The sequence below is a fragment of the Chryseobacterium oryzae genome (assembly GCF_022811665.1).
Lineage (GTDB): Bacteria > Bacteroidota > Bacteroidia > Flavobacteriales > Weeksellaceae > Chryseobacterium > Chryseobacterium oryzae.
The window spans coordinates 3,056,591-3,114,261 of sequence record NZ_CP094529.1; the positions used below are offsets into that span (position 1 = coordinate 3,056,591).

Below are 57,671 nucleotides of genomic sequence, written 5' to 3' on the forward strand. Positions count from 1 at the left end.
ATCTCTTAATTTAGCCGCTTTTATGAAGTCTAAATTTTTTGCAGCCGCTTCCATTTCTTTCTGTTTCTGCAGAATTATTTTCTCTACATCTTCAGAAGAGTAATTGGCTTTTGTTTCGGCAACTTTCTGTACAATTTCTTTTTGGGTATATTTTTCGTCCGGGAAATCTTTGCTTCTTCCGACAAGATTTTCGGAGATTTTTTTATTTAAAGCGGTAGGAACTTTACCATGCTCTTCATTGTAAGCCATTTGTTTTGCACGGCGATACTCGGTTTCATCCAAAGTATTCTGCATAGACTTAGTAATTTTGTCGGCATACATAATTGCTCTACCGTTTACATTTCTTGCGGCACGCCCCACTGTTTGGATCATAGATCTTCGGCTTCTAAGCATTCCTTCTTTATCGGCATCCAAAATAGCCACTAAAGAAACTTCGGGCAAATCTAAACCTTCTCTCAATAAATTTACACCAATTAAAACATCAAACAAACCTAATCGAAGATCCTGCATAATCTGAATACGCTCTAAAGTTTCCACATCAGAATGAATATATCTTGTTCGGATTCCGAATTTTGTGAAATACTTGGTAAGTTCTTCCGCCATTTTTTTCGTTAGGGTTGTTACCAAAACACGTTCGTCTATCTCGGCACGTTTTCGGATTTCCTCCATTAAATCATCAATCTGATTGATGGTTGGACGAATTTCTATAATCGGATCTAAAAGTCCGGTAGGGCGGATAATCTGCTCAATATATTCTCCGCCTGTTTTTTCTAATTCATAGTCTGCGGGAGTTGCAGAAACATAAATTACCTGATTCTGAATGGCTTCAAATTCTTCAAACTTCAATGGGCGGTTATCCATCGCAGCGGGAAGTCGGAAACCGTATTCCACCAACGCTTCTTTACGGCTTCTGTCGCCTCCGTACATGGCGTGAACCTGCGGAACGGTAACGTGGCTTTCATCAATCACCATCAGAAAATCTTTTGGGAAGTAATCTAAAAGGCAAAATGGTCGCGATCCGGGAAGTCTGCCATCCAGATAACGCGAATAATTTTCAATTCCGGAGCAGTAACCTAATTCTTTAATCATTTCAAGATCGAGTTCGGTACGCTCCTGAAGTCTTTTCGCTTCCAAAGGTTTTTCAATCTCAGAGAAAAAATCAACCTGTTTTACCAAATCATCCTGAATGCTTCTTATAGCACCATTCAAAGTATCTTTTGAGGTCACAAAGAGATTTGCCGGATATATCTGAATTTGCTCAAAGCTGGAAGTTACATTCCCGGAAACAGGGTCAAAGCTTTGAATTTTCTCTATTTCATCTCCAAAAAACTGAATTCTAACTCCATTATCTGCATACGCCGGAAAAACATCTACAACATCTCCCTTCACTCTGAAGGTTCCTCTCTGAAAATCGCCCAACGTTCGGGAATACAATGCATTCACCAACGAATGAAGCAACGAAGTTCTTGTTGTTTTCTCTCCTATTTCAAGCGAAATAAGAGACTTATGAAATTCTGTAGGATTCCCAATCCCGTAAATACATGAAACCGAAGCCACAATTAAAACATCTCTTCTCCCTGAAAGCAAACTGGCAGTTGCCGAAAGTCTTAGCTTTTCGACTTCTTCGTTGATGCTTAAATCTTTTTCTATATAAGTTCCAGAACTTGCAATGTAAGCTTCGGGCTGATAATAATCGTAGTAACTTACAAAATACTCCACAGCGTTCTCGGGAAAGAATTCTTTAAACTCCATAAATAGCTGAGCTGCCAAAGTTTTATTATGAGCGAGAACCAAAGTAGGTTTCTGTACATTATTCACCACATTGGCAACGGTAAAGGTTTTTCCCGATCCGGTAACTCCTAAAAGGGTTTGGTATTTCTCACCAATTTCTACCCCTTTTGTTAGCTTTTCGATAGCAGATGGCTGATCTCCGGTTGGTTTGTATTCAGATTGCAGATTAAATTTCATAATGTAAATTTATGAAATAAAAAAGAGTCCGAAATGGACTCTTTAGAGATTATTTTTGTTTCTTTTCTTCTGCAAAAGCTATAGTAATTGGCATTTTATATTGAAAGCCAACGGGTTTTCCGTTTAATAATGCTGGTTTCCATGTGACGTTTTCACAAGCCAGTTTCGCAACTCTTAAAGCTTCATTATTAAAAGAGGCATTTTCTCCTTTTACATTATAATTGTTTACTTTTCCCTGATCATCAACAGTAAAATAGATAACTGTTTTTAAAATTCCTACATCTTCTTTTATTTCCGAAATGTTAAAATAGCCACTAATAAGATTTCTCAATTTAGCGCTTCCTCCGGGATATTCTGCTGGTGTAAGATCAGCGGCTTCTCCATAGGCAACATCTTGTACATTCTTATTTTCAGAATTAGACAAATTGTTTTTGGCTTCAATATTTCTTTTTACAGGAATGGTATCTTGCTTAGCTGATTTTGGAAGTGCTTCAACATTGGTGGTTGCCTTCTCCTCAATATTGTTATTAACCGTTGCTTTTTTTGAAAATTTTATTTCTGAAGCCTTGTTGTCTATAGTCACATTATAAACTTTTTCAGAAAAAGCATATCCAGAAATTACGAAAAACGGTATCATCATCATTTTCTTAGCGTTGGAAAATTTAGAATTCTTTTTTGTCATCATAATAAATCTTTTTTTAGTGTTATTAAAATTGAATTGGTGTATTAATGATAGATTTTGTTGTTTTAAAATTTCACTGAGAATAAGTTCCTGATATTGCTTAACATTATTGTTCTTATGCAAAACTTCTTCATCTGCAATAAATTCATGGTTATTTACAATCGCTTTATGATACAGATAAACAAATGGATTGAACCATAGAATGGCTTTCACAAATTCAGAAACAATCACATCTAGAGAATGTTTTTGCTGGATATGAATTTCTTCATGAAGAAAAATATTGTTTTCGATCTCGTTGTTCCTGAAATACTTTTCGGACAGATAAATGGTGTTCCAAAAACTGAATGGTGCAAGATCTTGATAGAGAAGCACTGTTTCTCTGTTTTTATATATTATTTTCCTGCCTCTGAGTTTTTTTATTTTAATGATGGATAAAAATAATTTCAGCACTAAAACCAGCATAATAACAGAATAAACAGACCCAATTATATAAGAATAATTAAAACCACCCTGTTCCGCTGGAATTTTCGTTATATTGTGTTCAGGCATTTGCTGTTGAAATACCAAGACAGAATTGGGTACTTCTGTTGTTTCTTTTTTAATGCTTAAAAATGGTATCGCAACAGAAAACAAAAGAGAAAACAACAGATAAAAACGATTGAATACCAATGTCTTTTCTTTTGCCAGAAATAAATAATATAAACCTAAGAAAACTCCTGAACAAAGAATTATTTTTAATAGAATGGTTTCCATGATTACTATTTTATTTCCTTATCGATAATATCACGGAGTTCTTTCAGTTGTTTCTGCGTCAATTTAGAATTTGATGTAAAAAACGAAGCAAATTGTGTTACAGAACTGTTGAAAAAACGGTCAATCATAGAAGTCATTTCTTCTTTAAAGTATTCGGTTTTTGCTACTTTCGGGAAATATTCACGGGAATTCCCATAAACTTTAAATCCCACCAAATCCTTATTCTGCATTCTTTTAAGCAAGGTTGCTACTGTTGTAGTGGCCGGCTTTGGTTCATCATAAGCATCCAAAATATCCTTCATGAAAGCTTTTTCTTTTGCCCATAAAATTTCCATCAAAGTTTTTTCGGAATCGGTAAGTTTTATTTCTTTCATGTTCTACGGTTTTAAAATTTACTCTACAAATGTAGAGATAAAATTTTATTATGCAAATTTTATGGCATTATTTTTCCATTTTAAAACATAACAAAAATTGAAACTTACCTTATAATCAGCACAATACTCAGTCATAAAACATTTCACCCAAATAAAATTAATATATGAAAAAAGTATTCTTACCACTTATATTCGCTTCAGCAACCACTTTGGTTTCTTGTCAGGGAAAAGGAAAACCCAATGAACCTTCTTCAAGAGAAGAAAAACCCAATACCAATTACAAACCGGCTTTTGCAGGACAAACCCGAATTACACAAATAAAAACAACTACTCCGTATCAGGTTGAAATTATAAATCGTTCATTAGGAAGACCTTGGGGAATTATTAATCTTCCCGACGGGAGATTTTTAATTACAGAAAAAACAGGTTTTATGAATGTTATTTCAGCGGATGGCAAAAATATAACCAAAATTGAAGGTTTCCCGAAAGTAGATTCAAAAGGACAGGGAGGAATGCTGGATGTTGCTCTCGATCCTGATTTTAAAACCAATAACACTCTATTTTTCAGTTTTTCTGAGCCTTATGGTGATGGAAATTTAACTTCTGTTGCCAAAGGAAAACTGTCTGCGGATTTGAAAAATATTTCTGAGGTAAAAGTGATTTTCCGAGCAACTCCTTCTTATGATGGCGATAAACACTACGGAAGCCGTTTAGTTTTCGATAAAGATGGAAATCTTTTTGTAAGCACAGGCGAAAGATCTGATAAGCAAACCAGAGTTTATGCTCAGAAAACCGATAATTATTTAGGGAAAATTTTAAAAATCACCAAAGACGGAAAACCTGCTCCCGGAAATCCTTTTATTGGAAAATCTGCTTATAAACCTGAAATTTATGCTTTCGGAATCAGAAATCCGCAAGGTTTGGCACTTGATGAAAAAGGACAGCTCTGGGATATCGAAATGGGACCGAGAGGCGGCGATGAAATCAATCTCATTAAACCCGGAAAAAATTATGGCTGGGGCGATGTAACCTATGGAATTGAATATAACGGTGATAAAATCAATAACGGCACAACACAAAAAGCTGGAACTGAACAGCCCGTTTATTACTGGGATCCTGTAGTGTCACCAAGCGGAGTTGCGTTCTACACCGGAAATATTGCTGAGTGGAAAAACAATTTATTTATTGGCTGCCTTAGTGGAGAACATATCAACAGAATAGTGTTGAAAGATAATAAAGTAGTGGGTGAAGAACGTCTTCTTTTGGATCAAAAAGAAAGATTTCGTGATGTTTTGAATGGAAATGATGGAAATTTGTATGCAATAACAGATAGTGGAAAACTGTACAGGATTTCTAAGAAGTGATGATTTTATTACTAAATAAATTACTTATATAGTTATGGCGGCAAAATCTTCGATTTTGCCGCCATAACTAATTTTCAATTAAATAAGCTTATTATGCGTTGCGTAAGACAAAGCTTCAGTAATGTTGTCTACGCCCATTTTTTCAAACAATTTTCTTCTGTGGAACTTTACCGTATCTGAAGAGATAAATATTTTCTCCGCAATTTCATTAATCGTTAATCCTCCGGCATACAGACTTAAAATTTCGGTTTCTCTGTCGGATAATTTTACTTTTTGTTTACGCTCCCAAGAATCAGTTTCAAGATTAAATTCAAATATATTTTCCGAATGGGTATCCGAAATAATAATATTTCCGGATGAATGATTAGGACTGAGAGAAACAATACACATTGCCTTCCAAATTTTACCTTCTTCATTTAGAAAAAGAGGAGTAAGCTTATGATTGATGAGTATTGAGTTCTTTTTGTCGTTAATAATAGAGAAATCGTAAGAAATTGTATAATTCTTTCTTTGTTCAAGAGGAAGATTATCAAAAAAATCGAAGCCTATTTGGTTGATTTTCAAAAGTAAGTTTAAATCTTTTTCTCCGACATATTTAAAATAAAAATCATAACCCAGCAGTTCAACATCTTTAGGTGTTAATCCGCATAAAAACAAAGGGTTATCTGAAACATATTCGAAACCTCTTTTTTCATAATCAATGATGTATATACTTTGATAAGTAAGCTTAGCAAAGGCTTTTGCCACTTCAAGATAGTTTTCTGTTTGAGAAACATCTTGAGCAGAAATATCACTGATCGTATTTTTATTTGAAAAAAAGCTGTTGAACTTTTCCATTTTTTTTAAATGTAAACTACACTTTAGTTTAGTTTTTTTTAAATTTAAACAAATCTACACAAAAGTGTAGCTATTTATCAAACAAAAGAAGTATTTTTTAAACTTCCTTAATGAAATAGGTTTCTTTCATCAGTTTCAACTACTACAAAGTGTAGTTTTTGATTTCCTCCTTTTAATCTAAACTTTAGTGTAGCCGCTTTTTTTTTAGCTGCTTATATTTTTGTAAAAGAAAAAGAAAACAATTTAAAATAAAAACAATCATGAAAAAATTATTTAAACTATTTAGTGCAGGAATGGTATTAATTGGAAGCCTTGCATTTGGACAAACTAGAGAAATCGCTTTAGGAGATTTAGTATTTACTAATAAATATTAAAATTATGGAAATCTTTGCTTTAATGATTGTATTAGTCATTTTAATGGCTATCGTAATTGGAATAATTTCAATAAAAAACAATCCCAAGTTGACAAAAAGAGAAAGAGTTAACTACTCTATTCTAGTTATACTATTTCCTTTTTGGGGTACTATAATATATTATTTTTTAAATTTCAAAAAACAAAAATGAAAGTACTGATACCCATTTTCGTAACAGCAGTATGCTTAGTGCTTTTTCTTATTTCAAGATATTACTTTTTTAATAACGAAGAAGATTCCATGATCAAAATTCTTTTACAAGGCTTTTTAATTGGAGCTGTAATCTCTACGATTTTCGCCTTTTTTAATAAAAGAAATAAAAATAATCCGGAAAGCTAATTTTTAAACTTTTTACAATTTAAATAAAAAAAACAATGAAAACAACCAAACTATTTATCGGAACCTTAATCTTTGGAATTCTTATTTTTTGCTCCAATTATTTTTTGTTCAATGAAGAAAATGAAATTTCAGTGATGAGTGCAGCTTTGCAAAGTTTATTCTCCAGTGTGATATTCTTTGTGCTGATGTATTTTATTAATAAAAAGAACAACAATGAATCTACCAATTAAAAACAAACTAACCATCATAATTCCCATCATCATCATGCTTTGGGCATTAAATAGATTTTTAAATTCTTCAGTTTTTGATACAATGATTTCTGATGGAAATGAAGAGATAAAAGAGTTTGTAAAGAAATCTTTCAGTTGGGGGATTTTCTTCGGTGCGCTGATAGCAGTGTTGATAAAATATATTGCACAGCTTTTAAATAATAACAATCAATCAAAATAATTAAATCATGAAACCACTCGTAATTTTATTTGCCGTTCAGTCTTCAGCAGTATCTTTCGTAAAGTATTATCAGGATTTTTGGGATCTTCCCTCAATTCTGAGTTTTGGAAGCCTTTTGGCTTTCTCGGGATATTTAATTGTTCATTTTTTAAATTTCAAAAAATAAAAAAATGAAAATAACTAAACTACTCATCGGGACTGCAATATTTGGAGTACTTCTCTTTATTAGCAATTACTTTTTATTTAACAAAGAACATGAAATTTCCTTAATGAGCGCTCTATTAAAAAGCTTATTTTCTAGTGTAGTATTTTTTGTGCTAATGTATTTATTAAATAAAAAAAAATAATTTTATCCATTTAGAATATTTGATTGCTTATTTTCTGAAAGTTAAAATTTAAAACAATTCGGGCGGCAAAATCTTCGATTTTGCCGCCCGAAACTTATATTTCTTAAATAAAGATTAAGCCTCCTCCAAATGAACGGTAAAATGTCTTAAAATTTCAGGTTCCCAAGTAATGTTATAACCTTTAGAAATTTCATCTCTTCTTTCGTATACATTTTTTACTGCTGCAGCAATATAATCCATGTGGTTATTGGTGTATGTTCTTCTCGGAATTGCCAGACGAACCAATTCTAATTTTGGATAACGGTTTTCTCTGGTTTCAGGATCACGGTCTGCCAATAAAGTTCCTATTTCCACAGTTCTGATTCCTGCTTCTTTATAAATTTCAAGACCTAAAGTCTGTGCAGGATATTCTTCACGGGGAACATTCGGAAGAAAATTTAAAGAATCAACAAATACAGCATGACCGCCAATTGGTTTCTGAACAGGAATTCCGTATTCAATTAACTTATTCCCAAGATATTCCACCTGAGAAATTCTGCTTTCCAGATACGCAAATTCTGTGGCTTCATCCAGCCCAACTGCCAAAGCAGCCATATCTCTTCCTGCCATACCGCCATACGTGATGAATCCTTCATAAATAATCGTAAAGTTGGACGCTTTTCTGAAAACATCTTCGTTATTTAAAGCAATAAATCCTCCGATATTTACCAACCCGTCTTTCTTGGAACTCATCGTCATTCCCTCTCCGTAAGAAAACATTTCTTTGCAGATTTCTTTAATGCTTCTGTTTTCCTGGCCCATTTCTCTTTTCTTGATGAAATATGCATTTTCTGCAAATCTGGCAGAATCAAAAAACACGGGGATCCCATAACTGTCGGAAAGTTCTTTCACAGCTTTCATATTTTCAAGAGAAACAGGCTGTCCTCCTGAAGAATTGCAGGTAATAGTAATTAAGCAGAACGGAATTTGCTCTTTGGGATGAGATTTGTAAACTTCCTCCAGTTTTTCGAGGTTAATATTTCCTTTAAAAGGATGTAAATCATTAATGTCGAAAGCTTCATCAATCGTACAGTCGATTGCATGAGCTTTTCTGATTTCGATATGCCCTTTCGTAGTATCGAAATGAGAATTTCCCGGGATCACATCTCCATCTTTTACCAAAACCGAAAACAGAACATTTTCAGCGGCTCTTCCCTGGTGTGTTGGCAATAAATATTTAAAACCTGTAATATTTTGCACGGTATTGTGCAGCTGTTCGAATGAGCGCGAACCGGCATAGCTTTCGTCTCCTGTCATTAATGCTCCCCATTGTCTGTCAGACATTGCTCCTGTACCCGAATCGGTTAGAAGATCAATAAAAACCTGGGAAGATTTTAGATTAAATAAATTGAATTTGGCATCTTTCAGCCATTGTTCTCTTTCTTCTCTTGTAGACTGGCGGATTTCTTCCACCATTTTAATACGAAAAGGCTCTGCATATGGTAATTCCATTGTGATATTTATTTTAGTTTGTTAAAAAAAGAAAAATTGAATTGAAAAATGAATTTCAAATCATCAGATGTATTTAAAGGAGTAAAAGAACTTTACTCAGGAGCTTTAAATATATTTTCATCTGAATGAAAACCTGCAACACCGCCACTTACCGCAAATTTCATTGCAGAAGCCGCCGTCATCCCAACTACAGGTTTTATGTTTTTTTCTTCCGTTACAATTACCCATCCCGAAATTGCGTAAGAATGGGGCAAATAAACCGCAACATAATTATGTTTATCCACATCTGCCATTTCCTTCTGAGTAAGAAAACCAATTCTCCAGATTTCCGGATTTTCATTGGTTTTTACCCAAACAGGATCACTGAATTTCTTTTTATCTCCCACAAATGAAGACATTACATCTTTTGTTGGAGAATAAATATGTTTGATACCCGGAGTTTTCTCTAAAAGCCGGTCTACCGCATCTACAAAAAACCTTCCCACCACAAATTTGTTTCCCAGAAAACCCAGTAACGCCGTAACGAGTAGGGTGGATATAAAAACCAATCCGGGAATTACTTTGGCAACCGAAGGTATAATATTGTCTATCGAAGTAATTACAAAATAAATGACATAGATGGTAAGCCCGATGGGACCAATAATTAAAAGTCCCTGAAAAAAATTTTTCAGGAAAAGATTGGTCATGCTTTCAAACGTTGGTTTTTTCAACTGTTTATCCGTGTATGGTTTCTTTATTTCCGTAAGACTGAATGATTTTTGCTTCATATTCCAGCCATTCTTCCCATCTTTTATTCACCTGTTCAGGATCACCGAGCTGTCTCGCAAACCCTATAAATGTGGTATAATGATTGGCTTCAGAAATCATCAGCTCTTTATAAAATTCTCTAAGTTCGTCGTCTTTTATATTTTCGGTTAAAACTTTAAATCTCTCACAGCTTCTGGCTTCAATCATCGCAGCAAAAAGCATTTTATCAATAATTAAAGTATCTCTGTTTCCGCCTTTCTGAATAAAATTAACCAGTTCGTTTACATAATCGTCCTTTCTTGTGCGTCCGAAAGTGTAACCCCGTTTTTTTATAATCTCATGAACCTGATTAAAATGTTCTAATTCTTCCTGAGCAATTGCCAAAAGTTCGGTTACAATCTCTGGATATTCCGGAAGCATGGTAATAAGTCCGATAGCATTGGTAGCTGCTTTCTGCTCGCACCATGCGTGATCGGTTAAAATTTCCTGAAGATTTCCCTCTGCAATATTCGCCCACCTCGGATCGGTAGGAAGTTTTAGCTTAAACATGACTTTAAAAATTTCTGTAAATTTAAATAAAATAAATATTCTTTAGATAAGAATTTGCTTTTCGTTCCTATTTTATGAAGAATCATGGCATAATGTTAGATTATATTATACCAACACTAAAATCAAAAGAATGAACACATCATTATTCACAAAAAAATTGGAAAAATTTGCTTTTTTCATTTTTACACTTTTTTCAGGAGTTATTGCTTTCGCTCAGGAAACAGCTCCTAAAGTAGAAGTTACCACCACTACCACCAAAACCGAAGAATGGTACGCCAACCCAGTGTACATTATTATAGGAGCAATCCTCTTTATTATTTTGGTTGCCGTTCTTGTACGTGGCGGAAGATCGAGTAAAGATTAAAGATTTAGTCTAAAAAAAATTGATAACCGCCTCTTACTTTGTGGCGGTTTTTTTTCTTAAAAATTCCAAAACCTTCCAGCCAAAATCATCAAATTTCTTCAGACCAGCCGAAATGATAAACGCTAAAATGACATTCATTATATAAATAAGAATCATCAAAACCCACCAAGGCATCAATTCTTTCATGGGAACGACGAAGAAATAAACAAGCGAAGAGCTGATTCCCTGTCCGAAATAAAAGAAAATGGCATTTTTTCCAACGTAGGTTATAAAGTTTTCTTTGTTAATTTTAAGACGGTTATAAAACACAAAAAGTGTTGTAAGAGAAAATAAAGACCAAATGATATAAGGGATTTTTGGTGGAAATTTTTGCTTGTTGATTTTATAGAATATATCATTCCCAAAATACCAAAACATCCAAAGTAATGCTGCTGCAACCAAACCATAAAGTAGAGGAATCATTTTTGTAGGAATTGTTTTTCCTCTCATTTTATTGGCAACCAGAAAAACCGTCAGATAAAATGCAACGTAACCGACTTGTCCGTTCGGATAAATTTCAGGGGAAATATTGAAAAGCAATGTTAAACCGATACAAATTCCGATAAACCAATTAATATGTTTAGGGAAAAATCTTAGAATTAAAACTCCGAAAACAGTTAAAATATAATAGACTTTCAGATACCAGAAACTTCCCATTACTACGGGAAAAGTGTCTGCATTAGTGTATTCATGAAGATACCAGTTGCCTAAATTCTGCCATTGCGGAACAGTGGAAATGCTTGTTGCCGCATATTTTGATCCGAAAGTAGAATAAAACTTCTGAAGCCAATCTAGCGAGAAAAAAGTTAAACCGAAAATTTTAAAGAAATAATCTAAAAAGAAAAGTAGCGTTACAAAAAGCATGTAAGTGATCTGTAATTTCAGTAAACGGTAAAAGGTTTTTTCTATGTTTGAGCCAGAAGTAATTCCGCTTAGTGCATAGAAAAGTGCGACATCAAATACCAGTGAAAACACTCTGATTTCCGGAATAATATAAAACTGCCCAGACCAAAAAGCTGTATGGATAAAAATAATGGAAAGTGTGGCAAGTCCTTTGGCAAAATCGATGTAAAGATCTCTGTTCATCTAAATTTGGAATATTTCTCAAAAATACAAATAAAAGAGAATCGATTTAATTTCTATATTTGGAGAATTAATCAGGAACAATGAAATTTAATTTTTGCTCCCTTTTGGTGTTCTTCGCTTTTCTAAATCTTTCGGCGCAGGGAAACCGTTTTATTTACGAATATCAATTCAAAATAGATTCAACAAAAACAGACAGCCTCAAAAAAGAGTTTGTAAATCTGGATATTTTTCCTGAAAAATCTTATTTCTACGGTCAGGCAAAATTTGCAAGTGATTCTATTGCGAATAATTCTATTATTAAACAAAGAAAAATCAATCCAAACGAAATTAGTTATTCTACCAATATGGAAGATTGGAATGTCTCTTATTTAGTTGAAAAACCTTATCCTGTCACAAAAACGACTTGGTTTACTAAAATTGAGGAAACAAATCTTATTATCGAGGAAAATCCTATTTTGAAATGGAACATTCTCCCCGAAACACAAAAAATTGAAAATTATAATTGCCAGAAAGCAACTTTGAGTTTTGGAGGAAGAATTTGGGAAGCTTGGTTTTCTAAAGATTTACCTTTTCCAGATGGTCCTTACAAATTTCATGGTTTGCCGGGATTAATTGTAAAACTTCAGGACAAAACAAAATCTCATCAGTTTTTGCTGAAAGGAAATAGAAAGTTAACTGCAAACGACCATTCCTGGAACTATATTTGGGATTTGGAAAAAGAGGCAAAGCATGAGTTTAATGGCGTAAAAGTTACCCCAACTCAATATAAAAAATTGTATTTGTCCTATAAAAATGATCCTGCGAAAGATATTAAACTAGATCTTGCAGACCCTCATACAACAATGACCGTTACCACAGAAGGAGGGGCAAAACTTACAGATAAAGCAGAAATTATTAAGTATTTTGAGCAATCTATGGCAGAGAAATTCAAAACAAATAATAACCAGCTAGAATTAAACTTATACAAAAAATAGAAAAAATCTCAAAATCATATTGTTAGTGAATAAAAAATCCTTACATTTGCACCTCGAATTAACTAAAAATTTATAGACAATGTTTGCAATTGTAGAAATAGCAGGGCTTCAATACAAAGTTGAGCAAGACCAGAAGTTGTTTGTAAACCGTTTAAAAGGAGATAAAGGAGGAAAAGTATCTTTCGATAAAATTCTTCTTACTGTAAACGGAGCAATCACTGTAGGCGCCCCAGCTGTAAACGGAATCACTGTAGAGGCAGAGATCTTAGACCACGTAAAAGCTGATAAAGTAATCGTTTTCAAAAAGAAAAGAAGAAAAGGTTACGAAGTGAAAAACGGTCACAGACAATCTCTTACTCAGATCAAAATCACTGGTATTACAGGATTTGAAGGTAAGAAAGCTGAAAAACCAGCAAAGAAAACAACTAAAAAAGCTGACGCTGAAGCAACTGAAAGCGCAGAATAATTTAAACCAAAAAACCTTAAAATAAAATGGCACACAAGAAAGGAGTTGGTAGTTCCAAGAACGGTAGAGAATCTCACTCTAAAAGATTAGGTGTGAAGATTTTCGGAGGACAAGAAGCTATTGCCGGAAACATCATCATTAGACAAAGAGGTACACAACACCACCCAGGTGAAAACGTGGGTATAGGTAAAGACCACACTTTGTTTGCATTAGTAGACGGAAAAGTAGTTTTCAGAAAGAAAGCAAACAACAGATCTTTTGTATCTGTAGAACCGAACGCTTAATCCAGATCGGCGTTTTATACGAAAAAAACACTGAAAGCTTTGCTTTCAGTGTTTTTTTTATGGTAAAATAATCTATAAAGATTTTAATAAACATACATTCATAAAAAAGTCCAGAATTGCTTCCGGACTTTTTACTTTATGGCTGGTTGAAATTAGCCTCTTTTCTTTTCTTTCGATTTTACTTTCTTTACCTCATCTTTAATATAAGGATATTTTTTCTGCATATCAGAAACAAGTGTAGGATCTAAGTCTAGAGCTTTTTTAAGTGACTTCGTGCCTTTCTCCTTTTCATTTAAGTTGAAGAAGCAGTTGCTTAGCTGATAGAATAATTCTGCACGGTAATGGTATTTTATTGCGTTTTCTAAAATAGTTACCGCTTCTTCATATTCTCCTACCAACATCAAAACTTCAGAATAAGCATACCAATTGTAAAATCTGGACGGTTCTGCATCTACCAATTTTTTTAAACAGGTAAGACTTTCTTCAAACTTTCCGGCATCAATAAAGAGAAATGCAAGCCTTTTCTGATAATCGAGGTTATCGTCATTCAACAATGTAGCTTCTTTTGCAAAATGAAGAGCTTCCGGCATTCCACCCATTTCTTCATAAAGATAAGACTGCTCCATCATCGAAAGATAAAACTGCGGATCTTCTCTTAAAGATTTCTGAAAATAATTAAGTGCAATTATGGGCTGTTTTAAAGCTTTATAGCACAATCCTATTTTGTAATATGTAAATGCTTTGGTATATTCTAATTCCAGCATCTCTTCATACACAGAAATAGCTTTCTGATATTGGTTTAACGCTTCGTAACATGCTGCTTTACTGGCGTAAACTCCAACAGACCCGGAATTTATTGCCAACATATAATCGAAAGCTTTTATGGCTTCTTCGTAATTTTTACGGACAAAGTAATATTGCCCATATTCACTCCAAGCCATTTCAGAATAAGAGAACTCGTCTAAGTAATCATTCAGAAAAGCGATAGCTTCGTCACTCTTATTAAGATCATTAAAACAGATCATAATATTTTCTAAAGAGTAATCGTCCAAAGGATCTTCTTTAAGGGCTTGCTGATAGTATTTAAGTGCATTAAAAGGATCTCCAAGATTCACATACTCATCTGCAATAAAATTGTTGAGAAAGTTTTGCTCTTCCTCTAGTTCCAAAGCTTTTTTGCAGATTTCTATAGATTTTTTAGGATTTCCTAAATTTGAATAATACTTAGCATAACAAACCAGAAAATCTGTATTTTCCATAGATGAACCTTTAAGCTCATCTATCAGCTGTTTTGCTGTGTTAAAGTCTTCCCATTCCAAAAGTACTTCAAGTTTTTTAATCTTGATATCCAGAGAATTGGGATGAAGCTTAAGACCATAATTTACTGCCATATCGGCGTAATTGAAGTCTCCAAGCTCCAAATAATAAACAATAATGTCTTCTAGCTCTTCCGTATCAAAGTAGAATTCATCGTTGATTTCCATCATTTCTTCGAACTTTTTTACAAGTTCATTTCCAAAATATTCTTCCAATATAAATGAGTTTTAAGATTTAAGACCTGAGAGATGAGATATTCTAATCCCCGCTTCTGAAAATCTTAATGACTATAAATTTAATAATAATAATTTTTAAAATGATGAAATAGATTTTATTTTTTTTAAATCAAACTATTGATTTTGGCTATCATTTCATCACCTAACTGATCTGCTTCTTGCTGCGATTTAGCCTCCGTGTAGATTCTGATAATAGGTTCTGTATTCGATTTTCTCAAATGAACCCAATTGTTTTCGAAATCTATTTTTACACCATCAACAGTAGAAACCTCTTCATTTTGATATTCTTTTTCCACTTTAGTTAAAAGATCATCTACATTAATCTCGGGAGTAAGTTCAATTTTCTTTTTACCCATAAAATAGCTAGCGTATCCTGCTCTGAGCTCCGAAACAGTTTTATTTTCTTTTGCCAAATGTGTTAGAAATAATGCAACACCCACCAAAGAATCTCTTCCGTAATGAAGATCCGGATAAATAATTCCGCCATTTCCTTCGCCACCGATTACTGCATTCTTCTCTTTCATTAAGTTGACTACATTTACCTCTCCTACTGCACTGGCAAAATATTCTGAGTGATGCGCATGAGCCACATCTCTTAAAGCCCGGCTGGAAGAAAGGTTAGAAATTGCCACTCCTTTTTTGTTTTTCAGTAAATAATCTGCAACAGCAACCAAGGTGTATTCTTCCCCAAACATTTCTCCTTTTTCATCAATTAAAGCCAATCTGTCTACATCAGGATCTACCACAACTCCAAAATCTGCTTTTTCTTTTTTTACCAGTTCACAGATATCTCCCAAATGTTCTTTCAAAGGTTCCGGGTTGTGAGGAAACTGTCCGTTGGGTTCGCAATATAATTTTACAGTTTCGCATCCCAGTTTATCTAAAAGCATTGGTATCGCTATTCCTCCTGTAGAATTTACTGCATCCAGAACAATTTTATATTTTTTTGCTTTAATAGCTTCTACATCTACCATTGGCAAATCCAAAATCTTTTGAATATGAATATCAAAAGCATCTTCTCTTGTTTCGTATTTCCCTAAATCATCCACTTCAGCATAGTTGAAATCTTCACTTTCGGCTAAAGCTAAAACTTCTGCTCCATTTTCTCCACTAATAAATTCCCCTTTTTCGTTTAGAAGCTTCAAGGCGTTCCATTGTTTAGGATTGTGAGATGCGGTTAAAATAATTCCTCCATCTGCTTTCAGCTCGGGAACCATTACCTCAACAGTCGGTGTTGTAGATAATCCCAAATCTATCACATGAATTCCTAACCCTTGTAAGGTTGCGGTAACCAACGAATTAACCATAGAACCTGAAATTCTGGCATCTCGTCCGATAATAAGCGTTAAATCTTTTTTATTTTTATTATTCTGAAGCCATGTCCCAAAAGCGGAAGCAAATTTTACCACATCAAGCGGTGTTAAATTATCTCCTACTCTACCTCCAATTGTTCCGCGAATACCTGAAATACTTTTTATTAATGACATCGTAGTTTATTCTAATTTGATTGAATTAATTTTCTGCAAAGATACTCAAATACCCGCAATGTAAATGTTCACAAATCTTTTCTTTACATTTCCGTAATAATGATCTCATTTATACACATACAAGAAATATAACGCAATAAGAATGCATCCAATCTATACTTAGAAAAGGAATCGAATATAAAATTTAGAAAATCTCAGACAATAAAAATTATTTCAAGCTATTTTTTAAGCCGATTTTCATAACCTTTAGGTTAAGAACAACCACAATTCTTATTACAACTTGATCGTTTGGAAGTGAATTTTTTACTCGAAAAATTTTTACGGAGAATTCTGTAAAAAGAATAGCATGCGAAAATTACTATCAACGCAACTATTATATATTGAAAAACCATCGAATTATTCATTTTACTTTAACGTTTGATATACAATCATCGACACAAAATATGCCAAACCGGTCATCATAACCAACTGCAAAGCTGTCCATTTAAAACTTTTAGTTTCTTTGTACACTACAGCAATCGTAGATACGCACTGCATAGCAAATGCGTAAAATAAGAGAATAGAAATTCCTGTTGCAAAACTGAAAACTTTTTCTCCATTCGGTTTTACATCATGCCGCATTTTATCGATCACTTTTCCTTCAGGAACATCATCATCCAGACTGTATAAAGTAGACATAGTTCCTACAAAAACTTCCCGTGCTACAAAACTCGTAAGAATTCCTACTCCCATCTTCCAGTCGTATCCCAACGGTGCAATAGCGGGTTCTATAACCTTTCCCATTCTGGCAAGATAAGAATGATCTAATGAGACATCGGCTGAAACCCATTCTCCGGGTTTTTGTTTAGGTCCGAAATAGCTTAAAACCCAAACGATGATACTTACTACAAAAATAATCTTTCCTGCTCCGGTAATAAATTCCCAAACTTTCCCTAAAACCAATTTTAAATCGTTTCCGAACAAAGGTTTTTTATAAGTAGGAAGATCCATTACCAAATACGTTTTCTTTTCTTCTTTAATAAAATGCTTCAAAATAAACGCAGATAAAAGGGCAACAAAAAACCCTAACAAATACATTCCTAAAAGCACCAAAGCTTTATAATGAATCCCGAAAATCGTTTTATCTGAAATAATGAGTCCTATAATTATACTGTAAACAGGTAATCTTGCAGAACAAGTCATAAAAGGGGTTACCAAAATGGTAAGCAATCTTTCTTTAAGATTCTCTATATTTCTTGTCGAAATAACTGCAGGAATTGCACAAGCCGTTCCCGAAACGAGCGGAACAATACTTTTTCCGTTCAGACCGAAAGGGCGGAGAATTCTGTCCATTAAAAATATAACTCTCGACATATATCCGGAATCTTCCAGCAAATAAAGGAAGTACAATAAAATACCAATCTGCGGAGCAAAAACAATAATACCTCCTAATCCGGGAATAATCCCTTTGGAAACCAATGAATTGATTGGTCCTACCGGAAGATGTTCTGCCGATGTATCCGAAAGCCATCCAAAAAACTCATCAATTAAGTTCATAGGATATTCTGCGATAAAAAATACGCTCTGAAAAATAACCAAAAGCACCAGCAGAAAAAATAAATATCCAAAAACAGGATGTACAAGAAGTTTATCTAATTTATCTGTAAGAAGCTGCTTAAATTCAGGTTTTTTGGATATTACTTCATTCAAAACATCATCAATTTTCTGATATCTTCTTACCGTTTCCTGAACCTGTAATCTTTTAGGATTTAAACTTTTATCTTTTCTATTTTTGTTGAAAGTAACATCCAGCCAATCTTTATACTGATTTCCTGATAATTTTTCGTGATGTTCTGAAGGTATCTTGAACGATTGATTTTCTGCAGCGATAAAATCATCATTAAAAATAGCTTCTTTAATAATATCTATGCCTAAATGTTCTTTAGCATTGGTTTTAATAACCTTTACATTCAGTTTAGAAGAAAGTTGGTCTACATCGATATGAATTCCTCTTCTTTCTGCCTGATCAATCTGATTGAGAATTAAAATTGTGGGAACTCCCAAATCCTGAATCTGCTGAAAAAGGAGCAGTCCTCTTTTTACACTCAACGCCTCTAGAATATAGATGATCCCAGAATAATCCTGCTTATTTTCCAGCAAGAATTTAGATAAAATTGCTTCATCTTCTGAAGTGGGATAAATACTGTAAGATCCCGGTAGATCTATAATCTCTACTTCTTCGTTATTGAATGTGTATTTTCCGGAATGGCTCGAAACGGTGACTCCGGTATAGTTTCCGGTTTTTTGCTTTTTATTGGACAGAGCGTTGAAAAGTGTAGATTTCCCAACATTCGGGTTTCCAACTAAAAGTATTTTTTTGTGGCTATTTTCCTGCATCTATCAATTCTTCTACAATAATAAAATCTGCCTCTTCGGGGCGGAGTGCTATTCTGCTTTTTTCTTCACCAAATTCAACATACAAAGGTCCGTTGAAAGGAGCCTGATAAAGGATTTTGAAAACTGTATGAGGTAGAATTCCCATTTCTATAATTTTCACAGGCATATCCATTCCGTCATTATCATAACCGATAATTTCACCTAATGTATTTTTAGGAAAACTACTGAGGCTAAGTAAAGTGATGTCTTGCAAAATAAAAATTTTTGTAACTGCAAATATACGTTATTTAAATTTAATCTAAATAGCGAAACGACAAATAAATAAACCCAAATACTGTAATAGTATCTGGGTTTAATTAAAATATAATTTAGTTGAATAAGAATGTAGTATCTAAAGAGATTTATTTCTCTATTACTGCCGCAGAAGTTTTGTTGTAAGTTGCTTCTATAGGATTATCATTCGCATTATAGAAATCTTTATACATTTTCTCCTGTTTTTTTATAAGATCTCCTACTGTTCCATCTGTTCCTGGTACTGGTTGAGAAAGCATTGCCTGATTCATCATTGGTCTTACAGATGCAAAAGGATCTTTTTTAAAATCGCTGAACGTTTTTTCGAATTTTTCTCTTGTTAAATCTTTTGGTTTTCCTCCAGTAGCTTGTGCAAGCGTTTCCATGTAAGAAAATTCTTTATAATCATCTACTTTTTTATTACCCTGCAAGATCCAAGAGTAATTTTTTGCATCGTCTTCTATTTTCACAATTAACCCAGGAAGCCCCCAGAATTTATAAGGACCATCTGGAAAAGGCAAATCTGTAGAGAACCAAGCTGTCCATTTTCTGCCTCCAAAATCTGTAGTAGCTTTTTGGGTGTTATACTCTCCTATTTTTTGCTTTTCATTAGAAATTTTCCATTTGAATTTTAAATCTTCTGTATAAGCAATATTCACTGGTGTCATTCCGTTGGCAACTTTGTCGATATACTCTATTTTCATCCCCGGATAATATTTGTGAATTCTTGCAGAAAATTTCGGCGTTTTCAGGGACTTAGAAAGATCTTTATAAACACCAGCTTTCTGCATGGCTTCTATTTCTACTTTAGTAATAGAATCCTGAGAAATTACTGTATAATCCTGATAAACAGATCTGTCTTTATTTGTAATATCCAAAACGGTAATCACTTTATCCAGCTTAGTTGAGTCTTTTTTAGGCTTAAAAGTTAATTCATAAAAAAAACGGTTAGAACTTTCCTTTTCCTGGGCATTAGAGAAGGCAAATACAGCAACCATTAATAATGATAATATATTTTTCATAGGTCTGTTTTTAATTACGTTGTATTAATATCTTTTGAAGATTAGTATTGGTTTTTTAGAAATTGTTACAGTTTTTAAGTTTTTATTTTAAGAAAAAAACCAACCCTTTTCAGAGTTGGCTATAATATTTTATTTAAAGTTGAATTTTACAGAAAACATCACCTGACTTGGGCGAAGCTGCATGGTAGTTTGCGACACCGTTGCCAAATTCAGATCTATTCTTTCAAAAACTTTTCTGTTGGCAATATTCATCCATTTCAATTCAAAATCAATTTTTTTACTTGCCCAGCTAAACTGGTAAGACAAATCGTAGAAAGCATTCTTGTATTTTGTATCTCCGAAATTAGAATTGATCTGATCCCAGTAAAATCCTAACGTATGATTTTCCATTGGATAAAAGAATACACTCAAATTATGGTTGTAACTTTCTGTTTTATTGTTCTGAATTCCGTTTTCTTGCTTAGTCCAGCCTTTAGAAGCATTAAAATCTACACTCATCCAAGAAAAATAGGTGTTGTTGAATTTAAAACCTAAAGTATTTCCTACATTTTTGTTATCGATAAAATCATTATTTCTAAGTTGTTGCGATGTTGTGTTAGACTGGTTAAAAGTAACAGATGCATTTGTTTTGAATTTAGGGAAATATTTGCCAATCTCACCATACAAAGTATTGGTTTCACGGCTGTTTTCACTTTCAATATATTCGATAACACTGAAACCAGATGAATTAACTCTGCTAGACGCCAATAAGTTATTCTTAGAATTGCTCACTCTATACCCCGCATTAAAGAATAAATTATTCAATGGGTTTCTATACTCTAATCTACCTCCTGCACTTTTTGAAGTTGTCTGCGGAATAGGATTATTGGCATTCATCACATTAAAGCCTCCCGGACTTGTAAGAATATATCCCGCATAAGCCGTTTGAATATCTCCAAAATTATTACTGATATTTCCGCTTGCACTTGCTTTAAAGAACGATGCGAAACTGTACTGTACAAAAATATTAGGTGTAAAAGTAGTTTTGTTTAAAGATTTGTTTACGTTTCTAGTTGGATCTTCTGCTTTAATGCTGTTAAAATTTACAGGAATGTTCGAAAACAAGCTCCAAGCATCATTTTTATAATTAATTCCTACGGAAGCAGATGGAGTAATTTCTGTAAACTTCAGAGCGTTGTCATAGAGAGGACTGTTAAAATCCGGAGCTCCATTTACCCCTGTAGTTGTGCCATCAAAGTTTGTAGTGAGTTTGTCTGTTGAAAAATCTACACCCACTTGCGGAGTAAACGTCCATCCTTTTGTAGTAAAACTAATGTTGGCAGAATGAGATGTTTCTAAAGTTTTCATTCTGTAATTTTGAAGAGCTATACTTCCCGGAGCAAACGGAATTGTCGTTAATGACGAATTCTGAATAAAAGGAATTTTCAAGTATTCTGCAGGTGTAATCTGTAATGTTTGGTTATCATCCTGATAGTTAATATACGATTTTAAATTAACCATTTTTTCTTTCCAAGGAATGATGGTACTTAGCGAGTTTTGGAAAGAAGAAGTTGGAGACTGTACTGCCTGGTTTCCGTATCTGTTACCCGAAACATCCCATCTGTTGGCATCTGCTCTATCGGCATTCCAAAATTGAGAGAATGTTGTAACATTTTTAAAAAATCCTTTTTTAGCATTCTTTGTGAAAATTAATTCTCCCTTAAGCTTGTCTGTATAGAAATTATTTAAAAACTTATAACCATACTCTGTTTTTTGCTGAAAATCGGTTACGTAAGTCGTAGATTCTCTTTCAACAGCATTATTGGTATAATTGGCGTTGGTTTTTAGCTCCCACTCTTGTTTTTTATCGATATTGGTAAGGTAATTTGCAGACAAATAATGAACGTTATTAAATAAATATCTTCTTACCGGAAGATTAGGAACGCTTGCATTTTCTACACCCAACCAACTGTTCTGAGAGGCATTTCCTCTACGACCTTCCCAAGAACTTCCAAATCCTATAATATTTCCTTCATTTTCTACCTGTTCTCCCATGTTGTTGGTTTTGTAATTGAGCACCCATTGTTGTTTTTTGCTGAAAAACATAGGCGTGAGCTTTACATTCCATAGCCAAGGATCTCCAAAACCACTTCCAACTTCACCTCTACCGGTCATGGTAACCGATTTTTTAAGTTTAATATTAATAGCAGCTGCATCTGACGGTATTTTACCCTGAAGCATTTTTACAGGTTGGTGATTTTCCATTACTTCCACTTTAGCAACAGCATCTTTAGGAAGCGAGTTGCTAATGGTTCCATAACCACCTTCCATAAGATCTTTTCCTTCAACATAGAATTTATTAATGGCATTACCCTGATACATAATTGTACCATCTGCTTTTACTTCTATCCCCGGAATTTTCTTCATTACATCTGCTAAAGTACGGTCACTTTTGCTGTCGAATGCCTTAAGATCGTAGGCGATGGTATCCCCACGGGAAGTAATTATTTTGGTTTTCAGCTTTACTTCTTTAATTTCTGTAGCTTCCGGCTGTAATTTGAAACTGATATTCTGATTGCTGTTAGTGATCTGTTTAGTCTGCGGTCTTTGATTAAATGCCTTAACTTTTAAATCTACATTAGATTCAGATGAACTGAAAGTTACTTTATATTCACCTTTAGAATTGGTGATTCCATAAGCCAGAATAGCATCTTTTCCCGGCTCTTCTACCGTAACACTTGCACTTGGAATTGCTACTCCGTCTTCATCTGTAACTACACCGCTTACCGTTTTCTGTGCAAAGGTAATGATGGAGAAAAAAAACATCAGAAAAAGAGAAATTTTTATTTTCATATGTCGAGTTTTATTTATCTAAATTTTCTTGGTAAAAGAAGAATATATTTTACATTCTCTGGTAAAACAATTTTCTTCATATTGTAACTGGATGATTAGTTAATACAAAATCTGTTTTGTTACACAATACCGAGATTTATATTTTGAAGCAAAGCTAAGACAATATTTTATCACTACAAAAATAGTTATAATGAGATTTGATTTTTATAGCCCATTCGAACTCAACTTGAATTCGTTTCATAAAAATACAATCAACAAAAAACCACTACAAAATGCAGTGGCTTCACAATATTTAAAATTAAATTTTAATCTTTCTGCTGATTTCCTAAAAAAGCATCCCAACCCTGTGCCGTTAAAGCAACTAACTGGTTAGAGCCTCTTGCAATCATAAAGTTCCCGTCTTCTTTTTCAACGGCGTGACCGATAATTGTGAAATCCGGATGGTTTTTAATCTTATCAAAATCATTGGGCGAAATTGTGAACAGCAATTCATAATCTTCTCCGCCACTTAATGCCGCCATTACTGGGTTTAAATTAAATTCATCTGCTGTGGAAATCGTAAGATTATCCATCGGAATTTTTTCTTCATACAATCTGAAACCAACATTTGACTGATCCGAAAGGTGAAGGATTTCTGAAGCCAGGCCATCGGAAATATCAATCATAGACGTTGGTTTGATATCCAGCTGTTCCAAAATTCCTTTTACGTCTGTTCTTGCTTCCGGTTTCAATTGTCTTTCTAAAATATAATCATAACCTTCCATTTCAGGCTGCATATTGGGGTCAGCCAAAAAAACGGCGTGCTCTCTTTCCAGAATCTGAAGACCCATATAAGCTCCGCCTAAATCTCCTGTTACCACCAAAAGATCGTTGGGTTTTGCACCATTTCTTTTGACAATATTTTCATCGTTTTCTATTCCGATTGCCGTGATGCTCATTACCAAACCAGCGTTGGAACTCGTTGTATCTCCGCCAATTAAATCAACTTTATATCTAGCACATGCAGTCTGGATTCCGGCATAAATTTCTTCCAGAGCTTCTACCGGGAAACGGTTAGAAACGGCTAAAGAAACCAAAATCTGTGTGGGTGTGGCATTCATCGCGGCAATATCGCTGAGGTTCACCACAACGGCTTTATATCCCAAATGTTTTAAAGGAACATATCCTAAGTTGAAATGGACCCCTTCTGCCAAAACATCAGTAGTTAAGATAACTTTTTTATTTCCGGGATTTATAACCGCTGCATCATCTCCCACTCCAAGCTCCGAAGATTCATTGGATAATGGAAAAAATTCGGTTAAATGCTTAATTAAACCAAATTCTCCTAATTTTGAGATGGGCGTTAATTCTTGCTCTTTATCTTCAAACATACGTTAAATTATAAATGATGTTGGATAATTGATAAATGCTGAAAAAATCAATCATTATTTATCAATTATCATTTATTTATTAAAAATTGCCGGATCTATATTTTCCGGGCGGAAAGGGAGTTTTTTAAAATCTTCTCTTGTCATTAGGATGGTTTCGGCGGTTTTGTATTTGTTCATCGCTTCCACTACATCATCCGGCGGAGAAGTCATTTTTCTGAGCATCGTATCAATCCAAACCCCGGTTGCTTCAGATGTGGCACAGTGAGAACCATCGGGGAGATAAAATTTATGTACAAAACGGTAAATGGATGCGTCTTCTGCACAACCATCAATTTCAAGACTTACTATTACCTTTTGATCGGCAAAAATTTCTTTAAAGAAAGAAAATCTTTCGTGCATAATTACAGGACCAATGCCCCAACGGCTCATTTGGGTAACGCCCATTTTTTCTTTTTTCATAAACGCCATTCTGGTCTGTGCACAGTATTGCACGTAAGAAGAATTGGCAAGATGCTTATTGGCATCCAGATCGCTCCAGCGAACTTCGAATGTATGGTAAAAAGTCATTTTAAAAAAAATAGTTTAGTTTGAATTAAAAGAAAAGATCACAAATTCTTTATTAGAAAATCAACGTTATGTTTGTCATTCCGCAGGAATCTAAAAACAATAGCCTTTCTTCAACTGAGATTCCTACGGAATGACAAATTGAATGAATATGAAAGCTCTTGTGATTATTAATTTACTTTTAAAATTCAAAAATTATAATTCCCAAAATTACTCAAATAAGATGGTTTATAAAAATTGTAGTTTTGTAAAAATAATCTTCAGCATAAGATTAAATCATTATGAAACAAATTATCATTATCGGAGGAGGTGCTGCAGGATTTTTCTGTGCTGCCAATCTTGACGAAAAAAAATATAAAATCACCATTTTGGAGCAGAATTCTGACGTTCTTCAGAAAGTGAAAATTTCCGGAGGTGGTCGCTGCAATGTAACTCATGCCTGTTTTGATCCAAAAGAGCTGGTTCAGTTTTATCCTCGCGGAAACAAAGAACTGCTGAGTGTTTTCACCAAATTCCAGCCGGGAGATACGATGGATTGGTTCGAAAAACGAAAAGTATCGTTGAAAATAGAAAATGATAACAGAGTTTTCCCGGAAAGCAATTCTTCGCAAACCATTATCAATACTTTTCTGAATGAAATTCAGCAGAAAAAGGTTGAAGTGAAAACGAAATGTTCGGTTAAAGAGATTGAAAAAACGGATGAAAAATATTCGGTTAAAACCAGTTTAGGAGATTTTGAAGCAGATTTTGTGATTTATACCACAGGAAGTTCGCCAAAATCTTTAAAAATGATAGAGAATTTAGGTCATAAAATCGTTGATCTGGTTCCTTCTCTTTTTACTTTTAATATTAAAGATGATTTGCTGAAAGATTTGGCAGGAACAAGTTTCGAAATGGCAGAAACCTCCATTCCCAAACTGAAAACCGAAGAGAGCGGGCCGCTTTTGATTACGCATTGGGGACTTTCGGGACCTGCAATTTTAAAAATTTCTGCCTGGGAAGCCATTAATCTGGCAAAAGTAAAATACAACTTTGAAATTGAAGTTAATTTTATTTCCAAAGATTTTGATGATGCCGAAGAACTATTTCAGAATTTTAAACAATCGAATCCAAAGAAATCTATCGGACAGTCTAAAATATTTGAAGTAACCAATCGTTTTTGGCAGAGAATACTGGAAGTTTCAAAAGTCGATTTGAATAAACAAATTGCAAATATTTCAGGCAAAGAAATGCAAACGATTCTTGAAAATTTATGCAAAAAGAAATTTCAGGTTACCGGAAAATCTACTTTTAAGGATGAATTTGTAACCGCTGGAGGTGTTGATTTAAAGGAGATTAACTTTAAAAATATGTCTTCAAAATTGTTGCCTAATTTGTATATTGCCGGAGAAGTTTTAAATATTGATGCGGTAACCGGCGGATTTAATTTTCAGGCATGTTGGAGTGAAGCCTGGCTGATTGCACAGGATTTGAACCAATTATAAAAAGTTTATTTTCCGTAAGAATTTTAATAAAATATGCTTTCAGCTAAAAAAAATATTTCGAGTTTATTCAAAATCCTTTTAATTATCGGGTTCGGATATTTCTTTTGGCTGATGTTGAAAATTACCTTCGAATATATTCCTTTGAAAAGTGATGTAAGTTTTTTAATGATTAAACAAACTGAAGTTACAGACAGACCAGAATATCTTTATTTTTTTTACACTCACGTTTACACAAGTATTTTTGTTCTACTAACCGGTTTTTTAGCCATTCTCAGAAAAGATTTTGGTGTGAAAAATTTCCATAAAAGCACAGGGAAAATATATGTTTTTCTAATTCTTTTATTTGCAGCACCATCAGGAATTTATATGGGAGTTTTTGCCAATGGAGGATTTCTTTCTAAAATTTCATTTGTGATTTTGGGGAGTTTATGGTGGTTCTCAACGTTTAAAGCTTATCAATTAGCCCGACAGAAAAAATTTACAGAACATAAAAAATGGATGTGGCGAAGTTTTGCATTGACAATTTCTGCCATTACCTTGAGAATGTGGAAAGTAATTATTGTATATTTATTCCACCCGAATCCGATGGATGTCTATCAAATCATAGCGTGGTTGGGTTGGGTTCCAAACATTATTTTAATAGAATATTTAATTTTAAAAAAACACATTTAATTGTATGAAAATTTTAAAAATTTCTTTAATTGCCCTTTTTGTCATCAGTTTATCTTCCTGTAAAAAAGAGACGGAAACCCATGCGAAGTCTAAAGACAGCTTAGCTGTAAAGAAAGATTCTGTAATCGTTCCCGAAGTACATAAAGAGTATTACGGTATTTACATGGGCGATTTTGAGGGGAGAGGTCAAGTCTATGACAGCGAGACGAAGGAGTATTATGATGGAATTGATTTCAAAAAAATCTCATTAAAAATCAACAGGATTACCAAAGACAGCGTTTACGGACAAAGCATTGTAGATGGAGCTCAAAGACCTTTCAGAGGGGTTTTTAAAGAAGGTTCCCAAACTTTTGTTTTGGATGAACCCGGAAATGATAAAACCGACGGAAGGTTTGAAGTGAAACTCAAAAACGACAGTATCACCGGGAAATGGACAGCCTTCAACAAGTCTGCAGTAAAAGCACCTTTGAAAAATCTGAAGCTGATTAAAAAGGAGTTTGTTTATAATCCCAATTTTATGCTGGATGAAAATTCTGATGTGGTAGACTGGGAAAATACCAAATATTCTAAAGAAAAATATACGGATGAAGAAACTGGGAAAACCGAAACTTTTACCGCCTCAAAAAATAGATATGCTTCTAAAGCCATATTTAAGATCAATGCTTCCAGGCAAAAGCTTACCGAAAAAGACTTAAAAAACCTCAGAAAACTCGATATGGAAATTATTAAAAATGCAGTTTTTGCAAGACACGGCTATGCATTTAAAAAACCTACGTACCGATATTTTTTTGAGCAGACAGACTGGTATATTCCGGTTTCTAACAATGTTGATGGCGAGCTTACTCCCTTGGAAAAAGACAATGTTGCTTTACTGAACCGTTTTATTCAATACGCAGAAGATAAGTATGACCAGTTTGGGAGATAATCTTAACCCTTTTTCCTGAATTGGAAGGAGGTATAAACGATCAGACATCCAACTGCATAACACAAAATATCTATCCACGAGAAAGAATTTCCAATAACAATATACATTAGGCTTCCTGGTTGGAAGCCTAATTTTTCGGCAATATTTAAATACTGTGCAAACTCTACGAGGCACGAGAAAATAAAAATTCCGATGATCAGTTTTTCTCTGTCTATTTGTAAAAAAGTCCTAACAAAAGTATAAAGTAATATTACAGCAATTACATCCCCTAAATAGGCACGCACAAAAAAAACATCTCTAAGCTTTGTCGCGATTAAAACCTCTACTAAAAAAAGCAAAATTGTAAGAACAAAAAAAGGGATGCTGAATTTTAGCTTGAAATCGAAATCTTTGTTTTCCACCATTTTAAAATGTTACTGTAATGTAAATATAAAACAAATTACAAATAATTCTAAATATCTTAACTTTGCAATCATTAACTGGAATCAAATCCTGATTTAAAAATTCCACAATTAAAAACAAAATGATTAAAACCATCCTAATTTCTATTGCAGTAATTAGCAGTGTTTTCTTATCTGCACAAGATTCTGCTTCGGTTGCCTCAAAAAATCCTGAAATAAATACAATTCCGGTTTCAGATTCAATATCTGCTACAGATTTAGATTTTTTAAAGAAAAAATTCGACTTGAAAGATGTTGCATTAAGTGCAGATACAACACCTGAATTTGTGGGTGGAATGAAACAATTCAGAAAAAGATTTTTTGAGTTTTACAAAGTTTCTCATTCTAAAAAAGATAATGTACGTCTTTATTTTGTTGTAGAAAAAACCGGATACGTAAGAAATTACATCGCAATTTCTCCAAATAAAAAACTGAATAAAGATGCAGAAACAGCCATGCAGAAAGTTTTTGAACGCTGGAAACCTGCTACCATTAAAAATCAAGCGGTAAGGTATCTTATGGTTTTTCCTGTTTCCACAGAAACTTTTATTGAGGACAACAAAGAAGACGAAAATAGTAAGCTTCAGAATATTAACGCAGCCGAAATTCCGGATCTGAATTATCTAAAAACTGTTTTTGATCTAAAAGGGGTTGTTTCTAAAGCAGATACAGCACCCGAATTCCCTAACGGAATGAAAGCTTTTAAAAGAAAATATTTTGAAGCTATTGAAACTCTGAATCTTAAAAACAATGAAAAATTAGATGTACATCTTTATTTTATTGTTGAAGAAAACGGTTATGTAAGAAATGTTACCGCAGTAGGAAAAAACAAAAAACACGTTAAAGAAGCAGAATTAGGAATCAGTAGATTAACTGAACGTTGGAAACCAGCCACAATAAACGGGAAACCTGTACGGTATCTTTTTTACTTCCCTTTGGTTAGCAAAAAGTATGATTAAATTGCATTGGTTTCTGGACAACATCCAATAAGTTAAATAATTACCTGGGAAAACTTATGAAATATATTATTACCGCAATAGCTTTAATTTTTAGCATTACCGCTTTTGGGCAAGTTGCTAGCTCCACTGAAGTGCCTCTTCCGGTTTCTCAAGAGGACAAGAATAAGCCCATAGATTTCCTGATAGTTTATAAAAATCCAGATGTAATGCCCGATTTTCCTGAAGGAATTTCAGCTTTTAGAACTCAATTCCAGAATGCTGTCGACACCAATGCTTTTCACCCTGAAAATGGAGAAAACGATCTCAAAGCTTTAATAAGTTTCATCATAGAAAGAGACGGCAGTATGACCGATGTAAAAGTAAGCGGCTCCAACGAAAAATTCAATGCCGAAGTTAAAAAAGCGGTACGAAGCATTAAAGACAAATGGAAACCGGGTAAAATTAAAGGACAAGCTGTAAGAAGCCGATATAAAATACCTTTAACAATAAAAATCAGTTAAAATTTTTACCCTCCGATCATTTTTTTAATTGAATTCAATTTCATCAAAGCCTCAATCGGCGTCAATGTATTGATGTCGATTTTTGTAAGTTCTTCCCGAATATTTTCCAAAACAGGATCGTCCAGCTGAAAAAATGATAACTGCATGTTTTCTTCCGTCACTCTTTTAATGCTTTCTGAAGATCCTCCACTTTGAGAACGGCTTGCTTCAAGGGTTTTCAAAATTTCATTGGCTCTGTTCACAACTTTTGATGGCATTCCTGCCAATTTTGCTACGTGAATACCAAAACTGTGTTCACTTCCACCCGGAACAAGTTTTCTGAGGAAAATTATATTTCCTTTATTTTCCTGAATAGAAACATGAAAATTTTTAATTCTTTCAAAATTCACGGTCATCTCATTCAGTTCATGATAATGAGTGGCAAACAAAGTTTTAGCCTGTGTAGGATGTTGGTGAAGGTATTCTGCAATTGCCCATGCAATAGAAACACCATCGTAGGTAGACGTTCCGCGTCCGATTTCATCCAAAAGAATCAGGCTTCTTTCCGAAATATTATTAAGAATATTCGCCGCTTCGTTCATTTCAACCATAAAAGTCGATTCGCCCGCAGAAATATTATCACTTGCTCCTACTCTGGTAAATATTTTATCTAAAACTCCTATTTCTGCATGTTTTGCAGGTACAAAGCTGCCTATCTGAGCCAAAAGACACACAATTGCAGTCTGACGCAAAATGGCAGATTTCCCCGCCATGTTGGGTCCTGTAACCATGATAATCTGCTGAGAATATTTATCTAAAAAAATATCATTCGGAATGTACTTTTCACCTAACGGAAGTGCATTTTCTATAATCGGGTGTCTTGCTTCTTTCAGATCGATAGAAAAATTTTCATTCAGTACCGGTTTGGTATAGCTTTCAGATACAGCCAGTTCAGATAATCCGACAGCTACATCCAACTGTGCAATGATAGTAGAGTTTTCCTGAATTTTATCAATATATATCATAGTATCAGAACAAACTTTACGGTAAAGTTCATTTTCCAAAACACTAATTTTTTCTTCTGCACCTAGAATCTGATTTTCGTATTCTTTCAGCTCTTCTGTGATGTACCGCTCTGCATTCACCAACGTTTGCTTTCTCAGCCATTCGGCAGGTACTTTGTCTTTGTGGGTATTTCGGACCTCAATAAAATATCCGAACACGTTATTAAAATCTATTTTCAGACTAGAAATACCTGTTCTTTCTATTTCTCTTTGGCACATTTCATCCAAAAATCCTCTTCCTTTACTTTGAAGCCCACGAAGATGATCTAACTCAACCGAAATATTTTCTTTAATTACATTTCCTTTGGCAAGACTTACGGGAAGTTCGTCATTCAAATGATTTTCCAGTAAAACAATGAGTTCATCCAAATTATTTATGGGTTCCAACCACGCCAAAACATCTGCATGAGGATGCAGTAAGTATTTAATTTTCTGAATATTGATAAGACTTTGTCGAAGATATCCCAATTCTTTAGGAGAAATTTTTTCGGCAGCCAGCTTTCCCATTAATCGGTCTAAATCTGAAATTGAACGGAGCAAAACAGAGATTTCATACTTTAGATGATCGTTTTCGTTGAGAAAATCTATTAAAGAAAGCCTTCTGTTAATCTCATGAACCGATTTTAAAGGAAGTATAATTCTTCTTCTTAAAAGCCTTCCACCCATTGGTGTAGACGTTTTATCTACAATATCCAAAAGTGATTTCCCTTTGGCATTGCTCGGATAAACGATTTCTAAATTTCTGAGCGTAAAATGATCCATCATCAGATAATCTTCCTGCGGAATTACCTGAATTTTGGTAATATGTGCCAATAAGTTGTGATGAGTATCCTCCACAAGATAAGCGAAAATAGCTCCTGCTGCTGTAATCGCCAATTGAGAATTTTCTACCCCAAAACCTTTTAAAGAATTGGTTTTAAAATGATTGGTAAGTTTCTCGTATGCAAAATTATATTGATAAGCCCAATCTTCAAGCTTAAAAACATTTTTATTCTTAAGTTGCTCCGGAATCTGAACACTGCGTTGGTAAATAATCTCACTAGGATCGAACGTGCTTACGATATGCAGGAGTTTTTCCAAATTACCTTCACTTACCAGAAATTCTCCCGTAGAAATATCTACCAAAGCAATTCCGTATTTTTCTTTTTCTTTGTGAAGCGATAGAAGAAAATTATTTTTCTTCGATGTTAAAACCTGATCGTTGAACGTTACTCCCGGAGTTACCAGTTCCGTAACGCCACGCTTTACGATTCCTTTTACCGATTTAGGATCTTCCAACTGGTCACAAATGGCAACTCTAATCCCTGCTCTCACAAGCTTCGGCAAATAAGAATCTACAGAATGATGCGGAAATCCAGCAAGCTCTATATGCCCTTCTCCATTGGCTCTTTTCGTTAAAACAATTCCTAAAATCTGTGATGTTTTTACAGCATCCTGCCCAAAAGTTTCGTAAAAATCACCTACTCTGAACAGCAAAAGCGCATCCGGATATTTCGCCTTGATGGTGTTATACTGAGTCATTAAAGGGGTTTCTTTTTTCGCTGCTTTTGCCATTACAATCTGTCTTACAATTGGGACGGTAAAAGTAAGAAATAAAACAAAAGTATTCAAGGAGATAACCGAGACAACAAAAATCTAAAAACAGTATCTTTGCCAAAAGAAAAGTACCAATATGACCATCAAAGAAAAACAGCAGGATATCATTAACGAATTTGCCTTTTTGGATGACTGGGAACAGAAATACGAATATATTATTGATCTTGGAAAAGAGCTGAAGGGGCTGTCGGAAGATAAAAAAACAGACGAAAACCTCATCAAAGGCTGCCAAAGTAAAGTGTGGATTGATGCTGAATTTAAGGATGGAAAATTATTTTTCGATGCCGATTCGGACGGTATTTTGCCTAAAGGGATTGTTTCTCTTCTTATCAGCATTTACAGCGGGCATTCTACACAGGAAATTCTCGACTCTGATTTCGATTTTATTTCCGAAATCGGGTTGCAGGAATTTTTGTCTCCATCCAGAGCCAACGGATTAATGGCAATGACCAAACAGATTAAATTTTACGCTGTTGCTTATCAATTGAAATCTTAAGAAGTGACCCGAATTTTAGCATACCGTTTCTCTGCTTTTGGTGATGTTGCCATGACAGCACCTGTGTTCAGGGAGTTTTTGGAGCAGAATCCTAATGTGGAAATCATTATGGTTTCCAGAAAAAATTTTGAAAGCTTATTCTCTGATATTCCGAATGTTATCTTCCACGGAATTGATGTAGACGATTATAAAGGTTTTTTGGGAGTACGCCGTTTGGCAAAAGAACTCCTCAATCTTTACAAACCTAATTATATTGCTGATTTGCACGATGTTATACGTTCTAAAATACTGGATAAAATTTACATCAGAAAAGGGCTAAAAGTTTTTAAAATAAATAAAGGAAAAGAAGAAAAAGAAAATCTTACCAATGTTTGGAATTTAGATAAATTTCAGCTTAAAAAAACTACAGAACGTTATGCAGATGTATTTCGTGAAATGGGTTTTACGGTAAACCTTTCGCACCAGCTTCGTCCGAAAACTACACAAAAAAAAGGAATTGGTTTTGCTCCTTTTGCACAGCATAAAGGAAAAATGCTGCCTTTAGAAAAGTCTTTCGAACTGGCAAAAATTCTGGCAGAGAAAAACACAGTTTACTTTTTTGGTGGCGGAAAAAAAGAAATGGAAACCCTAGAAAAATGGGAACAGCAAATTCCTAACACCCAAAGTTTGGCAGGAAAACTTAGCCTTTCGGAAGAACTGAATAAAATATCTGAGTTGGAAGTAATGATTTCTATGGATTCTGCCAATATGCATTTGGCAAGTATTGTGGGAACAAGGTGTATTTCTGTGTGGGGTTCTACCCATCCTTTTGCGGGGTTTTTAGGGTTCGGACAAAGTGAAAATGACGTGGTCCAGATTAAAGATTTAAGCTGCAGACCGTGTTCAGTTTTTGGAGACAAAGAATGCTTCAGAGGAGATTGGGCTTGTCTTGAGGAAATAAGAATTCAGCAAATTATCGAAAAAGTTTAGCACAATGAAAATTTCTGTGTGCATTCCGGTCTTTAATTTCGATGTAAGAGAATTGATTACAGAATTAAAACATCAAATTCAAAAAGATTCTTTAAACGCAGAAATTATTGTTATTGACGATGCTTCAGACTCCAAATTCATCCAATACAACCAGGAAATTCTAAATTTGTGTGACGGTTTTGTCGGTCTTGAAAAAAATATAGGCAGATCAAAAATCAGAAATCTTTTTCTTAAATATTCGCATACCGATTACCTACTTTTTCTGGATTGCGACGGTCAAATTATTTCTGATGATTTTTTAAAAAAATATTTCGATTTTATAGAACTAAACCTCTCATCACAAGTCGTTTATGGAGGAAGAATTGCCCCTAAAAAACCTTTGACACCCAATAATATTTTAAGATGGAGGTTTGCTGTTGAAAGAGAAAATTTACCTTTAAAAAAAAGAATTGAGAAACCTTATTTAAGTTTTCAGACCAATAATTTTCTGATTTCTAAGAATGTTTTTGAGGAAGTGCCTTTTAATACTTCTGTCAAAAAATACGGATATGAAGATTTAATTTTCGCGATGGATTTAAAAGCCAAAAATATCCCGATTCATCATATTGAAAATTATATTTTAAATAACGATGTGGAATCTAATGTGGTTTATCTTAATAAAGTAGCCGAATCTATCGATAACCTTGCCTTATTATTGAAGGATAAAACGTTACATTCAAAATTATCCGAAATAAAAATAGTAAAAGCTTACCTGTTTATTTCTAAAGTGCCTGCATTAAAGTTTGCTGTAGCAAAAATCTTAAACAGTTTTGAAGGTTATTTTATCAAAAATTTACGTTCTCAGAATCCGAATCTTACGTTTTTGGATCTTTATAAGCTTCTCCTCCTTATAAAAAGATTATCATAACTATTTTTGGAGAAATTCAAAGAAAGTTCTTTCCTATAAATTTTACTGTTGATATTGCATTTTAAAACTGAGAATATCAATCCTTCCACTCAGTAACCATATTGTACCATTCGGTCATATAAAATTGATTCGAGATTGCATTCTGTACTACATTTGTTTCAACAAAAACAAACAGTTACACTTTAAATCTGAAAATATGGAAACTTACATCAACAAAGAAGAATTAGCTTACCAAAAAGCAGCCACAAGAGTTAAAGAATTAAAAGGGTTTTATGGCAACCTTACTTCATATTGCCTAGTAATTTCTTTTTTAGCGGTTCTAAATCTTTTAACTTCACCAGAATATCTTTGGTTTTTATGGCCAATGTTAGGATGGGGAATTGGCATTGTTGCACATGCCGCCACCACTTTCGGAATCGGAAAAGAATGGGAAGAAAAGAAAATAAACCAGCTTATACAGGAAGAAAAAAATAATTCGAAATCACTTTAATTAAATATCACTAAATAACTATCATCATGAACTATAACATCGCACAACAAAGAGTAAAAAATTTAAAATCATTCTATAAAAACTGTATGTGGTTTGCAATTGTAGCAATCATAATTTCGGGTAGAGGTTTTGTAAAATGTATGACCACAGATTACACTTTTCATGGCTCATTAATTCTTACAATTTGGGCAATAATTCTTGTAGTAAAAGCAGTAAAACTATTTATATTGAATTCTTCTTGGGAACAAAAAATTATTGAGCAGGAAATGAATACTGAAAAGAAATATTAGGATATAAAGATCAAAATATTTCTTTATTTTTAACATTAGATAAAATCTTGAAATTTAAATGGGAATGATTAAAACAGTTATTATTGAAGACGAGAAACCTGCCGCAAGAAAACTGGAAAGAATGTTGGGTTTATTTCCTGATTTACAAATTGTTGCCAATCTGGAATCAGTAGAAGAAGCAGTAGAATGGTTTTCGGGGAATGAGCATCCTCAGCTTATTTTTTCTGATATTGTTTTGGGCGATGGGCTTTCGTTTGATATTTTCGATAAAATTTTCACCAAGGCATTTATCATTTATACCACCGCCTTCGATCAGTATACTTTAAAAGCTTTCAAACTCAACAGTATCGACTATCTTTTAAAACCGATAATGGAAGAAGATCTTCAAGGTGCTATTGAAAAGTTTAAATCTTTTATCCCATCAGATCAAGCTATCAAATCGTCCGACATTAAGCAACTCATTAAGAAAGAAAAAACAGTTTTATCCAGAATTCTTGTGAAGATAGGATATAATCTTAAGATTGTTCAGACCCAAGAAGTAAGCTGTTTTTTCAGCGAAAATAAAATTGTTTATCTGCAAACTCAGGAAAGAATATATCCTTCAGATTTCACGTTGGATGAGTTGGAAGATGCTTTAGACGAAAAGAAATTTTTCCGGGTTAATCGCCAGTATATCATCAATTCAGATTATATTAAAAATATACATACTTCTCCCAATTATAAAGTGGAACTGGAGTTTCAGCCACAAGAAGAAATTACCGTTAGCCGCGACAGAGTGAAAGATTTTAAAGATTGGCTGGTAGGAAATTAAAAAAAACCTTAAACAGAATGATTGTTTAAGGTTTGTCTTTTATTAAAAAATATTTTAGGAAATTACACCACTTCCGATAAGTTCGTCATCCAAATACCATGACGCAAACTGACCTTCTGCTATTGCAGACTGCAATTCTTCGAATTCTATATAGAAAGCGTCTTCAAACTGATACAAAACAGCTTTCTGCAAAGGCTGTCTGTATCTGAATCTTGCTAAAACTTCCATAGATTCTCCATTTTTTAGTTTTAAATCTTCACGAACCCAATGGAGTTCAGAATTATCAATTTTTAAAGCTTTTTTCAAAAGTCCCGGAAACTGATGCCCTTCTCCTACAAAAAGAATATTGTTTTCCATATCCCTGGAGATGATAAAGCAACTTTCCTTATGGCCTCCTATTCCTAAACCTTTACTTTGACCAATGGTAAAAAACTGTGCTCCTTGATGTTTTCCAATAACTTTACCGTCCGTTTTTTGATAATGAATTTTTCGGCTTAAAAATTCTAATTCTTCCTGTTTTGAAGAAAATTCGGGTTTTTTTTGAGCAAAAATTGGTGAATCTTTAAAAATTTCTACAATTTCTCCTTCTTTTGGAACCAACTGCTGTTGCAAAAACTGTGGTAAACTTACTTTCCCGATAAAACATAAACCCTGCGAATCTTTTTTATCGGCGGTTACCAAACCTATTTCTTTAGCAATTTCTCTTACTTGAGGCTTTGTAAGCTCTCCGATAGGAAATAAAGCTTTAGAAAGCTGATCCTGACTTAACTGGCAAAGGAAGTAAGACTGGTCTTTATTATTATCTTTACCTGCCAAAAGATGAAAAATTTCTTTTCCGTCTTCATCAATGGTAGAATTTACTCTTGCATAATGCCCCGTTGCCACTTTATCTGCACCTAAAGACATTGCCGTTTTCATAAAAACATCAAATTTTACTTCTCTGTTGCACAAAACATCTGGATTGGGAGTTCTTCCTCGCTGATATTCATCGAACATGTAATCTACAATTCTTTCTTTGTAAAGATCGCTCATATCGATTACCTGAAAAGGAATTCCAAGCTTTTGAGCCACCATAAGCGCATCATTGCTGTCTTCTATCCACGGACACTCATCTTCCAATGTAGCCGAAGCATCATTCCAATTTCTCATAAAAAGAGCTACGACTTCGTGCCCTTGCTGTTGCAGCAAATAAGCTGTAACACTAGAATCTACGCCTCCGGAAAGGCCTACAACTACTTTCATTTTTTCAATTTTACGAAACTCTTAACGGGAGTTCTTAGTTTGACGGTGCAAAAATACGATTTTATTAAGCAGTATTTTGATTATTAAATAAATGCTTTAAATTTGAATGATTGATAACCATTAACAATGATGAAAAAAATTATACTCTCGGCTTTTATTTTTTCTGCTTTGGTTTTAAATGCTCAAACAGAAAACAGTTCTCAGGACACAATGCACTCCAACTGGACTTTCGGAGGGGGAATTGGAGCAAGTTTCGGAAGCAACAATTACTTTAATCTTTCCGCAGCACCACGAGTGGGATATCGGTTTACAGACAATCTGGAAGGCGGAGCTTTGGGAAGTATTTCTTGGCAGAAATCTAATTATTATCGTTCGACCATGTTCGGGTTGGGACCATTTCTGAACTATTATTTTGCAAGATCTTTTTTTGTAAGTGCCAATTATCAGCATTATTTTATCAACTATAAAGATACTTTTTACGATTTTAAAGCAACCAAAAATGAAGATGCTCTATATCTTGGCGGTGGTTATATGCAGAGTATCGGTAATAATTCTTATCTGCAATTAGGATTGATGTACAATGTATTGTGGAAAGAAAATTCGAGTATTTTCTCTAGCGGATTAGTGCCCAATATTGGATTTGTGGTAGGATTGTAAATTATTGATTTTGGAAAATGTAAGAAAAAATAAAAAGCATCGGAAATATCCCGATGCTTTCTTTTTATAGTTTAGTTATTCAATCTAAGACTGAGATTTTTCAGCAGATTTTTTTGGTTTTGATGTTTTACCTTCTAATCCGTCTTTCGCTTCATTAAGATCAAGAACTACCGTTTCTCCTTCAGTTAATTGTTTATTTACCAGCATTTCTGCCAATAAATCTTCAATATACTTCTGAATAGCTCTTTTTAGAGGTCTTGCTCCGAAATCTTTATCCCAACCTTTTTCAGAAATAAAATCTTTAGCATTATCTGTTAACTCAACTTTATAGTTCAGTTTTTCTAGTCTGCTGTAAAGTTTATTCAATTCGATATCAATAATTTTCTTGATATCTTCTTTCTCAAGAGAGTTGAAGATAATAATATCATCAATTCTGTTTAAGAATTCCGGTGCAAATGCTTTTTTAAGTGCATTTTCTATAGTACCTCTGGCTCTGGAATCAGAATTGGTTTTCTTCGCATTTGTTCCGAATCCTACTCCATCCCCAAAATCTTTAATATCTCTTGTACCGATATTCGACGTAAGGATGATAATTGTATTTCTAAAATCAATTTTTCTACCTAAACTATCTGTAACGTGACCTTCATCTAAAATTTGAAGCAGGATATTGAATACATCCGGGTGAGCTTTTTCAATTTCATCCAAAAGAACAACTGCATAAGGTTTTCTTCGTACAGCTTCGGTTAATTGTCCGCCTTCTTCATACCCAACATATCCCGGAGGCGCACCAACCAATCTTGAAACCGCAAATTTCTCCATATATTCGCTCATATCGATTCTTATTAAAGCTTCATCAGAATCGAAAAGCTCTCTTGCCATTACTTTACCAAGCTCTGTTTTACCGACACCCGTTGTTCCGAGGAAAATGAAAGTTCCGATGGGTCTGTTTGGATCTTTTAACCCGGCTCTGTTTCTCTGAATGGCTTTAACTACTTTTTTCACAGCATCTTCCTGACCGATTACTTTACCGTTCAGCTTTTCATCCATCTGAGCCAATTTGTCGAGTTCATTTTTGCCAACTTTGGTTACAGGAACGCCACTCATCATAGAAACAACTTCTGCTACATTTTCTTCAGACACCGTTTCTTTCTTCTCTTTTACATCTTTATCCCACTGGTCCTGAGCAGAATTAAGCTCCATCTGCAAACGTTCTTCTTCGTCTTTCAGTTTTCTGGCTTCAAGATAATCCTGAGCTTTTACTGCTTTCTGTTTTAGCTCATTTATTTCCTCAATTTTCTTTTCGAAATCGATAATTGCAGTAGGAACTTTCATGTTTTTGATGTAAACACGAGAACCTGCCTCATCCATCGCATCAATAGCTTTGTCTGGTAAAAAACGGTCTGTTATATATCGAGATGTAAGATTTACACACGCCGCAATAGCTTCAGGAGTGTAAATTACATTATGATGTTCTTCATATTTATCTTTAATCTGATTCAAAATCTGGATGGTTTCTTCAATAGAAGTTGGCTCCACCATTACTTTTTGAAATCTTCTTTCTAAAGCTCCATCTTTCTCGATGTACTGACGGTACTCATCCAAAGTAGTCGCACCAATGCATTGAATTTCCCCTCTTGCTAAAGCTGGCTTGAACATATTGGAAGCATCTAAACTTCCTGTAGAACTTCCGGCTCCAACAATAGTATGCAACTCATCTATGAATAAAATTACGTCACGGTTTTTCTCGAGTTCCGTCATAATGGCTTTCATTCTTTCTTCGAACTGACCTCGGTATTTGGTTCCCGCAACCAGACTTGCAAGATCCAGGGTAATAACTCTTTTTCCGAAAAGAACTCTGGAAACTTTTTTCTGTTGAATTCTCAATGCCAAACCTTCAGCAATCGCAGATTTCCCAACACCCGGCTCACCAATTAAAAGAGGATTGTTCTTTTTTCTTCTCGATAAAATCTGAGAAACTCTCTCTATTTCTTTCTCGCGACCGATAACCGGATCTAATTTTCCGTCTCTTGCCAAGGCGGTTAAATCTCTACCAAAATTATCTAACGTTGGAGTTTTACTTTTTGCAGAACCTAGATTTCCGGTAGGTTTTCTCATTTGCTCAAATTCTTCTTTATCGTCATCGTCATCATAAGCAGAATTCCGCGGAGTTTGTCCAGAATTTTTCAGCATTTTTTGATATTCTCTAGACACACCTTCATAATCTACATCATAAGCGCCCAAAATAGTGGAAGTAGGATCTTCATATTTATAAAGAATACCCAAAAGCAAATGAACAGTATTAATTTCGTTTGTTTTGTATTGTCTGCATTCGAGCTCTGCACGTTTAACGGCATGATCTGCCATTTTCGTGAAAGAAATATTGGTAACCTCCTCAGAAATAGGATTTAGACTTGCTGTATTTAAAGTTTCAATTTTTCTTCTGATCTGTGTTAAATCGGCATTAAGGTTTTGAAGGATTTCTTTTGCAGAGTTTTCTGTTTTTATAATACCTAAAAGTAGATGTTCTGTATTAAGAAATTCACTTTTCAGCCTTCGGGCTTCATTTTTGCTTTGCTTGAACACTTGGCTCAAACCTTGTGAAAACTTATAATCCATAATTTATCTCATTAGAATAAAAGCAACGTTGCCTTATATTCGATATCTAAATTACAAATATTTTACCAAATAACAATTAATGACTTTATGGCAGAAAAATGTTTTTTATCTTTCTGAAAATGATTAAGTTTGTGATTCTCAAATTCTGTTCATGAATCCTGATACCGCAACTTACATCGGTTATGCCGCTTCTCTTTTTATTGTTTTAAGTTTTATCCTGAAAGATTTAACAAAAATCAGGATTGTTAATTTAATTGGCTGTATCTGTTTTGTAATCTACGGTATTTTCAGCGGTATGCTTTGGCCGGTTATTATCCCCAATGGAATTATCTGTCTGGTGCAGATTTATCATTTAATTGCGGCAAAAAATAAACATGAGCAGTAAAAAAATTTTAGTCTCCGCGTTCAGCAATTTGTATACGGATCAAAGAATAGAAAAAGTCTGCCGAACTTTATACGAAAACGGATACCAAATTGAGCTAATTGGAAATGATTGGGGCGGTAAAACAGAAATGCACCGACCTTATCCTTTTTCCCGAATTTCTTTATCTTCCAAAAGCTTAAAAACCGCTTATTTTGAATTCAACTGGAAGCTGTATCATGAATTAAAATCTAAATTTGATAAAAACACAATTCTTTTAGCAAATGATTTGGATGCACTGTTACCGAATTATTTAATTTCAAAAAAATACAATATTCCTTTGGTTTTCGACAGCCATGAGATTTTTTCTGAAATGCCTGCTATACAGGGTAAACTGTCACAAAAACTGTGGAGATATCTCGAAAAAAGTCTTGTTCCGAAAATAAAATTCATGATGACTGCAAGTTCGGGGTATGCAGACTGGTTTCATAGAAAATATGGCGTGGATGCAGTGGTTGTAAGAAATGCACCTAGAAAGTTTGATTTTTCACAAAATATTCCCGAGAATAATCCTAAAATCATTTTATATCAAGGCGTTATCAATCCTTTCCGCGGAATTGACAAAGCGATATTGGCAATGCATCATCTTGAAAATGTAGTTTTTAAAATTGCAGGTGATGGTCCTATGAGAAAAGAATATGAAGATTTGGTTACAAAGGAAAATCTTCAGGAAAAAGTACAGTTTATAGGGAAATTGCTGCCACAGGATTTACGTAAAATTACGATTTTGGCAGATTGCGGAATGAGTATTGAAGAAAACGGCGGAGAAAGTTACTTTTATTCTTTGCCCAACAAAGTTTTAGACTGTATTCAGGGCAGAGTTCCTTTAATTATGTCTCCATTTCCTGAAATGGAAAGCATTAAAAACAGGTTTAATGTGGGTGAGATTATCGAAAATCATAATCCTCAGTCTATTGCCAAAGCCATAAAAAAAGTGTTAGAAAAAGGCAGAAAAAATTATTTCCCTGAACTCGAAAAAGCTGCCGAAGCCTTATGTTGGGAAAATGAAGAGCACAAAATTCTGAATCTTTTTGAAAAAATTACACTCTCTTAGTTTCAGAAATACACTATAAATGTCTGCTGCGTTATTCTAATCTTTTATCTTTGCAATATACAGTGTATTTATGAGAGTTTACGACACCAAACATTTCCTTAAAATTCTTTTTAGCCTTCATAAAAGCGATACGTTGAAGATTCTTTTTCCTTCGATGCTTCTTATGGCTGTATATTCTTACGGTGTTCAGTATCTTGAGATAGAATATCTTCATTTAACTTCAAACTCGAAGGTGAGTAATGTAGGGATGATTCATTCTTTACTCGGATTTGTACTTTCTTTGCTTTTGGTTTTCAGAACAAATACAGCGTACGACAGATGGTGGGAAGGCAGAAAACTGTGGGGAAAACTGGTAAATGATTCCAGAAACTTTGCCATAAAAATTAATTCTATTCTTGCAGAAGACAGGCAATCTGCATATCAAATTGCAAGATATATTAAATATTTTCCGCATTTTTTAGCAAAACACCTTTCTAAAGAATCTACGAGACTCGCATTGGATGAAGATTATTCTGAGATCGAAAACTCATTGAAAAATCATGGTCCTTCAGATTTAATAGCACTTCTTAGCCATAAATTATATCAGCTTAAAAGAGAAGGTAAGATTACCGATACAGAAATGCTTTTTTTAGACACACAATTATCTGGTTTTCTGGAAGTTTGCGGCGGATGCGAGAGAATTAAAAACACTCCTATTCCTTATTCTTATTCATCTTTTATAAAAAAGTTTATCATTCTGTATGTTTTGGCACTTCCCATTGCGTATGTCATTAATCTCGGATATTTTATGATTCCGCTAACGGTTTTTGTCTTTTATGTATTAATGAGTTTAGAATTAATCGCTGAAGAAATAGAAGATCCTTTTAATAATGATGAAAACGATATTCCTATGGAAACTATTGCTCAGAACATCGAACGAAACGTTCATCAAATCATCGTTGGAAAAAAATAAACAGCTGAATTCGCTCTGCAATTGAATTCATAAATTTTAAATAGAAATAATATTTTGGTACACAAATTAAAGCTTGAGGAGCTCAACAGAATAGATGTAGAAACATTCAAGAAAACAGATAAAATCTCTTTGGTCGTCGTGTTGGATAATGTTAGAAGTATGCATAATGTAGGAGCCACTTTCAGAACTGCGGATGCATTTTTGGTGGAAAAGATTGTTCTTTGCGGAATTACACCTCAACCTCCACACCGCGAAATCCATAAGGCGGCTCTGGGTGCTACAGAAAGTGTAGACTGGAGCTATGAAAAAGACATCAATACCGCTATTGAAAATTTGAAATTAAATGGCTTTGAAATTTTGGGAATCGAGCAAACTTCAAACAGCATTATGATTTCTGATTTTAAAATTGATCATTCTAAAAAATATACCATTATTCTGGGCAATGAAGTAGACGGAATTAGCGATGAAGCTTTACCAAACATCGAAACTTTTCTTGAAATTCCTCAATTGGGAACCAAGCATTCTTTAAATGTAAGTGTTTGCGGAGGAATCGTAATGTGGGAGTTTGCAAAAGCCTTAAAATAAAAAACTGCTTCTGTCTGAAAGACAGTGCAGTTTGAAATAAATCTAATAAAAAGTAAAAATGAAAGGCGACAAAGGTACATTTTTTTTGGACGCCGACAAATTTTTAAGAACGAAATTTTCAACTTTTCAAAAAAAACAGGTTGATAAGGAAATTGTTTAGTTGAATTTTTTATAAATTAGCACAATGTTTATTAAGGACTATATCTCAAAAGATTTTCCGTGTTTTCATCTTTCTGATTCTATAGAGTCGGCAAGAGAAACAATAGAAGCTTTTGGATATACACATATTTTCATTAAGAAATCTCATCACTTCCACGGTGCAATAGCCAAAGACTTCCTCTATGAAGAAGAAGGCAGCCTTAAAAATCTGGAACATCAGATTGAAAGATTTGCTATTTTGGAAGACAATAATATTTTAGACAGCATTCGTCTTTTTTATACTTTCGATGCGAATGTAATTCCCGTCATCAATAAATCCGAAAAATATTTGGGATATATTACCTGTGATGATGTTTTCCGTACGCTATCAAAATATCCGCTTTTTTCAGAAACCGGTGCAATAATTACGGTAGAAGTACCTTCCAGAAAATATTCTATGACGGAAATTGCCAATATTGTAGAAAGCAACAATTCTAAATTTTACGGAGGTTTTATCAGCATGATGTCGGATGAAGTCATCCAAGTAACATTGAAGATGAGCAATGAGAATCTAGCGTCTATTGATGCAACATTCGACAGATACGATTACAGAATTGTAGAAAAATATTATTCTGACGAGAAAACAGATATGTTGAAAGACCGGTTTGGTTTTTTACAGAAATTTATAGAAATCTAATATGAAGGCAGCCATTTATTCGCAGAAAAAAGACTTAGATACTTTTTTATATTTAAGTAAATTTATCTCCGAGCTGGAAAGCAGAGGTGTAGAATCTGTTCTGTATAACGAAATGGCAGAAGCACTTCAGTTTTCTAAAATTTTCGAAACTTTTTCTCATAAGCAAGATCTTATTGAAAAAAAAGTAGATCTTTTTTTTACTTTTGGAGGAGACGGAACCATTGTAAACGCTCTTACTTTTATAGAAGATTTAGAAATTCCTATTGTAGGAGTAAACACAGGAAGATTAGGTTTTCTCGCAAGTTTTACCAAAGAGGAAGCCTTTAAAGCACTGGATTCTATCCTTAAAGGAGATGTAAAAACCAGCCGCCGTTCTGTAATTGAAGTTGTTTCTCCAAAATCTGAAGATTTTTTTCCTTTTGCCTTGAATGATGTGACAATTTCCAGAAAAGAAACCACATCTATGATAACCGTAGATTCTTACATTAATAACGAATTTCTGAATGTTTTTTGGGGAGACGGCGTTATTGTTTCTACTCCAACAGGTTCTACTGCCTATTCTCTAAGTTGTGGAGGTCCTATTATTTCTCCCAACAACGAAAATTTTGTTATCACCCCAATCGCCCCTCATAATCTTAATGTAAGACCTTTGGTTGTGAATGATAAGGTCGAAATAAAATTCAGAGTGGAGAGCAGAGTTCCGCAATATTCTCTTTCATTAGACTCCAGACTTATTCATATCGAAACAGATCAGGAAATCGTGATCAAGAAAGCGAATTTTCAAATTTTGCTTGTGCAGCCAAACAATCTCAGTTTCTACGAAACTATACGCCAGAAGCTTCTTTGGGGAAGAGACAAAAGAAATTAATTATTGATTAAAAAAATGTTATCTTTACAAGAATTTTCAAACTAAATTTAATCTTACTAAAAGCTAAAATATGAGCAGAATTTTTCCGGCAGGAGTTGCCACAGGTCAGTTAGTTACAGATATTTTTCAGCATGCGAAAGAAAATAAATTTGCATTGCCTGCAGTAAACGTAATCGGTTCGAGCACCGTAAACGCTGTAATGGAAACTGCTGCAAAACTAAATTCTCCAGTTATTATTCAGTTTTCCAACGGAGGTGCTGCTTTTAATGCAGGAAAAGGATTGAGCAATGACGGACAAAAAGCTGCCATTCTTGGTGCAATTGCAGGAGCTAAGCATATTCACACTTTAGCAGAGGCTTACGGAGCTACCGTAATTCTTCATACCGATCATGCTGCAAAAAAATTATTACCTTGGATTGACGGTTTACTAGATGCAAGCGAAGAATTTTACAAACAAACCGGTAAATCGCTTTACTCATCTCACATGTTGGATCTTTCTGAAGAGCCTTTAGAAGAAAATCTTGAGATTTCTGCTCAATATTTCGAAAGAATGGCAAAAATGCAGATGACTTTAGAAGTTGAAATCGGTGTAACAGGTGGCGAAGAAGATGGTGTAGACAACTCTGGTGTTGATAACTCCTTATTGTACACTCAACCTGAGGATGTAGCTTATACCTATGAAAAATTAAAAGCTGTTTCTGATAACTTTACCATTGCTGCTGCTTTCGGAAATGTTCACGGTGTTTACAAGCCAGGTAATGTAGTTTTAACTCCAAAAATCTTAGAAAACTCTCAAAAATTTGTTCAGGAAAAATTCGGAACTGCAGCTAAACCGGTAAATTTTGTATTCCACGGTGGTTCTGGTTCTACTTTAGAAGAAATAAGAGAAGCAATTGATTATGGAGTAATTAAAATGAATATTGATACCGATCTTCAGTTTGCTTATACAGAAGGAATCAGAGATTATATGGTAAACAATGTAGAATATTTGAAAACTCAAATCGGAAATCCTGAAGGCGAAGAAAAACCAAACAAAAAATTCTATGATCCGAGAGTTTGGGTAAGAAAAGGTGAAGAAACGTTCTCTAAGAGATTGGTACAGGCATTTGAAGATTTAAATAACGTAAATACGCTTAAATAAAATTTGTATAAAGTAAAATGTATAAAGTACAAAGTATTTTAATGCTCTGTTTTTATACATTTTACACTATACATTGTACATTAATACTTATTAAAAATGGCATTCGACTGGTTTAAAAGAAAAGCACAAAATATTACAACCTCTACAGATGAGAAGAAAGATGTTCCGAAAGGACTTTGGCATCAGACTCCGTCTGGAAAAGTAGTGGAACATGATGAACTTAAAAGAAACAATTATGTTTCTCCGGAAGATGGCTTCCACGTAAGAATAGGAAGTGCTGAGTTTTTTGATATCCTTTTTGACGAAGGCAAGTTTACCGAATTGGATGCTAATGTTGAAAGTATTGATATGCTCAACTTTAAAGACACAAAGTCGTATACTGACCGTCTGAAGGAAGTTAAAGCAAAAACAAAACTCACAGATTCTATTAGAAATGCTGTGGGAACCGTAAACGGAACCGAAATGGTGGTTTCTTGTATGGATTTCGCTTTCATTGGAGGATCTTTGGGTTCTGTAATGGGAGAAAAAATCAGAAGAGCGATTGATTACTGTATCGAGAAAAAACTTCCTTATATGATTATCTGCCAATCTGGTGGAGCAAGAATGCAGGAAGCAACCTATTCTTTGATGCAGTTGGCAAAAGTTCAGGCAAAACTGGCTCAGCTTTCAGAAGCGGGTCTTTTGTATATTGCCTACCTTTGCGATCCTACTTTTGGCGGAATTACCGCATCTTTCGCAATGACGGCAGACATCATCATGGCAGAACCTAAAGCATTGATCGGATTTGCAGGGCCAAGAGTAATCCGTGAAACCATCGGTAGAGATTTACCGGAAGGTTTCCAGACTTCAGAATTCCTTCAGGAAAAAGGGTTTGTAGATTTTATCGTTAAAAGAACAGAAATAAAAGATAAAGTATCGCAAACAGTAAATTTATTGGCTTCGAAAGCATAAAATTTAATTTAAATAAAACAAATCTCTCTCAATTTGGGAGAGATTTTTATTTTTTATGAGGACTTTTAAAGTGATTTTCAACACCATAAAAAGCATGAGTTTAAAAAAAATTCTCAGGCTTTTGTCCGCTGTGTTACCCCATCCTATTTTCTCGGTTTTAAGTTTTTATGCAACAATAAAGGCTTTTACCATTGCACAGAAGCTTTATCCTAAAACTGCCTCAAAAAATGGAAAAGGCAATGCCTTCAGACATGCATTTTGGTGCTGCCTCATTACCATGTACTGCAGTAAAGTATCTTCTCCTGAAAAAGCTTTGGATTTCTGTAAAAAAATTACAGATCTTCACGAAGAATTATTTCCCAATAAGCCATTGGAAACCAAAATGGATTTGCACAACAATAAGGTTGGGATGGATTATTTTATGGAGCTTCTCCCGGGAATTCACCGTCAGTTTTTTGAAAAAAGTTTCTTCGTAGAAGAGTTGCAAAAAAAAACAGCAAATGCAAAAGTGTTGAAAAACCTGGATGATGATTTTGCCGGAGAATTGGTTTATTTGGATGAAAAATAAAAATTAAGCGTTTCATTTATCCATTAAGAATATAATTCCGTAGGAATATCAGCATAATTTCCCCAAAAATATACCGTTTAGATTACTAAGGAATGACAAAAATTCAGTAATTTTAATGTCGCCGAAATTTATATCTTCTCTCTTTTTGTAATCTTACTTTTTTTTAATTAAGTTTAAACAATTAATTTCATCAAATGGTTCTCAGCAGAATTTGGTCGGCGTTTATTATTATTGCGATTGCAATCGCGAGTATAAAATATATTTCATCAAGCCATTACAAAACCATTTTCAACGATATGGTGGTTGGAAAAGGCGGAGATACGGTACAAATTGCGACTCAAAATATGAGTGCGATAACGCCGCTTATAAGAGATAGTTTAATGAAAAAATCAGATTTTGCTGATAATAGAATTCATTACAAAACCGATTCTCTGAAACAAAATGTAAAGGTTTACCGTATTCAGGAATCAGATGGAGTGATAGGAACTTCAGAAACAGCAGTAAAAATCTGTCTCGGTTTAATTGGAATTATGACATTATTTATGGGATTCATGAGTATTGCTGAAAAAGCTGGTGGAATAAATCTGTTAAGCCGTTTAATTCAGCCATTTTTTTCGAAATTATTTCCCGAAATACCTAAAAACCACCCTTCTTTTGGACACATGCTGATGAACTTCAGTGCCAATCTTTTAGGTCTGGATAATGCAGCCACTCCTTTTGGTTTAAAAGCTATGGAAAGTCTGCAGACTTTAAATCCAAATAAAGACACCGCAAGCAATTCACAAATTATGTTTCTCTGCCTTCACGCAGGAGGGATGACTTTAATTCCGGTTTCCATAATCGCCATACGAGCTTCAATGGGTTCGAAGACACCTACAGATATTTTCTTGCCCTGTATGATTGCCACTTTTACAGCTACTTTGGCTGCAATGATCATTGTTTCGGCTTATCAGAAAATCAATTTATTAAGACCTGTTGTCATTGCGTATGTGGGCGGAATTTCTGCTATTATCGGACTTTTGGTAGTTTATTTGGTTCAATTAAGTAAAAATGAACTTGACGATTTCAGCAAGGTTCTAAGCAATGGACTCATCCTTTTCATTTTTGTTGCCATCGTTCTTGGAGCAGTTTACAAAAAAATAAATGTGTTTGATGCTTTTATTGACGGTGCAAAGGAAGGTTTCACTACCTGCGTGAAAATTATCCCGTATTTAGTGGGAATGTTAATCGCGATTTCTCTTTTAAGAACTTCAGGCGTTTTTGATGTAATAATTGACGGAATGAAATGGATCGCTTATTCAGCCAATGTAGATGCAAGATTTGTAGACGGACTTCCAACTGCTTTAATTAAGCCTTTATCTGGGTCTGGAGCCAGAGGAATGATGGTGGATACTATGGCAACTTTCGGAGCAGACAGTTTTCAGGGGAAATTGGCAGCGGTTCTTCAGGGAAGCTCAGATACGACGTTTTATGTGATTGCAGTTTATTTCGGAGCTGTAGCCATTAAAAATACCAGATATACCGTAATTGCCATGCTTCTGGCAGATTTAGTAGGAATTATTACTTCTATTGTATTGGCGTATTTGTTTTTTGCTTAGATAAATTTTAAACTTAAAAATATGATTACAGATAAAGAATTTACATTACGGCTGATCCGTCAGCTAACTCAGGCATTAGAAAAACTGATTTTGGATAAACCTGAAGAAAGTTTAATGCAAAAAGATTTAGATTTCGATTCTTTAATGAAAGATATTTTCAAATTCGATTTTGTAACACTTTCATCAAAATCAAAAGAAGAAATCATTGAAATTGTAAATGAAAGACAGGAAAGAGATCGTAAAGATTATTACGAAATGCTCGGAAATCTTTTCTATTATAACGGAAAGGTCTTAAATAAACCCGATTTTTTAGCTAAAGCAAAAACTTTTTACGAGCTTTATTTACAAACCAGCGGAATTTTTGCACTTCCCATCATTAACAGAATAAGCGAAATTAAGAATCTTTCTTAGATTAAAATCGTTCTAATTTCACAAAAAAAATGCTCACGACTTTTTATTATTGTGAGCATTTTCGTTTAAAATCCTAAGTATTTAACTTCTAAATTACTTTTGTTTCTTTGCCCAAAGCTCCATTTTTCTGTTGAGAACATCTAAAGGAAGACAACCCTGATTCAGAATTTCATCATGAAATTTAGCCAAACTGAATTTATTTCCAAGTTCTTTTTGATATTTTTCTCTCAGCTCTCTTATTCTTAAAGAACCGATTTTATAGCCTAAAGCCTGTCCGGGCATTGCCATATATCGTTCAACTTCTGCAACTGCTCCCGCTTCATCGTAGGCAATATTATTTAAAAAATAAGTAATTGCCTCTTCTCTGGTCATTTTACCTGTATGAATCCCGGTATCTACCACCAAACGAACTGCACGAAGCATTTGATCGCTTAAATATCCCATTTTTTGGTAAGGATCTGTATATAAGCCAAACTCCGGACCTAAAGTTTCGCAATAATGTGCCCAACCTTCTCCATAAGCTCCAAACCAGCCAAATCTCATAAATTTTGGAAGTTTTGTATTTTCCTGCTGCAAAGAAACCTGATAATGATGTCCCGGAATTGCTTCATGCAAGAAAAGAGATTCCATTCCTGAAGTTACATTGAATTTTGTAGGATCTGGAATAGGCATATAGAAAATACCCGGTCTTTTTCCATCCGGAGTTCCCTGAATATACTCTGCACTTGCACTCGCTTCACGAAATTTTTCTGTCTGTCGGATTTCAAACTTTGTTTTGGGAGTAACTCCAAACATGGTTTTTAGCTTTGGAGTAATTTTAGCTAAAATTCCGTTGAAGCCATCCAAAACCTCTTTAGATGTTTTATAAGGCATTGCTTTAGGATCTGTTTTTACAGAGGTAATAAACTGTTCCAAAGTTCCTGTGAAGCCAACCTGCTGTTTTACTTTTTCCATTTCACCCCGAAGCATCGCTACTTGTTGTAATCCTATTTTATTTATTTCTTCGGGAGTTTTGTTGGTGGTAGTCCAGCTTTTCGCATAAAATTCGTAGATGTTTTTACCATTAGGAAGGCTGTTGTAACCATCTGTTTCTCTAGCATTTGGCAAATATTCTTTTTCAAGGAAATCTCCCATTTTTTTATATGCCGGAATAATATTTTTTATGATAGATTCCTTATAAAGTTTTGCATATTTATCTTTTTGATCTTTGGTGAAGTTTTTAGGAAAATTATTAATGGGACCATAGAAAATATTTTTTGCAAAATCTGTAGTAATAATTTCTTCTGACCTCATCTGAGGAATCATTTTGATGACTAGTTTTTTGGGTAAAACCATCTTATTGGTCATTCCTTCTTTGAAATTTTCTGTTGCCGCATTCATCCAAACCGGAAATTTCTCCATTCTTTTCAGCCAATCTTCATAATCTTTGTCTGTATTGAAAGGCTGACTTCCCTGCCCACTTCCGTATAACGGAAAGCTTAAAGGCAAACCTCCAAACTGTGTAAAAGGAATATATTCCGGGTGGTAAACAAAAGCTTCAATTTTGTCATTCAAAGTAAAATCCAAAACATCGTAAACTACTTTATCATCATCCGAAAGGCTTTTGTAATCTACATTTTTAAGCTGCTTAAGCACCGAATTATAAAATGCTAATTCTCCAGATATAAAATCTTTGTCTATATTAATCGGTAACTGGTCGTTATATCTTAAATCTCCCTGAGAAGTAGCTTCTAAAGGATATAGCTTTAAATATTGCTCATAATAATTGGAAGCAATAGAATCTATATTCGTAGGCGTAACTTTGGTAATCGGAGAATCTGTTTTTTTACAGGAAATTACTGCCGATGTAAGACTGATTGCTAAAATGGCTTTCAGAAAGATATTTTTCATGAGAATATACATTTAAAAAACAAAAATAACCAATATCATTATGTAAATGCATTTTGTATGCAGAATTTCTTAAAAAAAAATTCAAAATATTTTTCACATTAGTACATTTTTCTATCTTTGTCTAAACCATTTAACATTCATCGTATTACTGTTCTTTTTGCAAGAAATAATGAAAGGGATTTTAAAAATTTACCATCCGGACGAAACACTAAAATACAACATAAAAAGCTCTTACTGCAAGGCTGTTTATAGTAATCAAAAACATTTACTGGAAGTAGAAATCATTACAGATGACAGTCTGGATCATGTGGATGACGATTCTCTGCAATACAATTTTCCTCAGCTTTCTATGGAAATTTTTGATTTTCCGATAGATTCTGACGAAATTGAAGGGCAAACTTTCCTCATTAATGATTCTGATGACGAAACTTTTACTGAAGTAGATTTGTTCGATGACGAACATGCTTACATCTATGACAACGAACTTTGTTTTGAAAAAAACGAAGACAACGAACTACAGGTAATCTGGAAAGGAACGATTGACGATTTCTACACCGGATCCGAGACTCCTCTTCCATTCAGAATGAAATGCGAATTTAAGCCGGATGAAATTGTTATAGACGAAGATTAAAAACATTAAGTTTTAGAAATCATTTAATAAAAAAGCTTTAAACATTTAAACCATTAAGGTGTAAATATTTAAAGCTTTTCTTATCTTGTTTAAATATGCCGTTTTGGCTTGATTTTTTTGATAAAGAAAAGAAAATTATCTTTTATTTTTCTCTTTCTCCATCAACTCTTTAATTTTTCTGTCTTCCCAGTTTTTACCAATTGCAAAAACAGTCATCCCATGTGCAATAATGCCAATTCCCCATCCGAGCATAGGAAGATAAAACCAAAGATGATTAGGACTGGTTATTAGATTGAAAATAACTAAAAACGGAATGACGATACAATAAGAAATTAAATTTGCATAGAAACTTTTAATTTCTTTAACCCGTTTATGTGCCCGTTCATAAGAATCGTTTTTAGTTTCTTCTATTTCATTTACCACTTGAGGTTTATGAGAAAGCATCGGAAGTTTTACTTTAAAATAATCTTCAGATTTTTCTATAAAAACATTTCTTTGGGTAAGCAAGGCATATCTCTGTACAATATTCGCTAAACCAATGCCTGCACTTTCTTTAATCTGCTCACGAACCTGGAGATTATTTTCAATGCAGAGTTGGTCTCCCTGGCTAAAAATTTTAATCAGTAAAGGCTTGGAAGAAGTCGCAAGGTTGTGTTTAATACAGTTTTCCAACAAGAGCTGTAAAGACAGAGGAACAACAAATTTTCTTACATCGGCTTCATTAACATCAAAAATAAAATCTACACTATCTTCAAAGCGGGTTTTAAGTAAATCGCAATATATTTGGGCAAATTCTACTTCATCTTCCACAGAAACCAACTCTTTATCTTTCTGTTCCAAAACATACCGATAAATCTTAGACATTGATGCAGTAAACTTCTGTGCCTGAACAGGATTTTCATCTATTAATGAGCTTAAAACATTTAATGAATTGAAAAGAAAATGAGGATCCAGCTGGTTTTTTAAACTTTCTAACTGTGCATTGGCAGATTTTGCAATAAGCTTCTGTTCTACAACTTCTTTTTTAGTCGCTTTTTTAAGCTCTTCCATGAAGCCTTTTGCATGAAGAAATGCAGAAATGAGTAATGCAATATTAATGGTAAACCAATTGATGAAATTGTATTTCCCAAGAAAATATTCTTCTGTTGTTGCTGCTTTCTGAAACACCACAAAATTGATGTAATTACAAAAATAAACAAGAATGATATTGGTAATTAAAATAGCTACAATGCTGATTATTGCACGCTTCGTTGTAGCTTCCGACCAGGGGAATTTTTTATTGAGAAAATCATTTATCAGTCCATTGCCGCCACCCAAAACAAATGAATACATGGATGAAATAAGAATCGTTAATCCAAAGTTTTCTATTGTCTTTTCAGTAGTAAAAAGAAAGAAAAAAAACATAGAAGTGGCAAGAGAAACCCACGCCAGCGTAATTACATTTTTACGTGTCATACAGATTAATATCTTCAAAAATAGGATAAAAAAGCTGCGTTAGAAAAAATTCTGTTCACAGCTTTCCTAAAATTTATTTTCCGGCTTGGCTGATAAAATATTCAGCTTCCTCCTTTCCCCAGTTCGGATCCAGGGATGTTTTAGGGTTAAATGATTGATATTTTTCTAAAGCCATTTTGAAAAGTTCCATACCCTTTTCTTTACTTCCACCAAAATTTTCTGGAGTAAAGTACGTGTCTTCTGCTTTAATCAGGGTAACTCTTGGATTGGTAGGATCAAGCTTTTCTGCTACTTTCAGCTCTTGTTGAGCCTGAGATCCAAAGGTTCTGAATCTTTCCATCGGATTAGCCATCATTTTGAGCGAATAAATCATTTTCTGAAGAAGATGAATTTCTGAATTGTCTTTTTCCACAGCGTTTGCCGCATCTACAAATTTCTGTGCATTATCTGCCGCTTCATCCAAAGCTTCCGTTTTACCATTTTGCATCTCACTTCTTCCTTTCTGAATATAAGAAAGTGCTGCATAATAATTCGGTTGCCATTTTCCTTTTTCTTTTTCTGCAATTCTTTGAAAATCATTGGCAACTGCCAAATAATCTTCTGAGGATTTCGACTGCTCTAGTTTAGAGATTTTTTCAGTCATAACTTTTTCATAATTACCCTGAGCATAAGCAACTAAGCTCATACAGCCTAAAGCAAAACTTAAAATGATTTTTTTCATGATTTTTAAATTTAAGATTAATATTTTAATGAATTTTTAAAGATTATTATCTATCGCTTCCTGCGTTTTATCGATCCCAAAACTAATTAAAGCACCTATGTACACAAAAGTTTGAGTTGCAGGCAAAACAGGAGCACTCACCTCTCCGTTAGAAGAAAAACGATACCCGTAGATGTTTTTGTTTCCCAAAATATTATTAACTCCGGCAACAAGAATAGTAAATGCTTTAGCATCTTTTTTTCCTAGATTAGGAAGATAATTCAAGCTGAAATTCAAAGAATTAAAGTCTTTTACTATACCTTGAGATTTCATGATATTTTCGCTATTTGCCGCAATAATATTGTAGAAAGGTCTTCCCGATGTATATGTGTATGAAAAATTAAAACCCGTTTTCCAAGAATTTACAAATTTGCTTGCCACAACCGAAACGTTATGCTTTGCTGCAAAACTTGGATAAAGCTCTGTTGGGTAATTCAAAAACTCTCTTCTGCTATCTAGGTAAGAATAAGAAACCCAATAATTTATATCTTTAAGCGTTTTTTTATCCCTCCAAAGTATTTCTATGCCTTTTGCGAACCCGCTTCCCTGTTGTGGAATAACTGTATTCTGAAAGCCTGTATTAATTGTTTTTACTAGATTTTTATAATCTTTGTAAAAAGCCTCCAAACGCAATGTTCTTTTGTCTTCGCTTCTTTGAATCTGGAATATATAATGAGTGGCTTTCTGAAAATTTTGGTTGAAATTCTGTGTTAAATATCTAGATTCCGGTGTTTGGTAAAAAATACCGTATGCCAATGAGCTTACCCATTTTTCTGAAATTCTGTATGCTGCCGAGAATCGAGGTGCCACATTCCACTGATTCAGAAAGCTTGAATTTTCTGCTCTTAAGCCTAAACTTGTAGAAAAATTTCTTCCGAATGCTAAATTACTTTCAGCAAATAATGCTGTAGTAAAGTTGTTGAGTGTATTTTTTTGCGGTACAGAATTAAATATAGAAGATTGTGATTTGTCATTTTCAGACATTAATTCAAATCCGGCTTTTACATTGCTTGCAGAAGCAATTTTTCTTTCGAAAACAGCTCTGCTGTTCCAGTATAACCCTTCAGAATTTATATTTACGTTTCCTATGCTGTTTCCTGCATTTAGAATTCCTATTTGCAAATCATTTTTATTGATGCTGAAAGAAGAGCCTATATTCATTAAATAACTGCCCATTTTCTTTTTGTAGGTAAGACTGTGAAATGTATTTTTTCCCTGAACAGAAGGTTGTTGTTCATCGTAATTTTGTTCTAAACTGGGCTGAGAAACAATGAGTGAATTGGTGTCGAAACTTCCGTAATATTTAAGAAAACCACCAGATTTTGTTCTCACTCTGAAATTTCCGTTTACAGAAACATTTCTCGGAGCTTTAATAAAGTGGGTATCAAAATTCAGGATTTTGGTAATTAAGCCTAAATTAAAAATATTAGCATCTAACCCATAGCTGAATGTTTTTTTCTCGTTAAGATGCTGATAATTTCCTCCCAAAGAAAATGGAAAAATATTAAAAGAATATGAACTTTCATCGGGCATATCAACACTTTCCAGTAATAAAACAGATGATAAAGCCTGTCCGTACAGTGCAGAATACCCACCGCTGGAAAAAACACTTCCTTTGAAGATTGAAGTATTAAATCTTTCTCTTCCTGCAAGACCGGGAACCGAACTGCTGAAATAATTGTTAACAAGATTTCCGTCTATGTAGTATTTGGTTTCTGCACCGGTTCCACCTCTTACAAAAAGACCTTCGCTGTCGCCTGCGTTCTGTACTCCGGGAAGAAATTTATATCCTGTAGTAGTTTGTCCCTGAGAACCTGCTGTAGTGTAAATATCCATGGGAGTGAGTGCTGCTGTAGCCCGTTTTCTGTCACTTGCTTCTATAGAGCCAGCAGAAATAACTACGGCATCTATTTCGTTTACTTGCTCTTTAACATCTGCATTTACAACCAGATTTTCATTGGCTATAGAGATATTTTTTTGTACTTCTGCATATTTAGGATGCGAAAATATGAGAATATGACTTCCCTTTTCTGTGGTTTCAAAAGAAAAACTACCTTCTTTGTCTGTGGTTGCTCCGTCATAAGTATCTTTAAGCGTTACATTAACTTCAGCTATACCTTTATTCTTAAACGTAACTTTACCGGAAATTTTAACCTGCGAAAAGGCAAATGCAAAGCCTAAAAGGAGGAGAAAGCCGAATAGTTTTTGAAATAGAATTTTCATGGATGTTTTAATTTTCTGTAAAATTATACTGAAAACTATTCTAAAAACTATTTTTGTTACTGAATCGTTATTTCTGCTTACTGAATCGTTTTTATTGAAATGAGCAGCTCTAAAACATTTTCTAAATCATAAAAAAACCACCAACTTTCGTTGATGGTTTATCATATTTATTGTTTAAACTTCATGTCTGCAACAATATTCATCGCTTC

The 57,671-nt window shown here is 34.1% G+C and carries 57 protein-coding genes and 1 pseudogene (2 of these 58 running past the window's edge); 33 read left to right on the forward strand and 25 right to left on the reverse strand.

The genetic code is table 11. The features are described from left to right. The 3 genes in view from uvrB to MTP08_RS13895 are tightly spaced (at most 49 nt apart) and all read right to left on the reverse strand, a layout consistent with a single transcriptional unit that may run on beyond the window. Positions 1 to 1,968 carry the 5' portion of an excinuclease ABC subunit UvrB gene (uvrB, locus tag MTP08_RS13885; RefSeq protein WP_243576449.1) on the reverse strand. Its footprint begins 24 nt before the window's first position, so the window shows 1,968 of its 1,992 coding nt (coding positions 1-1,968); it begins with the start codon at positions 1,966 to 1,968; its stop codon lies beyond the left edge, outside the window. 49 nt (positions 1,969 to 2,017) lie between these two features. Next, entirely contained in the window at positions 2,018 to 3,403 is a 1,386-nt protein-coding gene (locus MTP08_RS13890) for a M56 family metallopeptidase (protein ID WP_243576450.1), read from the reverse strand. A 5-nt stretch (positions 3,404 to 3,408) separates the two neighbouring features. Further along, positions 3,409 to 3,777 (reverse strand): BlaI/MecI/CopY family transcriptional regulator, encoded by a 369-nt coding sequence (locus tag MTP08_RS13895; protein WP_243576451.1) that lies wholly within the window; start codon positions 3,775 to 3,777, stop codon positions 3,409 to 3,411. 164 nt (positions 3,778 to 3,941) lie between these two features. On the opposite strand from MTP08_RS13895, the gene MTP08_RS13900 reads away from it, so the two are divergent. Next, the gene (locus tag MTP08_RS13900) at positions 3,942 to 5,141 is read left to right on the forward strand and encodes a PQQ-dependent sugar dehydrogenase (protein ID WP_243576452.1); all 1,200 of its coding nucleotides are present in this window, start codon (positions 3,942 to 3,944) and stop codon (positions 5,139 to 5,141) included. A 78-nt stretch (positions 5,142 to 5,219) separates the two neighbouring features. Here the strand turns inward: MTP08_RS13900 and MTP08_RS13905 are convergent, their stop codons facing one another. Beyond that, positions 5,220 to 5,978 carry a response regulator transcription factor gene (locus MTP08_RS13905; RefSeq protein ID WP_243576453.1) on the reverse strand — a complete coding sequence of 253 codons (759 nt, stop codon included), beginning with the start codon at positions 5,976 to 5,978 and terminating at the stop codon, positions 5,220 to 5,222. Between the two features lie 560 nt (positions 5,979 to 6,538). On the opposite strand from MTP08_RS13905, the gene MTP08_RS13910 reads away from it, so the two are divergent. The 4 genes from MTP08_RS13910 to MTP08_RS13925 are packed head-to-tail and all read left to right on the forward strand — an operon-like array spanning position 6,539 to position 7,346. Then, positions 6,539 to 6,730, forward strand: coding sequence for a hypothetical protein (locus MTP08_RS13910; protein WP_243576454.1), 192 nt, complete (start codon positions 6,539 to 6,541; stop codon positions 6,728 to 6,730). A 35-nt stretch (positions 6,731 to 6,765) separates the two neighbouring features. Further along, positions 6,766 to 6,960 (forward strand): hypothetical protein, encoded by a 195-nt coding sequence (locus MTP08_RS13915; protein ID WP_243576455.1) that lies wholly within the window; start codon positions 6,766 to 6,768, stop codon positions 6,958 to 6,960. After that, a complete protein-coding gene (locus MTP08_RS13920) occupies positions 6,944 to 7,180 on the forward strand; it encodes a hypothetical protein (RefSeq protein WP_243576456.1) in 237 nt (78 codons plus the stop codon). Before MTP08_RS13915 ends, MTP08_RS13920 begins: the two co-directional genes overlap by 17 nt. A 7-nt stretch (positions 7,181 to 7,187) precedes the next feature. Then, positions 7,188 to 7,346, forward strand: a complete 159-nt coding sequence (locus MTP08_RS13925; RefSeq protein ID WP_243576457.1) for a hypothetical protein — start codon at positions 7,188 to 7,190, stop codon at positions 7,344 to 7,346. A 295-nt stretch (positions 7,347 to 7,641) separates the two neighbouring features. Here the strand turns inward: MTP08_RS13925 and MTP08_RS13930 are convergent, their stop codons facing one another. The 3 genes from MTP08_RS13930 to miaE all read right to left on the reverse strand — a co-directional run bounded on the left by MTP08_RS13930 (position 7,642) and on the right by miaE (position 10,314). After that, positions 7,642 to 9,018: a tryptophanase gene (locus MTP08_RS13930; protein ID WP_243576458.1), complete on the reverse strand. Its 1,377-nt coding sequence runs from the start codon at positions 9,016 to 9,018 to the stop codon at positions 7,642 to 7,644. Positions 9,019 to 9,110: 92 nt separating this feature from the next. Beyond that, complete coding sequence (locus MTP08_RS13935; RefSeq protein WP_394803778.1) at positions 9,111 to 9,728, reverse strand: DUF502 domain-containing protein; 618 nt, start codon at positions 9,726 to 9,728, stop codon at positions 9,111 to 9,113. Positions 9,729 to 9,732: 4 nt separating this feature from the next. After that, positions 9,733 to 10,314 carry a tRNA-(ms[2]io[6]A)-hydroxylase gene (gene miaE, locus MTP08_RS13940; RefSeq protein ID WP_243576459.1) on the reverse strand — a complete coding sequence of 194 codons (582 nt, stop codon included), beginning with the start codon at positions 10,312 to 10,314 and terminating at the stop codon, positions 9,733 to 9,735. A 130-nt stretch (positions 10,315 to 10,444) separates the two neighbouring features. Between miaE and MTP08_RS13945 the strand changes: the two genes are divergently transcribed. Next, on the forward strand, positions 10,445 to 10,678 hold the full coding sequence (locus tag MTP08_RS13945) for a hypothetical protein (protein ID WP_243576460.1): 234 nt from the start codon (positions 10,445 to 10,447) through the stop codon (positions 10,676 to 10,678). 33 nt (positions 10,679 to 10,711) lie between these two features. Here MTP08_RS13945 and MTP08_RS13950 read toward each other — a convergent pair whose 3' ends face one another. After that, the gene (locus MTP08_RS13950) at positions 10,712 to 11,803 is read right to left on the reverse strand and encodes an acyltransferase family protein (RefSeq protein ID WP_243576461.1); all 1,092 of its coding nucleotides are present in this window, start codon (positions 11,801 to 11,803) and stop codon (positions 10,712 to 10,714) included. Positions 11,804 to 11,883: 80 nt separating this feature from the next. Here MTP08_RS13950 and MTP08_RS13955 point away from each other — a divergent pair, with 80 nt between their 5' ends. The 3 genes and pseudogenes from MTP08_RS13955 to rpmA all read left to right on the forward strand — a co-directional run bounded on the left by MTP08_RS13955 (position 11,884) and on the right by rpmA (position 13,527). Next, a complete protein-coding gene (locus MTP08_RS13955) occupies positions 11,884 to 12,777 on the forward strand; it encodes a GLPGLI family protein (RefSeq protein ID WP_243576462.1) in 894 nt (297 codons plus the stop codon). Positions 12,778 to 12,856: 79 nt separating this feature from the next. Beyond that, positions 12,857 to 13,216: pseudogene (gene rplU / locus MTP08_RS13960) on the forward strand (50S ribosomal protein L21); the annotation flags it as partial. Positions 13,217 to 13,269: 53 nt separating this feature from the next. Then, the gene (gene rpmA, locus MTP08_RS13965; RefSeq protein WP_111953703.1) at positions 13,270 to 13,527 is read left to right on the forward strand and encodes a 50S ribosomal protein L27; all 258 of its coding nucleotides are present in this window, start codon (positions 13,270 to 13,272) and stop codon (positions 13,525 to 13,527) included. A 152-nt stretch (positions 13,528 to 13,679) separates the two neighbouring features. Here the strand turns inward: rpmA and MTP08_RS13970 are convergent, their stop codons facing one another. The 8 genes from MTP08_RS13970 to MTP08_RS14005 form a co-directional block, all read right to left on the reverse strand. Then, entirely contained in the window at positions 13,680 to 15,059 is a 1,380-nt protein-coding gene (locus tag MTP08_RS13970; RefSeq protein ID WP_243576463.1) for a tetratricopeptide repeat protein, read from the reverse strand. A gap of 125 nt (positions 15,060 to 15,184) precedes the next feature. Beyond that, complete coding sequence (gene glmM / locus MTP08_RS13975; RefSeq protein ID WP_243576464.1) at positions 15,185 to 16,567, reverse strand: phosphoglucosamine mutase; 1,383 nt, start codon at positions 16,565 to 16,567, stop codon at positions 15,185 to 15,187. Between the two features lie 405 nt (positions 16,568 to 16,972). Next, positions 16,973 to 18,943 (reverse strand): ferrous iron transport protein B, encoded by a 1,971-nt coding sequence (feoB, locus tag MTP08_RS13980; protein ID WP_243576465.1) that lies wholly within the window; start codon positions 18,941 to 18,943, stop codon positions 16,973 to 16,975. Beyond that, a complete protein-coding gene (locus MTP08_RS13985; RefSeq protein ID WP_243577764.1) occupies positions 18,930 to 19,115 on the reverse strand; it encodes a FeoA family protein in 186 nt (61 codons plus the stop codon). Before MTP08_RS13985 ends, feoB begins: the two co-directional genes overlap by 14 nt. Before the next feature lie 229 nt (positions 19,116 to 19,344). Continuing rightward, the gene (locus tag MTP08_RS13990) at positions 19,345 to 20,256 is read right to left on the reverse strand and encodes a GLPGLI family protein (RefSeq protein WP_243576466.1); all 912 of its coding nucleotides are present in this window, start codon (positions 20,254 to 20,256) and stop codon (positions 19,345 to 19,347) included. Between the two features lie 129 nt (positions 20,257 to 20,385). After that, positions 20,386 to 23,088, reverse strand: a complete 2,703-nt coding sequence (locus MTP08_RS13995) for a carboxypeptidase-like regulatory domain-containing protein (RefSeq protein WP_243576467.1) — start codon at positions 23,086 to 23,088, stop codon at positions 20,386 to 20,388. 305 nt (positions 23,089 to 23,393) lie between these two features. Then, complete coding sequence (gene thiL, locus MTP08_RS14000; protein ID WP_243576468.1) at positions 23,394 to 24,458, reverse strand: thiamine-phosphate kinase; 1,065 nt, start codon at positions 24,456 to 24,458, stop codon at positions 23,394 to 23,396. Between the two features lie 72 nt (positions 24,459 to 24,530). Beyond that, complete coding sequence (locus MTP08_RS14005) at positions 24,531 to 25,025, reverse strand: acyl-CoA thioesterase (RefSeq protein ID WP_209388730.1); 495 nt, start codon at positions 25,023 to 25,025, stop codon at positions 24,531 to 24,533. Positions 25,026 to 25,303: 278 nt separating this feature from the next. On the opposite strand from MTP08_RS14005, the gene MTP08_RS14010 reads away from it, so the two are divergent. From MTP08_RS14010 to MTP08_RS14020, 3 genes are read left to right on the forward strand one after another with little or no spacing between them, the layout of a single operon-like run. Continuing rightward, entirely contained in the window at positions 25,304 to 26,506 is a 1,203-nt protein-coding gene (locus MTP08_RS14010; RefSeq protein ID WP_243576469.1) for a BaiN/RdsA family NAD(P)/FAD-dependent oxidoreductase, read from the forward strand. Positions 26,507 to 26,539: 33 nt separating this feature from the next. Then, positions 26,540 to 27,178, forward strand: coding sequence for a DUF2306 domain-containing protein (locus MTP08_RS14015; RefSeq protein ID WP_243576470.1), 639 nt, complete (start codon positions 26,540 to 26,542; stop codon positions 27,176 to 27,178). A 4-nt stretch (positions 27,179 to 27,182) separates the two neighbouring features. After that, positions 27,183 to 28,103 (forward strand): YARHG domain-containing protein, encoded by a 921-nt coding sequence (locus tag MTP08_RS14020; RefSeq protein ID WP_243576471.1) that lies wholly within the window; start codon positions 27,183 to 27,185, stop codon positions 28,101 to 28,103. Positions 28,104 to 28,105: 2 nt separating this feature from the next. Here MTP08_RS14020 and MTP08_RS14025 read toward each other — a convergent pair whose 3' ends face one another. Beyond that, complete coding sequence (locus MTP08_RS14025) at positions 28,106 to 28,507, reverse strand: ribosomal maturation YjgA family protein (protein WP_243576472.1); 402 nt, start codon at positions 28,505 to 28,507, stop codon at positions 28,106 to 28,108. Between the two features lie 119 nt (positions 28,508 to 28,626). Between MTP08_RS14025 and MTP08_RS14030 the strand changes: the two genes are divergently transcribed. Together MTP08_RS14030 and MTP08_RS14035 are read left to right on the forward strand one after the other, a co-directional pair. Next, positions 28,627 to 29,502, forward strand: a complete 876-nt coding sequence (locus MTP08_RS14030) for an energy transducer TonB (protein WP_243576473.1) — start codon at positions 28,627 to 28,629, stop codon at positions 29,500 to 29,502. A 56-nt stretch (positions 29,503 to 29,558) separates the two neighbouring features. Continuing rightward, positions 29,559 to 30,002 carry an energy transducer TonB gene (locus MTP08_RS14035; protein WP_243576474.1) on the forward strand — a complete coding sequence of 148 codons (444 nt, stop codon included), beginning with the start codon at positions 29,559 to 29,561 and terminating at the stop codon, positions 30,000 to 30,002. Positions 30,003 to 30,007: 5 nt separating this feature from the next. On the opposite strand, the gene mutS is transcribed toward MTP08_RS14035, so the two are convergent. Further along, positions 30,008 to 32,599 carry a DNA mismatch repair protein MutS gene (gene mutS, locus MTP08_RS14040; RefSeq protein WP_243576475.1) on the reverse strand — a complete coding sequence of 864 codons (2,592 nt, stop codon included), beginning with the start codon at positions 32,597 to 32,599 and terminating at the stop codon, positions 30,008 to 30,010. Positions 32,600 to 32,717: 118 nt separating this feature from the next. On the opposite strand from mutS, the gene MTP08_RS14045 reads away from it, so the two are divergent. From MTP08_RS14045 to MTP08_RS14070, 6 genes are all read left to right on the forward strand, one after another. Beyond that, complete coding sequence (locus MTP08_RS14045) at positions 32,718 to 33,137, forward strand: SufE family protein (RefSeq protein ID WP_209388737.1); 420 nt, start codon at positions 32,718 to 32,720, stop codon at positions 33,135 to 33,137. A 3-nt stretch (positions 33,138 to 33,140) separates the two neighbouring features. After that, positions 33,141 to 34,106 (forward strand): glycosyltransferase family 9 protein, encoded by a 966-nt coding sequence (locus tag MTP08_RS14050; RefSeq protein ID WP_243576476.1) that lies wholly within the window; start codon positions 33,141 to 33,143, stop codon positions 34,104 to 34,106. A gap of 4 nt (positions 34,107 to 34,110) precedes the next feature. Beyond that, positions 34,111 to 35,013, forward strand: coding sequence for a glycosyltransferase family 2 protein (locus MTP08_RS14055; protein WP_243576477.1), 903 nt, complete (start codon positions 34,111 to 34,113; stop codon positions 35,011 to 35,013). A gap of 196 nt (positions 35,014 to 35,209) precedes the next feature. Next, positions 35,210 to 35,503 (forward strand): 2TM domain-containing protein, encoded by a 294-nt coding sequence (locus MTP08_RS14060; protein ID WP_243576478.1) that lies wholly within the window; start codon positions 35,210 to 35,212, stop codon positions 35,501 to 35,503. Positions 35,504 to 35,529: 26 nt separating this feature from the next. Further along, complete coding sequence (locus tag MTP08_RS14065) at positions 35,530 to 35,793, forward strand: 2TM domain-containing protein (RefSeq protein WP_243576479.1); 264 nt, start codon at positions 35,530 to 35,532, stop codon at positions 35,791 to 35,793. 64 nt (positions 35,794 to 35,857) lie between these two features. Further along, a complete protein-coding gene (locus tag MTP08_RS14070) occupies positions 35,858 to 36,604 on the forward strand; it encodes a LytR/AlgR family response regulator transcription factor (RefSeq protein WP_243576480.1) in 747 nt (248 codons plus the stop codon). 54 nt (positions 36,605 to 36,658) lie between these two features. Here MTP08_RS14070 and mnmA read toward each other — a convergent pair whose 3' ends face one another. Beyond that, the gene (mnmA, locus tag MTP08_RS14075; protein ID WP_243576481.1) at positions 36,659 to 37,846 is read right to left on the reverse strand and encodes a tRNA 2-thiouridine(34) synthase MnmA; all 1,188 of its coding nucleotides are present in this window, start codon (positions 37,844 to 37,846) and stop codon (positions 36,659 to 36,661) included. Between the two features lie 126 nt (positions 37,847 to 37,972). Between mnmA and MTP08_RS14080 the strand changes: the two genes are divergently transcribed. After that, complete coding sequence (locus MTP08_RS14080) at positions 37,973 to 38,503, forward strand: hypothetical protein (RefSeq protein WP_243576482.1); 531 nt, start codon at positions 37,973 to 37,975, stop codon at positions 38,501 to 38,503. Between the two features lie 84 nt (positions 38,504 to 38,587). Here MTP08_RS14080 and MTP08_RS14085 read toward each other — a convergent pair whose 3' ends face one another. After that, a complete protein-coding gene (locus tag MTP08_RS14085; RefSeq protein ID WP_243576483.1) occupies positions 38,588 to 41,119 on the reverse strand; it encodes an ATP-dependent Clp protease ATP-binding subunit in 2,532 nt (843 codons plus the stop codon). 151 nt (positions 41,120 to 41,270) lie between these two features. On the opposite strand from MTP08_RS14085, the gene MTP08_RS14090 reads away from it, so the two are divergent. The 11 genes from MTP08_RS14090 to MTP08_RS14140 all read left to right on the forward strand — a co-directional run bounded on the left by MTP08_RS14090 (position 41,271) and on the right by MTP08_RS14140 (position 50,503). Further along, positions 41,271 to 41,504 carry a uroporphyrinogen decarboxylase gene (locus MTP08_RS14090; RefSeq protein WP_209388744.1) on the forward strand — a complete coding sequence of 78 codons (234 nt, stop codon included), beginning with the start codon at positions 41,271 to 41,273 and terminating at the stop codon, positions 41,502 to 41,504. Then, positions 41,494 to 42,594 carry a glycosyltransferase gene (locus MTP08_RS14095; RefSeq protein WP_243576484.1) on the forward strand — a complete coding sequence of 367 codons (1,101 nt, stop codon included), beginning with the start codon at positions 41,494 to 41,496 and terminating at the stop codon, positions 42,592 to 42,594. Before MTP08_RS14090 ends, MTP08_RS14095 begins: the two co-directional genes overlap by 11 nt. 70 nt (positions 42,595 to 42,664) lie before the next feature. Then, positions 42,665 to 43,546, forward strand: coding sequence for a bestrophin family protein (locus tag MTP08_RS14100; protein ID WP_243576485.1), 882 nt, complete (start codon positions 42,665 to 42,667; stop codon positions 43,544 to 43,546). 54 nt (positions 43,547 to 43,600) lie between these two features. Next, complete coding sequence (locus tag MTP08_RS14105) at positions 43,601 to 44,131, forward strand: RNA methyltransferase (RefSeq protein ID WP_243576486.1); 531 nt, start codon at positions 43,601 to 43,603, stop codon at positions 44,129 to 44,131. 184 nt (positions 44,132 to 44,315) lie between these two features. After that, entirely contained in the window at positions 44,316 to 44,966 is a 651-nt protein-coding gene (locus MTP08_RS14110; protein WP_243576487.1) for a CBS domain-containing protein, read from the forward strand. A 1-nt stretch (position 44,967) separates the two neighbouring features. Then, positions 44,968 to 45,834, forward strand: coding sequence for an NAD kinase (locus MTP08_RS14115; RefSeq protein WP_209388749.1), 867 nt, complete (start codon positions 44,968 to 44,970; stop codon positions 45,832 to 45,834). Between the two features lie 70 nt (positions 45,835 to 45,904). Continuing rightward, complete coding sequence (gene fbaA / locus MTP08_RS14120) at positions 45,905 to 46,975, forward strand: class II fructose-bisphosphate aldolase (protein WP_209388750.1); 1,071 nt, start codon at positions 45,905 to 45,907, stop codon at positions 46,973 to 46,975. A gap of 96 nt (positions 46,976 to 47,071) precedes the next feature. Then, positions 47,072 to 47,926: an acetyl-CoA carboxylase, carboxyltransferase subunit beta gene (accD, locus tag MTP08_RS14125; protein WP_243576488.1), complete on the forward strand. Its 855-nt coding sequence runs from the start codon at positions 47,072 to 47,074 to the stop codon at positions 47,924 to 47,926. Between the two features lie 55 nt (positions 47,927 to 47,981). Then, the gene (locus MTP08_RS14130; protein ID WP_209388752.1) at positions 47,982 to 48,494 is read left to right on the forward strand and encodes a DUF6973 domain-containing protein; all 513 of its coding nucleotides are present in this window, start codon (positions 47,982 to 47,984) and stop codon (positions 48,492 to 48,494) included. 194 nt (positions 48,495 to 48,688) lie between these two features. After that, on the forward strand, positions 48,689 to 50,092 hold the full coding sequence (locus MTP08_RS14135; protein WP_243576489.1) for a nucleoside recognition domain-containing protein: 1,404 nt from the start codon (positions 48,689 to 48,691) through the stop codon (positions 50,090 to 50,092). Between the two features lie 21 nt (positions 50,093 to 50,113). Further along, positions 50,114 to 50,503: a hypothetical protein gene (locus tag MTP08_RS14140; protein ID WP_243576490.1), complete on the forward strand. Its 390-nt coding sequence runs from the start codon at positions 50,114 to 50,116 to the stop codon at positions 50,501 to 50,503. A 93-nt stretch (positions 50,504 to 50,596) separates the two neighbouring features. Here the strand turns inward: MTP08_RS14140 and MTP08_RS14145 are convergent, their stop codons facing one another. Beyond that, complete coding sequence (locus MTP08_RS14145) at positions 50,597 to 52,393, reverse strand: DUF885 domain-containing protein (RefSeq protein WP_243576491.1); 1,797 nt, start codon at positions 52,391 to 52,393, stop codon at positions 50,597 to 50,599. 169 nt (positions 52,394 to 52,562) lie between these two features. Between MTP08_RS14145 and MTP08_RS14150 the strand changes: the two genes are divergently transcribed. Next, on the forward strand, positions 52,563 to 53,024 hold the full coding sequence (locus MTP08_RS14150) for a hypothetical protein (RefSeq protein ID WP_209388756.1): 462 nt from the start codon (positions 52,563 to 52,565) through the stop codon (positions 53,022 to 53,024). 135 nt (positions 53,025 to 53,159) lie between these two features. Here MTP08_RS14150 and MTP08_RS14155 read toward each other — a convergent pair whose 3' ends face one another. From MTP08_RS14155 to MTP08_RS14170, 4 genes are all read right to left on the reverse strand, one after another. Further along, the gene (locus tag MTP08_RS14155) at positions 53,160 to 54,479 is read right to left on the reverse strand and encodes a 2TM domain-containing protein (protein ID WP_243576492.1); all 1,320 of its coding nucleotides are present in this window, start codon (positions 54,477 to 54,479) and stop codon (positions 53,160 to 53,162) included. Positions 54,480 to 54,552: 73 nt separating this feature from the next. Then, positions 54,553 to 55,200, reverse strand: a complete 648-nt coding sequence (locus MTP08_RS14160; RefSeq protein ID WP_243576493.1) for a hypothetical protein — start codon at positions 55,198 to 55,200, stop codon at positions 54,553 to 54,555. A 36-nt stretch (positions 55,201 to 55,236) separates the two neighbouring features. Next, positions 55,237 to 57,462, reverse strand: coding sequence for a TonB-dependent receptor (locus MTP08_RS14165; protein ID WP_243576494.1), 2,226 nt, complete (start codon positions 57,460 to 57,462; stop codon positions 55,237 to 55,239). 167 nt (positions 57,463 to 57,629) lie between these two features. Further along, a protein-coding gene (locus tag MTP08_RS14170; RefSeq protein WP_243576495.1) for a carboxy terminal-processing peptidase crosses the window boundary here: on the reverse strand, positions 57,630 to 57,671 show its 3' end. 2,088 nt of this gene lie beyond the right edge of the window; 42 of the gene's 2,130 nt are visible here — the last part of the coding sequence; its start codon lies off the right edge, out of view; its stop codon occupies positions 57,630 to 57,632.

Bases quoted from the DNA above. Each gene is read 5' to 3' on its own strand.
- MTP08_RS13890 (WP_243576450.1), bottom strand. From the start codon at position 3,403: ATGGAAACCATTCTATTAAAAATAATTCTTTGTTCAGGAGTTTTCTTA.
- MTP08_RS13895 (WP_243576451.1), bottom strand. From the start codon at position 3,777: ATGAAAGAAATAAAACTTACCGATTCCGAAAAAACTTTGATGGAAATT.
- MTP08_RS13900 (WP_243576452.1), top strand. From the start codon at position 3,942: ATGAAAAAAGTATTCTTACCACTTATATTCGCTTCAGCAACCACTTTG.
- MTP08_RS13905 (WP_243576453.1), bottom strand. From the start codon at position 5,978: ATGGAAAAGTTCAACAGCTTTTTTTCAAATAAAAATACGATCAGTGAT.
- MTP08_RS13910 (WP_243576454.1), top strand. From the start codon at position 6,539: ATGAAAGTACTGATACCCATTTTCGTAACAGCAGTATGCTTAGTGCTT.
- MTP08_RS13915 (WP_243576455.1), top strand. From the start codon at position 6,766: ATGAAAACAACCAAACTATTTATCGGAACCTTAATCTTTGGAATTCTT.
- MTP08_RS13920 (WP_243576456.1), top strand. From the start codon at position 6,944: ATGAATCTACCAATTAAAAACAAACTAACCATCATAATTCCCATCATC.
- MTP08_RS13925 (WP_243576457.1), top strand. From the start codon at position 7,188: ATGAAACCACTCGTAATTTTATTTGCCGTTCAGTCTTCAGCAGTATCT.
- MTP08_RS13930 (WP_243576458.1), bottom strand. From the start codon at position 9,018: ATGGAATTACCATATGCAGAGCCTTTTCGTATTAAAATGGTGGAAGAA.
- miaE (WP_243576459.1), bottom strand. From the start codon at position 10,314: ATGTTTAAGCTAAAACTTCCTACCGATCCGAGGTGGGCGAATATTGCA.
- MTP08_RS13945 (WP_243576460.1), top strand. From the start codon at position 10,445: ATGAACACATCATTATTCACAAAAAAATTGGAAAAATTTGCTTTTTTC.
- MTP08_RS13950 (WP_243576461.1), bottom strand. From the start codon at position 11,803: ATGAACAGAGATCTTTACATCGATTTTGCCAAAGGACTTGCCACACTT.
- MTP08_RS13955 (WP_243576462.1), top strand. From the start codon at position 11,884: ATGAAATTTAATTTTTGCTCCCTTTTGGTGTTCTTCGCTTTTCTAAAT.
- rpmA (WP_111953703.1), top strand. From the start codon at position 13,270: ATGGCACACAAGAAAGGAGTTGGTAGTTCCAAGAACGGTAGAGAATCT.
- glmM (WP_243576464.1), bottom strand. From the start codon at position 16,567: ATGTCATTAATAAAAAGTATTTCAGGTATTCGCGGAACAATTGGAGGT.
- feoB (WP_243576465.1), bottom strand. From the start codon at position 18,943: ATGCAGGAAAATAGCCACAAAAAAATACTTTTAGTTGGAAACCCGAAT.
- MTP08_RS13985 (WP_243577764.1), bottom strand. From the start codon at position 19,115: ATGGATATGCCTGTGAAAATTATAGAAATGGGAATTCTACCTCATACA.
- MTP08_RS13990 (WP_243576466.1), bottom strand. From the start codon at position 20,256: ATGAAAAATATATTATCATTATTAATGGTTGCTGTATTTGCCTTCTCT.
- MTP08_RS13995 (WP_243576467.1), bottom strand. From the start codon at position 23,088: ATGAAAATAAAAATTTCTCTTTTTCTGATGTTTTTTTTCTCCATCATT.
- thiL (WP_243576468.1), bottom strand. From the start codon at position 24,458: ATGTTTGAAGATAAAGAGCAAGAATTAACGCCCATCTCAAAATTAGGA.
- MTP08_RS14005 (WP_209388730.1), bottom strand. From the start codon at position 25,025: ATGACTTTTTACCATACATTCGAAGTTCGCTGGAGCGATCTGGATGCC.
- MTP08_RS14010 (WP_243576469.1), top strand. From the start codon at position 25,304: ATGAAACAAATTATCATTATCGGAGGAGGTGCTGCAGGATTTTTCTGT.
- MTP08_RS14015 (WP_243576470.1), top strand. From the start codon at position 26,540: ATGCTTTCAGCTAAAAAAAATATTTCGAGTTTATTCAAAATCCTTTTA.
- MTP08_RS14020 (WP_243576471.1), top strand. From the start codon at position 27,183: ATGAAAATTTTAAAAATTTCTTTAATTGCCCTTTTTGTCATCAGTTTA.
- MTP08_RS14025 (WP_243576472.1), bottom strand. From the start codon at position 28,507: ATGGTGGAAAACAAAGATTTCGATTTCAAGCTAAAATTCAGCATCCCT.
- MTP08_RS14030 (WP_243576473.1), top strand. From the start codon at position 28,627: ATGATTAAAACCATCCTAATTTCTATTGCAGTAATTAGCAGTGTTTTC.
- MTP08_RS14035 (WP_243576474.1), top strand. From the start codon at position 29,559: ATGAAATATATTATTACCGCAATAGCTTTAATTTTTAGCATTACCGCT.
- mutS (WP_243576475.1), bottom strand. From the start codon at position 32,599: ATGGCAAAAGCAGCGAAAAAAGAAACCCCTTTAATGACTCAGTATAAC.
- MTP08_RS14045 (WP_209388737.1), top strand. From the start codon at position 32,718: ATGACCATCAAAGAAAAACAGCAGGATATCATTAACGAATTTGCCTTT.
- MTP08_RS14055 (WP_243576477.1), top strand. From the start codon at position 34,111: ATGAAAATTTCTGTGTGCATTCCGGTCTTTAATTTCGATGTAAGAGAA.
- MTP08_RS14060 (WP_243576478.1), top strand. From the start codon at position 35,210: ATGGAAACTTACATCAACAAAGAAGAATTAGCTTACCAAAAAGCAGCC.
- MTP08_RS14065 (WP_243576479.1), top strand. From the start codon at position 35,530: ATGAACTATAACATCGCACAACAAAGAGTAAAAAATTTAAAATCATTC.
- MTP08_RS14070 (WP_243576480.1), top strand. From the start codon at position 35,858: ATGATTAAAACAGTTATTATTGAAGACGAGAAACCTGCCGCAAGAAAA.
- mnmA (WP_243576481.1), bottom strand. From the start codon at position 37,846: ATGAAAGTAGTTGTAGGCCTTTCCGGAGGCGTAGATTCTAGTGTTACA.
- MTP08_RS14080 (WP_243576482.1), top strand. From the start codon at position 37,973: ATGATGAAAAAAATTATACTCTCGGCTTTTATTTTTTCTGCTTTGGTT.
- MTP08_RS14085 (WP_243576483.1), bottom strand. From the start codon at position 41,119: ATGGATTATAAGTTTTCACAAGGTTTGAGCCAAGTGTTCAAGCAAAGC.
- MTP08_RS14090 (WP_209388744.1), top strand. From the start codon at position 41,271: ATGAATCCTGATACCGCAACTTACATCGGTTATGCCGCTTCTCTTTTT.
- MTP08_RS14095 (WP_243576484.1), top strand. From the start codon at position 41,494: ATGAGCAGTAAAAAAATTTTAGTCTCCGCGTTCAGCAATTTGTATACG.
- MTP08_RS14100 (WP_243576485.1), top strand. From the start codon at position 42,665: ATGAGAGTTTACGACACCAAACATTTCCTTAAAATTCTTTTTAGCCTT.
- MTP08_RS14110 (WP_243576487.1), top strand. From the start codon at position 44,316: ATGTTTATTAAGGACTATATCTCAAAAGATTTTCCGTGTTTTCATCTT.
- MTP08_RS14115 (WP_209388749.1), top strand. From the start codon at position 44,968: ATGAAGGCAGCCATTTATTCGCAGAAAAAAGACTTAGATACTTTTTTA.
- fbaA (WP_209388750.1), top strand. From the start codon at position 45,905: ATGAGCAGAATTTTTCCGGCAGGAGTTGCCACAGGTCAGTTAGTTACA.
- accD (WP_243576488.1), top strand. From the start codon at position 47,072: ATGGCATTCGACTGGTTTAAAAGAAAAGCACAAAATATTACAACCTCT.
- MTP08_RS14130 (WP_209388752.1), top strand. From the start codon at position 47,982: ATGAGGACTTTTAAAGTGATTTTCAACACCATAAAAAGCATGAGTTTA.
- MTP08_RS14135 (WP_243576489.1), top strand. From the start codon at position 48,689: ATGGTTCTCAGCAGAATTTGGTCGGCGTTTATTATTATTGCGATTGCA.
- MTP08_RS14140 (WP_243576490.1), top strand. From the start codon at position 50,114: ATGATTACAGATAAAGAATTTACATTACGGCTGATCCGTCAGCTAACT.
- MTP08_RS14145 (WP_243576491.1), bottom strand. From the start codon at position 52,393: ATGAAAAATATCTTTCTGAAAGCCATTTTAGCAATCAGTCTTACATCG.
- MTP08_RS14150 (WP_209388756.1), top strand. From the start codon at position 52,563: ATGAAAGGGATTTTAAAAATTTACCATCCGGACGAAACACTAAAATAC.
- MTP08_RS14155 (WP_243576492.1), bottom strand. From the start codon at position 54,479: ATGACACGTAAAAATGTAATTACGCTGGCGTGGGTTTCTCTTGCCACT.
- MTP08_RS14160 (WP_243576493.1), bottom strand. From the start codon at position 55,200: ATGAAAAAAATCATTTTAAGTTTTGCTTTAGGCTGTATGAGCTTAGTT.
- MTP08_RS14165 (WP_243576494.1), bottom strand. From the start codon at position 57,462: ATGAAAATTCTATTTCAAAAACTATTCGGCTTTCTCCTCCTTTTAGGC.